The 45,422-nt window shown below is 72.7% G+C and carries 42 protein-coding genes, 1 pseudogene and 1 riboswitch; of the genes and pseudogenes, 14 read left to right on the forward strand and 29 right to left on the reverse strand.

Features of this window, described 5'->3' with window-relative positions; all coding sequences use genetic code 11:
- Window positions 1-217: 217 nt before the first annotated feature.
- Window positions 218-1,822 (reverse strand): amidohydrolase, encoded by a 1,605-nt coding sequence (locus ACFC1X_RS32790; protein ID WP_376360807.1) that lies wholly within the window; start codon window positions 1,820-1,822, stop codon window positions 218-220.
- A gap of 76 nt (window positions 1,823-1,898) precedes the next feature.
- Window positions 1,899-2,339, reverse strand: a complete 441-nt coding sequence (locus ACFC1X_RS32795) for an Lrp/AsnC family transcriptional regulator (protein ID WP_122617133.1) — start codon at window positions 2,337-2,339, stop codon at window positions 1,899-1,901.
- Window positions 2,340-2,606: 267 nt separating this feature from the next.
- Between ACFC1X_RS32795 and ACFC1X_RS32800 the strand changes: the two genes are divergently transcribed.
- Both ACFC1X_RS32800 and ACFC1X_RS32805 read left to right on the forward strand, forming a co-directional pair.
- Window positions 2,607-3,044: a hypothetical protein gene (locus ACFC1X_RS32800; RefSeq protein WP_376360811.1), complete on the forward strand. Its 438-nt coding sequence runs from the start codon at window positions 2,607-2,609 to the stop codon at window positions 3,042-3,044.
- Window positions 3,045-3,259: 215 nt separating this feature from the next.
- Complete coding sequence (locus ACFC1X_RS32805; protein ID WP_376360814.1) at window positions 3,260-3,595, forward strand: hypothetical protein; 336 nt, start codon at window positions 3,260-3,262, stop codon at window positions 3,593-3,595.
- On the opposite strand, the gene ACFC1X_RS32810 is transcribed toward ACFC1X_RS32805, so the two are convergent.
- Entirely contained in the window at window positions 3,558-4,730 is a 1,173-nt protein-coding gene (locus ACFC1X_RS32810) for an acyl-CoA dehydrogenase (RefSeq protein WP_376360816.1), read from the reverse strand. The genes ACFC1X_RS32805 and ACFC1X_RS32810 overlap by 38 nt on opposite strands.
- Before the next feature lie 358 nt (window positions 4,731-5,088).
- Here ACFC1X_RS32810 and ACFC1X_RS32815 point away from each other — a divergent pair, with 358 nt between their 5' ends.
- Entirely contained in the window at window positions 5,089-6,339 is a 1,251-nt protein-coding gene (locus ACFC1X_RS32815; RefSeq protein ID WP_376360818.1) for a glycoside hydrolase family 18 protein, read from the forward strand.
- A gap of 55 nt (window positions 6,340-6,394) precedes the next feature.
- On the opposite strand, the gene ACFC1X_RS32820 is transcribed toward ACFC1X_RS32815, so the two are convergent.
- The 3 genes from ACFC1X_RS32820 to ACFC1X_RS32830 form a co-directional block, all read right to left on the reverse strand.
- On the reverse strand, window positions 6,395-7,054 hold the full coding sequence (locus ACFC1X_RS32820) for a TetR/AcrR family transcriptional regulator (protein WP_376360821.1): 660 nt from the start codon (window positions 7,052-7,054) through the stop codon (window positions 6,395-6,397).
- Between the two features lie 82 nt (window positions 7,055-7,136).
- Window positions 7,137-7,277, reverse strand: coding sequence for an SCO1431 family membrane protein (locus ACFC1X_RS32825; RefSeq protein WP_161331921.1), 141 nt, complete (start codon window positions 7,275-7,277; stop codon window positions 7,137-7,139).
- A 141-nt stretch (window positions 7,278-7,418) separates the two neighbouring features.
- Window positions 7,419-8,810, reverse strand: a complete 1,392-nt coding sequence (locus ACFC1X_RS32830; protein WP_376360824.1) for a peptidase C39 family protein — start codon at window positions 8,808-8,810, stop codon at window positions 7,419-7,421.
- 187 nt (window positions 8,811-8,997) lie between these two features.
- Between ACFC1X_RS32830 and ACFC1X_RS32835 the strand changes: the two genes are divergently transcribed.
- Together ACFC1X_RS32835 and ACFC1X_RS32840 are read left to right on the forward strand one after the other, a co-directional pair.
- Window positions 8,998-9,651 (forward strand): uridine kinase, encoded by a 654-nt coding sequence (locus tag ACFC1X_RS32835; RefSeq protein WP_376360827.1) that lies wholly within the window; start codon window positions 8,998-9,000, stop codon window positions 9,649-9,651.
- Between the two features lie 430 nt (window positions 9,652-10,081).
- Window positions 10,082-11,938: an AAA family ATPase gene (locus ACFC1X_RS32840; protein ID WP_376360830.1), complete on the forward strand. Its 1,857-nt coding sequence runs from the start codon at window positions 10,082-10,084 to the stop codon at window positions 11,936-11,938.
- On the opposite strand, the gene ACFC1X_RS32845 is transcribed toward ACFC1X_RS32840, so the two are convergent.
- From ACFC1X_RS32845 to ACFC1X_RS32885, 9 genes are all read right to left on the reverse strand, one after another.
- On the reverse strand, window positions 11,856-12,971 hold the full coding sequence (locus tag ACFC1X_RS32845; protein ID WP_376360833.1) for a hemolysin family protein: 1,116 nt from the start codon (window positions 12,969-12,971) through the stop codon (window positions 11,856-11,858). The genes ACFC1X_RS32840 and ACFC1X_RS32845 overlap by 83 nt on opposite strands.
- A complete protein-coding gene (locus tag ACFC1X_RS32850; RefSeq protein ID WP_376360836.1) occupies window positions 12,968-14,299 on the reverse strand; it encodes a hemolysin family protein in 1,332 nt (443 codons plus the stop codon). The genes ACFC1X_RS32845 and ACFC1X_RS32850 overlap by 4 nt, the downstream gene beginning before the upstream one ends.
- A gap of 205 nt (window positions 14,300-14,504) precedes the next feature.
- Entirely contained in the window at window positions 14,505-14,972 is a 468-nt protein-coding gene (locus tag ACFC1X_RS32855) for a PH domain-containing protein (protein ID WP_376360839.1), read from the reverse strand.
- Window positions 14,973-14,991: 19 nt separating this feature from the next.
- Complete coding sequence (gene hisG / locus ACFC1X_RS32860; RefSeq protein WP_376360842.1) at window positions 14,992-15,849, reverse strand: ATP phosphoribosyltransferase; 858 nt, start codon at window positions 15,847-15,849, stop codon at window positions 14,992-14,994.
- A 45-nt stretch (window positions 15,850-15,894) separates the two neighbouring features.
- Window positions 15,895-16,167: a phosphoribosyl-ATP diphosphatase gene (locus ACFC1X_RS32865; RefSeq protein WP_161331928.1), complete on the reverse strand. Its 273-nt coding sequence runs from the start codon at window positions 16,165-16,167 to the stop codon at window positions 15,895-15,897.
- Window positions 16,168-16,201: 34 nt separating this feature from the next.
- Window positions 16,202-16,687 (reverse strand): 6,7-dimethyl-8-ribityllumazine synthase, encoded by a 486-nt coding sequence (gene ribH, locus ACFC1X_RS32870; protein WP_125490438.1) that lies wholly within the window; start codon window positions 16,685-16,687, stop codon window positions 16,202-16,204.
- A 24-nt stretch (window positions 16,688-16,711) separates the two neighbouring features.
- On the reverse strand, window positions 16,712-18,001 hold the full coding sequence (locus ACFC1X_RS32875) for a bifunctional 3,4-dihydroxy-2-butanone-4-phosphate synthase/GTP cyclohydrolase II (RefSeq protein WP_376360846.1): 1,290 nt from the start codon (window positions 17,999-18,001) through the stop codon (window positions 16,712-16,714).
- Window positions 17,998-18,642, reverse strand: coding sequence for a nicotinamide riboside transporter PnuC (locus ACFC1X_RS32880; RefSeq protein ID WP_376360849.1), 645 nt, complete (start codon window positions 18,640-18,642; stop codon window positions 17,998-18,000). Before ACFC1X_RS32880 ends, ACFC1X_RS32875 begins: the two co-directional genes overlap by 4 nt.
- The gene (locus tag ACFC1X_RS32885; RefSeq protein ID WP_376360852.1) at window positions 18,639-19,250 is read right to left on the reverse strand and encodes a riboflavin synthase; all 612 of its coding nucleotides are present in this window, start codon (window positions 19,248-19,250) and stop codon (window positions 18,639-18,641) included. The genes ACFC1X_RS32880 and ACFC1X_RS32885 overlap by 4 nt, the downstream gene beginning before the upstream one ends.
- Window positions 19,251-19,399: 149 nt before the next feature.
- Window positions 19,400-19,530: riboswitch (FMN riboswitch) on the reverse strand.
- Between the two features lie 215 nt (window positions 19,531-19,745).
- On the opposite strand from ACFC1X_RS32885, the gene ACFC1X_RS32890 reads away from it, so the two are divergent.
- From ACFC1X_RS32890 to ACFC1X_RS32900, 3 genes are all read left to right on the forward strand, one after another.
- Window positions 19,746-22,103, forward strand: coding sequence for a chitinase C-terminal domain-containing protein (locus tag ACFC1X_RS32890; RefSeq protein ID WP_376360855.1), 2,358 nt, complete (start codon window positions 19,746-19,748; stop codon window positions 22,101-22,103).
- A 160-nt stretch (window positions 22,104-22,263) separates the two neighbouring features.
- Entirely contained in the window at window positions 22,264-23,028 is a 765-nt protein-coding gene (locus ACFC1X_RS32895) for an SDR family oxidoreductase (protein ID WP_376360858.1), read from the forward strand.
- Window positions 23,025-23,459 (forward strand): hypothetical protein, encoded by a 435-nt coding sequence (locus ACFC1X_RS32900; protein ID WP_376360860.1) that lies wholly within the window; start codon window positions 23,025-23,027, stop codon window positions 23,457-23,459. Before ACFC1X_RS32895 ends, ACFC1X_RS32900 begins: the two co-directional genes overlap by 4 nt.
- A gap of 79 nt (window positions 23,460-23,538) precedes the next feature.
- Here ACFC1X_RS32900 and ACFC1X_RS32905 read toward each other — a convergent pair whose 3' ends face one another.
- The gene (locus ACFC1X_RS32905; RefSeq protein WP_376360863.1) at window positions 23,539-24,726 is read right to left on the reverse strand and encodes an ROK family transcriptional regulator; all 1,188 of its coding nucleotides are present in this window, start codon (window positions 24,724-24,726) and stop codon (window positions 23,539-23,541) included.
- A gap of 126 nt (window positions 24,727-24,852) precedes the next feature.
- Here ACFC1X_RS32905 and ACFC1X_RS32910 point away from each other — a divergent pair, with 126 nt between their 5' ends.
- Together ACFC1X_RS32910 and ACFC1X_RS32915 are read left to right on the forward strand one after the other, a co-directional pair.
- On the forward strand, window positions 24,853-26,064 hold the full coding sequence (locus tag ACFC1X_RS32910) for an MFS transporter (RefSeq protein ID WP_376360866.1): 1,212 nt from the start codon (window positions 24,853-24,855) through the stop codon (window positions 26,062-26,064).
- 143 nt (window positions 26,065-26,207) lie between these two features.
- The gene (locus tag ACFC1X_RS32915; protein WP_376360869.1) at window positions 26,208-27,620 is read left to right on the forward strand and encodes a uracil-xanthine permease family protein; all 1,413 of its coding nucleotides are present in this window, start codon (window positions 26,208-26,210) and stop codon (window positions 27,618-27,620) included.
- On the opposite strand, the gene ACFC1X_RS32920 is transcribed toward ACFC1X_RS32915, so the two are convergent.
- Window positions 27,602-28,723 carry a glycoside hydrolase family 6 protein gene (locus ACFC1X_RS32920; protein ID WP_376360872.1) on the reverse strand — a complete coding sequence of 374 codons (1,122 nt, stop codon included), beginning with the start codon at window positions 28,721-28,723 and terminating at the stop codon, window positions 27,602-27,604. The two genes, ACFC1X_RS32915 and ACFC1X_RS32920, sit on opposite strands and share 19 nt — an antisense overlap.
- Window positions 28,724-28,896: 173 nt before the next feature.
- On the opposite strand from ACFC1X_RS32920, the pseudogene ACFC1X_RS32925 reads away from it, so the two are divergent.
- Together ACFC1X_RS32925 and ACFC1X_RS32930 are read left to right on the forward strand one after the other, a co-directional pair.
- A pseudogene (locus tag ACFC1X_RS32925) lies at window positions 28,897-29,593 on the forward strand (DUF5995 family protein).
- 100 nt (window positions 29,594-29,693) lie between these two features.
- Entirely contained in the window at window positions 29,694-30,623 is a 930-nt protein-coding gene (locus ACFC1X_RS32930) for a TIGR03619 family F420-dependent LLM class oxidoreductase (RefSeq protein WP_376360875.1), read from the forward strand.
- Window positions 30,624-30,629: 6 nt separating this feature from the next.
- Here the strand turns inward: ACFC1X_RS32930 and ACFC1X_RS32935 are convergent, their stop codons facing one another.
- Window positions 30,630-32,327 carry a flavin monoamine oxidase family protein gene (locus ACFC1X_RS32935; RefSeq protein ID WP_376360877.1) on the reverse strand — a complete coding sequence of 566 codons (1,698 nt, stop codon included), beginning with the start codon at window positions 32,325-32,327 and terminating at the stop codon, window positions 30,630-30,632.
- A 50-nt stretch (window positions 32,328-32,377) separates the two neighbouring features.
- Window positions 32,378-33,166: a carbon-nitrogen hydrolase family protein gene (locus tag ACFC1X_RS32940; RefSeq protein ID WP_376360879.1), complete on the reverse strand. Its 789-nt coding sequence runs from the start codon at window positions 33,164-33,166 to the stop codon at window positions 32,378-32,380.
- Window positions 33,167-33,549: 383 nt separating this feature from the next.
- Here ACFC1X_RS32940 and ACFC1X_RS32945 point away from each other — a divergent pair, with 383 nt between their 5' ends.
- Window positions 33,550-34,110, forward strand: coding sequence for a Repetin (locus tag ACFC1X_RS32945; protein WP_376360882.1), 561 nt, complete (start codon window positions 33,550-33,552; stop codon window positions 34,108-34,110).
- Here ACFC1X_RS32945 and ACFC1X_RS32950 read toward each other — a convergent pair.
- From ACFC1X_RS32950 to fmt, 10 genes are all read right to left on the reverse strand, one after another.
- A complete protein-coding gene (locus ACFC1X_RS32950) occupies window positions 34,079-35,290 on the reverse strand; it encodes an MFS transporter (RefSeq protein ID WP_376360885.1) in 1,212 nt (403 codons plus the stop codon). The genes ACFC1X_RS32945 and ACFC1X_RS32950 overlap by 32 nt on opposite strands.
- Before the next feature lie 138 nt (window positions 35,291-35,428).
- Window positions 35,429-35,881 carry an Lrp/AsnC family transcriptional regulator gene (locus ACFC1X_RS32955; protein WP_125490424.1) on the reverse strand — a complete coding sequence of 151 codons (453 nt, stop codon included), beginning with the start codon at window positions 35,879-35,881 and terminating at the stop codon, window positions 35,429-35,431.
- Between the two features lie 15 nt (window positions 35,882-35,896).
- Window positions 35,897-37,387, reverse strand: a complete 1,491-nt coding sequence (locus ACFC1X_RS32960; protein ID WP_376360889.1) for an amino acid permease — start codon at window positions 37,385-37,387, stop codon at window positions 35,897-35,899.
- A gap of 304 nt (window positions 37,388-37,691) precedes the next feature.
- A complete protein-coding gene (locus tag ACFC1X_RS32965; protein ID WP_376360892.1) occupies window positions 37,692-38,087 on the reverse strand; it encodes a hypothetical protein in 396 nt (131 codons plus the stop codon).
- A gap of 69 nt (window positions 38,088-38,156) precedes the next feature.
- Entirely contained in the window at window positions 38,157-39,599 is a 1,443-nt protein-coding gene (locus ACFC1X_RS32970) for a GuaB1 family IMP dehydrogenase-related protein (protein WP_376360895.1), read from the reverse strand.
- A 108-nt stretch (window positions 39,600-39,707) separates the two neighbouring features.
- Window positions 39,708-40,061, reverse strand: coding sequence for a barstar family protein (locus ACFC1X_RS32975; protein ID WP_376360898.1), 354 nt, complete (start codon window positions 40,059-40,061; stop codon window positions 39,708-39,710).
- Between the two features lie 47 nt (window positions 40,062-40,108).
- Window positions 40,109-41,152 carry a sugar-binding transcriptional regulator gene (locus tag ACFC1X_RS32980; RefSeq protein ID WP_376360901.1) on the reverse strand — a complete coding sequence of 348 codons (1,044 nt, stop codon included), beginning with the start codon at window positions 41,150-41,152 and terminating at the stop codon, window positions 40,109-40,111.
- A 77-nt stretch (window positions 41,153-41,229) separates the two neighbouring features.
- The gene (gene rpe, locus ACFC1X_RS32985) at window positions 41,230-41,916 is read right to left on the reverse strand and encodes a ribulose-phosphate 3-epimerase (RefSeq protein ID WP_376360904.1); all 687 of its coding nucleotides are present in this window, start codon (window positions 41,914-41,916) and stop codon (window positions 41,230-41,232) included.
- Between the two features lie 140 nt (window positions 41,917-42,056).
- A complete protein-coding gene (locus tag ACFC1X_RS32990) occupies window positions 42,057-43,484 on the reverse strand; it encodes an RsmB/NOP family class I SAM-dependent RNA methyltransferase (RefSeq protein WP_376360907.1) in 1,428 nt (475 codons plus the stop codon).
- Window positions 43,485-43,560: 76 nt separating this feature from the next.
- On the reverse strand, window positions 43,561-44,493 hold the full coding sequence (fmt, locus tag ACFC1X_RS32995; RefSeq protein WP_376360910.1) for a methionyl-tRNA formyltransferase: 933 nt from the start codon (window positions 44,491-44,493) through the stop codon (window positions 43,561-43,563).
- A 329-nt stretch (window positions 44,494-44,822) separates the two neighbouring features.
- Here fmt and ACFC1X_RS33000 point away from each other — a divergent pair, with 329 nt between their 5' ends.
- Entirely contained in the window at window positions 44,823-45,374 is a 552-nt protein-coding gene (locus ACFC1X_RS33000) for a hypothetical protein (protein ID WP_376360913.1), read from the forward strand.
- Window positions 45,375-45,422: the final 48 nt, after the last annotated feature.

The raw sequence follows: 45,422 nt of genomic DNA on the forward strand, positions 1-45,422 counted from the left end.
GGTGCGGCACACCGTCCCTGACTCAGCGGCGCCGCGACGGTTCGCGGAAGATTCCCCGGTCGGGCGTCCGGTGGTGGACCCGGCCGAACCTACCGGCCCCCGGCCGTCGGCTGTCAACAGCCGTTCCACCTGCGCCTTTTGCGTCAAAGCCCAGGTCAGCGCGGAGGACACGCAGGTCGGACCCGCCCGAAGATCATCGCCCCGTCGGCCGTCGAGATCACTCGCCCGGCCGTACGAACACGGTCCGGCCGCCCACGACGGTGCGCAGGCAGACGGGCAGGTCCCGGCCCGGGGTCAGATCGGGCAGGCCCGGGGTGCCGGAGCGCGGGTCGGTGGACCAGCGGGCCACCCGGTCGTCCGGAGCCTGGACCACGAGTTCGCCGGTGCGCCACACGGCGTAGTCGGCGGGCACGCCCGGCACCAGCACTCCCGCGTCGTCGCGCCCGACCGCCCGCCAGCCGCCGCGCGTGTGCGCCGTGAACGCCGCGCGCACGGAGACCCGGTGTTCCGGCGTGTGGTGGAAGGCGGCGGCCCGGACGGTGCCCCACGGGTCGAGGGGCGTGACCGGGCTGTCGGAGCCGAAGGCGAGCGGGACCCCGGCGCGCAGCAGGGCCGCGAAGGGGTTGAGCGTACGGGCCCGCTCCGCGCCGAGCCGCCGGGCGTACATGCCGTCCTCGCCGCCCCAGAGGGCGTCGAAGGCGGGCTGGACGGAGGCGGTGAGGCCCAGTTCGGCGAAGGCCGCGACGGTCTCGGGGGTGAGCATCTCGGCGTGCTCGACGCGGTGGCGGGCGGCGCGCAGGCGGGCGAGGCCGACCTTGTCGGCGGCGGCGCGGACCCCTTCTACCACGGTGGCCACGGCGGCGTCCCCGATGGCGTGGAAGCCCGCCTGGAGGCCGGCCTCGGTGCAGGCGACGACGTGCGCGGCGACCGCGGCGGTGTCCAGGTGGGCGGTGCCGGTGTGGGCGGCGTCGGCGTACGGCTGGTGCAGGCACGCGGTGTGCGAGCCGAGGGAGCCGTCGACGAAGAGGTCGCCGGCCGCCCCGACCGCGCCCAGCTCGCGCGCCTTGTCGACGTCCTGTTCGGCCCAGTAGCCGATGACCCGGGGGCCTGCCTCCTCGGCCGAGAGGCGCAGCAGACCGGTGAGGTCGTCCTCGGAGGAGATCTCCGGGCCTGCGCATTCGTGAACGGTTCCGATGCCGAGGGAGGCGGCGTGCCGGAGGGCCGCGCGCTGGGCCGCGGCGCGCTGGGCCGGGGTGACGGCGCCGAGCGCTGCGGCGCGTACGGCGTGGTGGTCGTCGCCGGTGAGCGGTCCGTCCACGCGGGCGACCCGGCCGGGGGTCAGATCGAGCAGGGCGGTGGTGACGACGGCCGAGTGGACGTCGATACGGCTGAGATAGAGGGGCCGGCCGCCGGTGGCCCGGTCGAGTTCGGCGCGGGTCGGCGGCAGGCCGTCGGGCCAGCGGGCGGCGTCCCAGCCGTGTCCGAGGAGAACGCGGTCGTCCGGGCGGGCGGCGGCGAAGTCGCGTACGAGGGTGAGGGCGGCCTCCCGGGTGGGGGCACCGGAGAGGTCGAGACCGGTGAGGGCGAGACCCGTCGCGGTGGTGTGCACATGTGCGTCGGTGAAGGCCGGGGTGACGAGGGCGCCGTCCAGGTCGACCACCTCGTCCACGCCGTCCGCGAAGGCGTCCGCGGCGCCCTCGGAGCCGACCCAGGCGACCTGGCCGCGCTCGACGACCATGGCCGTGGCGAAGGGGTCGGCGGGACTGTGGACCTCGCCGCGGCGCAGCAGGACGGTCGAGGACGGGGTGGTGGTCTCACTCATGGACACCAGTCTCGCCCCTCACGGGGGCCGCCCGGCAGCCGGGGCGGCCACGCGGGCGAGCCGGGCCGGCCGGGGGTCAGACGCGTGGCGGGCGGGCCTCGTAGGGCGTGGAGAGCACCACGGTGGTCCGGGTCGAGACGCCGGCCAGGGAGCGCACCCGGGCGAGCAGTTCCTCCAGTTGGTGCGGCGTGGAGACGCGGACCTTGAGGATGTAGTTCTCGTCGCCCGCCACGCTGTGGCAGGCCTCGATCTCGGGGACGCCGGCCAGGCGGTCCGCGATGTCGTCGGGGGCGCTGGGGTCGAAGGGTTTCACCGAGATGAAGGCGGTCATCGGCAGCCCGACGGCCTCGGGGTCGACGACCGCGGCGTACCCGCGGATGACGCCGCGCTGTTCCAGCCGCCGCACCCGCTGGTGCACGGCCGACGTGGACAGGCCCGTGGCCTTGCCCAGGTCGGTGTAGCTCATCCGCCCGTCCTTGACGAGCAGCTGCACGATCTGTCGGTCCAGCTCCTCCATGGCGCAAGAACCTACAGTGCGGTTGATCTCCTCGGATACCTGAGCGGTCCGGGGCACGTCCGGTTCGTGATGTGACGGGGCGTCGGCCGCGTTCGGGGCGGGGACAAATCCGCCGGACGGGGCACCTGCGCACGGCATGTGACGAAGACCACACCGCTCGAACGGTCTCCGTGATGTTCGCGTGATTACCCCGCGAAGGGGACGGGAAGTGCTTGCTGTGGTCGAGGCCGCAGTGCCGTCACGGCCCAGCCCGAGGGGGAGAATCCCATGCAGAGTCTTAAGCGCCCTGGTCGTACCACGCCCAAGCGGCAGCAGCCGGTCGTCGAGCCCGTATCGGAGGGCGTCGAACCCGACGCCTTCGACGACGAGGACCTCGACGCCTACGACACCTTCGAGATGTACCGGGTGATCTGCCCGGACTGCGCGCAGCCCATCGCGCTGCTGGCGGACGAGCGGGAGCTGCCGGAGCACGCGCTCTGCGCCTCTCCGTGGAACCCGTTCGGGCTCACGGTCTGCGCCGGCACCGGCCGCAGGGCCACCGAGGCCCGCCCCGCGGACGCGTCGTTCCAGCCCCACGAGCAGGACACCGCCCTGCTGTTGACGCTCCCCCGGGGCCTCGACTGGCGGACCCAGCCCTTCTCCCACGTCGGCGGCCCGGGCTCGCGCCCGATGCGGGTGCCGACGATGCGGAGCGAAGCGGCCTGAGGCACCCGGGCGCCCCCGTTCGGGGGACGCCGCCCCATAGGCCGCCCGACTCGGTCACCCCACCCGCGCCACGGCTCGCAGGACGCCGTGGCGCGGGTCGGTGCGGCCGCCGGCGGGAATCCCCCGGCAACCGCGCGACGACGGCGGACACCCGCGAACTCACGCTCGATTGCGTCCGCCGGTGACCTGTCCCCACTTCGCCGCGTTGCCCTGGTATGACCCACACGTACTCGGCGACCGGGAGTCGGCGCCGCGTGTTCGTCCCGGTGCCCGCCGGACCGGTTCCGCCGGCCCCGCAGATCCCGGACCCACCCATCTACCGCGAGCTGATGCGGACCTGGGCCGACGGCGGCCGCACCCTGCCGGGGCGCCACGACCCGGAGTGGATCAGGCTCGCGGAACCCCCGCGCGGACTCGGCGACTTCTTCACCGGCGCCGACCACCTGGCCACCGCCGACGCCCTCGCCACCGGCGACTCCCGCGTCACCGGTGGCTTCACCGTCACCGGTGACTTCAGCGTCCCTCGGGGCCCGCGAGGTGACGGGCGATGACCATGCGCTGGATCTGGTTGGTGCCCTCGACGATCTGGAGCACCTTCGCCTCGCGCATGTACCGCTCGGCCGGGAAGTCCGCGGTGTAGCCGTACCCGCCGAGGACCTGCACGGCGTCGGTGGTCACCTGCATCGCCGCGTCGGTGCAGTACAGCTTGGCCATGGCCGCCTGCTTGGCGAACGGGCGTCCGGCGTCGCGCAGCCGCGCCGCCGTCAGGTACAGCGCACGCCCCGCCTCGATCCGGGTCGCCATGTCGGCCAGCATGAAGCGCAGCCCCTGGAAGTCGGAGATCGGCTTGCCGAACTGCCGCCGCTCGGCCGCGTAGGACACCGCCTCGTCCAGCGCCGCCTGGGCCACACCGACCGCGCAGGCGGCGATGCCGAGCCGCCCCGAGTCGAGCGCGGACAGCGCGATGGCGAAGCCCTGCCCCTCGTCGCCGAGCCGGCGGTCGTCGGAGACCCGGACGCCGTCGAAGTGGATCTGCGCGGTGGGTGAGCCCTTGAGCCCCATCTTCTTCTCCGGCACCGCCGCGCTCAGCCCCTCGGCGTCGCCGGGCACCAGGAAGGCCGTGATGCCGCGCGGCCCGTCCTCGCCGGTGCGCGCCATGACGGTGTAGAAGTCCGCGATGCCGCCGTGGGTGATCCAGGCCTTGGTGCCGTCGATCACCCAGTCGTCGCCCTCGCGCACGGCCTTGGTGCGCAGCGAGGCGGCGTCGGAGCCGGAGGCGGGCTCGGAGAGGCAGTAGGCGCCGACCAGGCCGCCGCCGAGCATCGCGGGCAGGTGGTCGGCCTGCTGCTCCTTGGTGCCGTAGGCGGCCAGCGCGTAGCAGGCGAGGGTGTGCACGCTGACGCCGAGGCCGACGGTGAGCCGGGCCGCGGCGAACTCCTCCAGGACCTGGAGGTACACCTCGTAGGGCTGCTCGCCGCCGCCGAACTGGGCGTCGTAGGGCAGGCCGAGCAGGCCAGCGTCGGAGAGCAGGGCGAAGACCTCGCGCGGGAAGCGTCCGGCGTCCTCCTCCTCGGCCGCGCTCGGGACGATCTCACGCTGCGCGATGTCGCGGACGAGTGAGATCAGATCCCGTGCCTCGTCCGTGGGCAGTTGCCGGTCCACCGGCTGCGGGGCGCGGTCGGGCATGGCGACGCTCTCCTCCCTGTCGGGCGCATCGGCGGATGTGCGCCTTGGGTGGAGGCGGTTCCGCCGGGTCGTTCGGGCCTGGCCGATGCTCGCACTCCCGGGTCGCGGAAGCGGCTGACCAGCGGCTGTGCGCTGTGAGTATGCCCGATCGGACGCATGGAGTCACCAGTTAACGACCGCTTACTTCAAGAAAGGGTCCGGCCCGCCGCGAAGGGCCGGAATTCGGCGCTCCAGACCGAAATTGGTCCGCACCATTGACCCCACTGGTCTAGTCCTTCTACGGTGACGGCCCGAACGCGTTACCGCGTTCATGCCAATCGGCGCGCGTTTCCCTCTTCCCCCCACGAGGAGACACCCGATGCACGTCCCGCACCTCCCCCGCGCCCGCTCCCTGCGGGCGCTCTTCTCCGCCCTGTGTTCCGTCGCCCTCGGCGCGGGACTGCTGGCCGGCGCCGGCTCGGCCACGGCCACACCCCCTCCCCAGGCGCCCGCCACGCAGGCCGCGGCCGGTTCCAAGGTCGTCGGCTACTTCACCGAATGGGGCACCTACGACCGGAAGTACTACGTCAAGAACGTCGAGACCTCCGGCTCCGCCGCCGAACTGACCCACATCAACTACGCGTTCGGCAACGTCACCGGCGGCAAGTGCGCGATGGGCGACGCCTACGCGGCGACCGACCGGGCGTACACCGCGGCCGAGTCCGTCGACGGGACCGCCGACACCTGGGACCAGCCGCTGCGGGGCAACTTCAACCAGCTGCTCGAGCTGAAGAAGAAGCACCCGGACCTCAAGATCCTCTGGTCCTTCGGCGGCTGGACCTGGTCCGGCGGGTTCACCGAGGCCGCCAAGGACCCGGCCGCCTTCGCCCGGTCCTGCTACGACCTGGTCGAGAACTCCAAGTGGGCCGATGTCTTCGACGGCATCGACATCGACTGGGAATACCCCAACGCCTGCGGCCTGAGCTGCGACGAGAGCGGCCGGGACGCGTTCCCGAAGCTGATGAGCGCGCTGCGTGCCGAGTTCGGCCAGGACTACCTGGTGACCGCGGCGATCACGGCCGACGCGACGGCCGGCGGCAAGATCGACGCGGCCGACTACGCGGGCGCGGCCCAGTACGTCGACTGGTACAACCCGATGACGTACGACTTCTTCGGCGCCTGGGACGCCACCGGACCGACCGCGCCGCACTCTCCGCTGACCTCGTACTCCGGCATCCCCAAGGCGGACTACCACTCCTCGGCGACCATCGCGAAGCTCAAGGGCCTCGGCGTCCCTGCCTCGAAGCTGCTGCTCGGCATCGGCTTCTACGGCCGCGGCTGGACCGGCGTCACCCAGTCGGAGCCCGGCGGCACCGCGACCGGCCCGGCGAAGGGCACCTACGAGAACGGCATCGAGGACTACAAGGTGCTGAAGACCAGCTGCCCGGCGACCGGCACGGTGGCGGGCACCGCGTACGCCAAGTGCGGCAGCGACTGGTGGAGTTACGACACCCCGCAGACCATCGCGACCAAGATGTCGTACAAGAACGAGCAGGGTCTGGGCGGGACGTTCTTCTGGGAGCTGAGCGGCGACACCGCGAACGGTGAGCTGATCAAGGCGATCGACTGAACCACCCGGCGCACGGGGGCGGGGGCGGAGGCCGGCTCGGGCCTCCGCCCCTTCGTCAGGTGTCGCGGCGGGCGGGCTCCGGGGCCGGGTAGGCGGGGTCCAGCTCCTCGATGGCGCGCAGGGTGCCGCCGAGCGACTTGACCAGCAGCTCGCGCATGGTCTCGCGGGGCAGTTCGGGCCGGCCGATCCAGTCGAGGGTGGCGCCCTCGACGCTGCACACCCAGGCGAGCAGGCCCATGCGGGCCAGCGGCCCGATGTCGGAGCGGCCGTACGCCCCCTCCGCGATGGTGGCGACGATGGCCTCGCGCACCCCGTCCCGGATGGCGTGCACCTCGGTGTCGAAGCCGACCCCGCCGCTGACGATGGTCCGGTAGGCGGCCTGGTTGTGCTCGGCGTAGCGCAGGTAGCCGTCAATGGTGCGCTGCACGCGGTCCACCTGCGGCAGTTCGGTGCCCCGGGCGGCGGTGGTGACCAGGTCGGCGACGGAGTCCTGGATGATCGCCAGGTAGTAGCCCCGCTTGGACTGGAAGTAGTAGTAGATCAGCCCCTTGGCGACATGCGCCTGGCGGGCGATGTCGTCCATCGAGAGCGCGTCGTAGGACGTGTCCGCGAACAACCTCCGCCCGATGGCGATGAGTTCGGCGCGACGTGCCAGCGACCGCTCGGTGCCGCGCGCCCGGGGACGGGCGTCGGCACGCTGTTGACTGATATTCAATTTCGACCCTGGTCTCCTACGGGCGGCGGGACATCCGCAGTATGGCAGGTCGGGTCGTGGGGCAGGTCACACGGCGGTCACGTCACAGCAGCCCCAGCTGAACCACGAGCATCGCGACCACCACGACGAGGGTCCAGCCCATGACGTGCTCGAGGATCTTCGGACCGTCGTCCTTGGGGCCGCCGGTACGGACACGGGCGGCAGTGGCGGTGTGTGCGGTCATGGCTTCTCACTGATCTCGGGCGTTCGGTGGACTCCCCCCGCGGTCCTGTCCACCTTGCCACCGACGGCGGCTTTTGCGCCGGAGACCTTGGTCACAGCGAAGGCCCCGGCAGCGGTCCGCCGCCGGGGCCTTCGAGCGGCGTCAGCGCACGCCCACCGCCGCGAGCGCCCTGCGCTGGCGCGCGCTCGGGTGGGCCGGGAAGTACAGGTAGCAGACGCCGCCGGTGCCGGAGACGACCTTCCCGTCGGCGTTGTACCGCTTGGTCCGCAGCCAGATGTTCTCCCACTCGCGCCGCTTGTAGACGCGCCGCACGGCCTCGTTGTCGTCCGAGGCGGGGTCGTTGGCGATCACGTCCCCGTCGGCCGTGAAGCCGATCACGGTCATCAGGTGGCCCGCGGTGCCGTACCCGGCCCCGGTCAGCTCCTTCTCCAGGAACGACTGGGACGTTATGGCCGGGATGCCGGCCGCGATCAGCGTCTCCAGGTCGGTGAGGGAGCCGAGGCGGGTGACCACGCCCTGGAGGCCCTTGAAGGTGGCCGCATAGGCGGCGTTGAACGGCCAGTTGCCACAGCCGGAGTACTGGTAGTCGTACGTGTACCGGGCCGCGTGGCAGACCTGCGGGTCGGCGTAGGAGGGGTCGACCCAGGAGAGCTGGTCCTCGGTGAGCCTGCCGCCCCAGTACTCGATGATCATCTGCGAGGAGGTGGGGCTGCACCAGGCCTCGCCGCCGTTGTCGTACTCGGGGTACTGGCCCTTGTGGATCTCCTGCGAGTAGCGCGGGACGCGCAGTTCCCGGGCGAGGCCGGGCGCGGAGGCCGGGACGGTGAAGCGGTCGGGGACGTCGGAGCCCATCGCGCCGAGCCGCCAGACGGTGGGCGCGCTCCGCGTGCCGGGGCGCCGGTACAGGGTGAGCCGGAGCCGGTAGGAGGCCAGGCGGAGGCCCGAGGCGGCGTCGTCGACCGCGAAGGTGTCCGTCCAGACGCTGCTTTTGCCGTCGCCCTGGTCGTCGACCGAGGTGCGGCGGATGTCCTGGTCACCGTCGCCCGCCGCCCAGCGGCCCAGCACGTACCAGGGCGTGTCCGTGCCGTCGGAGTAGGTGCCCCGCAGCTCGACCTGGATCCAGGTGCCGCTCGGGGTGTGCGCGTTCCAGGAGGCGATGGCCTCCGTCGAGGGCACGGTGAGCCGGTGGACCGGCGAGGTCCAGGTGGCGTACTCCCAGGCGGCGGTGGTGCCGGTGTGCGGGTCGGTGTAGTCGGTGGTGCCGGCCGGGGTGCCGATCGTCACGCCGGGCCGGGAACCCGCCGCGACCCGGGCTCCCCGGGTGGTACCGCGCCGCCAGTCGCTGTACGTCGTCCAGGCGCGGTAGTCGACCCGGCGGGCGGGGGCGCGGCCGGTGTCCCCGCCGCCACCGCCGGTGCCCGCGCCGGGCGCGGCGGCCTCGGCGGTGGCCGGGATCGTGCCGCCGGCCACGGCGGCCGCGGCGACTGCCGCGGCCAGGACGGCTCTGCGGGACGGCTGTTCGGCTCTGCTCATGGGCGGAAGACCCCCAGGTGTCCGAGTCGGGCGGGTCCGTAGCACGGTCGTGCGCCCACTATGACCGCAGGCGCCCGCTCCTGCCAGCACTTCCGCGCACGCCACGCCACGAACATTGGTGTCGACCTGTGGCGCGAACGGCGAGGTGGGGACGGGTGGGGGGCGCGGTTAGAGTGCGGGGCGAACCGTGTCCGTCCCCTCGTGCCGCACAGGATCCGTCATCCACGACCTCGCCGCCCGGCTCCGCCGCCTTCCGCCCTCCTGCGGGCCCGTGCGCCTGATCGGCGTCGACGGGCACGCCGGGTCCGGGAAGTCCACGTTCGCGGGGCGGCTGGCGGCCGGGCTGGGCGGCGCACCGATACTGCGCCTCGACGACATCGCCAGTCACGACGAACTGTTCGACTGGACCGAACGGCTGCTCGGCCAGGTGATCGAGCCGCTGCGGCGCGGGGACACCGCGCACTACACCCCCTACGACTGGCGGTCCCGGCGCTTCGGGGATGCGCGTCCGCTGCCGCCCGCGCCGGTGGTGCTGGTCGAGGGGGTCGGCGCGGGCCGCCGGGCGCTGCGCCCCCACCTGGCGCTGCTGTTCTGGATGGACCTGCCCGCCGAGGAGGCGTGGGCCCGCGGCCGGGCGCGCGACGGAGCGGAACAGCGGGAGTTCTGGGACGGATGGGTCCCGGCGGAGCGCCGCCACCTCGCGGACGACCCCTCGCGCCCCTTCGCGCATCTTCTGGTACGGCAGAGGCAGGAGGGTTACGAGGTGCTGCCGGGGCCGGCGGGGACCACTTCCGGACCCCACTTTTTCACGCAGGGTGACGGACCGTCGGCAATGTGCTGAACTCGTGAAGATCGCGCCCCGGCAACCCGCGGACGCGCCCCAACTCCGCTTGACCCAGGGGCCGTACAGGTCTTACGTTCTGAATGTGCGGTAGTTCGAAGCCGCCGACAGACGCGAAGCCCCCGGTTGTTCCCCCGTGATCGGGGGCTTCGTTCTGCCCTGAGCCCGTTTTCCGGGTGCTCCGTGGCGCCGGACGCTCACCCTCGGTCACCGTCCGGTCGCCTGTTCCGGCCACTCCCACCTCGTGGAACGACGGGTCCCCGCACTCTTCGGAGGACCGAGCGCCGCGGGTACGATGCCCTCGGTGCGACCTACGGGCGGTTGCCGCGCGCACCTGCAACTCCGGTCCTCGGTGCAGCCGTTGACCGAGGCGGCCGACGGGCTACGGCTCGGCGGCATACCGACGGGGGCACGGTACGTGGGGGACGGGATGGACTTCGGCACGCGGGGCCCGCAGGCCCCGGCCGACCTCGCCTGGCTGCGCGGCGTGGACGCCTACACCATGGGGGCCTACCCGCAGGCGGAGGAGGAGTTCCGGACCGCGGTACGCATCGACCCCACCATGGCCGACGGCTGGCTGGGACTGCACGCCCTGCGCGTCGACACCACGAACGCCCTGCTGCGGATGTTCCGCAACCGGGAGCGCTTCGGCGAGCAGCGCGCCCGCCACCGCCGCACCCTCAACTCCTGGTACTGGCTGGGCTGGTGGGTGCAGCCCGTGCTGGAGAACCCGCGCGACCTGCTGCTCGCGCACGCCTCCCACTGGCTGGACGGCCGCCACGTCCCGGAACTGGACCGGGCGCTGGCCGGGCTGCCGCCGGTCGACACCGACTCCCAGGTCCGCTTCCTGCACGCCTGCCGCGCCTACCTCGTCAAGGACTGGGAGCAGCTCGTCCGGCACACCGACCCCCTGCTCGGCGATCCCCTGCTGGGCATCGAGGCCGGCCTCTTCAGCGGCATGGCCCGGGTCCGCCTGGAGATGTTCGGACAGGCCGAGCCCTTACTGTCGGCCGCCCTGATGCGGTGCCGCAGCGAGCAGCCCCAGCGCAAGGAGCTGCGCTACTGGCTGGCGCGGGCCCACGAGGGCACCGGCCGCAGCGCCGCGGCGCTCCCCCTGTACCGGGCCGTGCACCGCGTCGATCCGGCGTTCATGGACACCTCGGCCCGGCTGGCGGCGATCGACGAGAGCGACGGCTACGACGACGCCGCCGACCTCGCGGGCCTCGCCGGAGCCGGCCCGGGCGTGGACGGCCTGGACGGTCTTGACCCGCTCTTCGGCACCGAGGAGCGCGACCTCAAGGTCTCCGCATCCGGGTCCCCGCCGGCCGCGCCGCTGCCCGCGCTGAGCGGACCGCCGGTGCGACAGAAGGCCGACGGGGCCGACCCGGCCCTGCCGACCGGGCCCACCGACCCCGCGCTGCTGGAGGAAGCGCTCGCCGAGCTGGAGCGCATGGTGGGACTCGAGCCGGTGAAGCGTCAGGTCAAGGCGCTGTCGGCGCAGCTGAACATGGCGCGGCTGCGGGCCGGGCAGGGCCTGCCGGTCCAGCCGCCCAAACGTCACTTCGTCTTCTCCGGCCCCTCCGGCACCGGCAAGACCACCGTGGCCCGCATCCTGGGCCGCGTCTTCTACGCCCTCGGCCTGCTCGGCGGCGACCACTTGGTGGAGGCGCAGCGGGCCGACCTGGTCGGCGAGTACCTCGGCCAGACCGCAGTGAAGGCCAACGAACTGATCGACTCCGCGCTCGGCGGCGTCCTCTTCGTGGACGAGGCGTACTCCCTGTCCAACTCCGGCTACGGCAAGGGCGACGCGTACGGCGACGAGGCGCTCCAGGTGCTGCTGAAGCGCGCCGAGGACAACCGCGACCACCTGGTGGTGATCCTGGCCGGCTATCCGGAGGGCATGGACCGGCTGCTCGCCGCCAATCCGGGGCTGTCCTCCCGCTTCACCTCCCGGGTCGACTTCCCCTCGTACCGGCCGCTGGAGCTGACCTCGATCGGTGAGGTGCTCGCGGCCGAGAACGGGGACGGGTGGGACGAGGAGGCCCTTGACGAGCTGCGGTCGATCGCCGGGCACGTGGTGGACCAGGGGTGGATCGACGAGTTGGGCAACGGGCGGTTCCTGCGGACACTGTACGAGAAGAGCTGCGCCTACCGGGATCTGCGGTTGTCGGTGTATCCCGGCGAGCTGACCCGGGACGACCTGGCTACGTTGCGGCTGCCGGACTTGATGCAGGCGTATGGGGAGGTGCTGTCGGGGCGGGGGCCGCAGGATCCGCCGGCCGGGTGAGGTGCGGCGTCACCACCCGGTGGGCCGGGTCCCTGACCTCGCCCACCAGCAGCTCCAGCACGTCCTCCAGCGCGACCAGGCCCAGCACCCGGCCGGAGGCGTCCGTCACCTGGGCCAGGTGGGTGGCCGCCCGGCGCATCACCGTGAGGGCGTCGTCGAGGGGCAGTTCGGGGCGCAGGGTGGTCATCGGGCGCCAGAGGTGCTGGGGCACGGCCCGCTCGGACTCCTCCAGGTCGAGGACGTCCTTGACGTGCAGGTACCCCATGAAGGCGCCCTGTCCGGCGGCGACCGGGAAGCGCGAGTACCCGGTGCGGGCGGTGAGCGCGACGATCCGGGCCGGGGTGACCGAAGGGCTGACCGTCACCAGGGACTCCCGCTTGAGGAGTACGTCGGTGACCGGGCGGGAGCCCAGTTCCAGGGCGTCCTCCAGGCGTTCCTGCTCCTCCGCGTCGAGCAGGCCGGCCTGGCCGGCGTCCTCCACCAGGCGGTTGAGCTGCTCGCTGGTGAAGACGGCCTCGACCTCGTCCTTGGGCTCGACGCGGAACAGCCGCAGGACGACCCGCGCGCAGGCGCCGAGCGCGACGGTGACCGGTCCGCAGAGACGGGCGAAGGCGACCAGGCCGGGGCTGAGCCACAGCGCGGCCTTCTCGGGGGCGGCCATCGCGAGGTTCTTCGGGACCATCTCGCCGATGACGAGGTGGCAGAAGACCACGGCGGCCAGCGCGATGACGTAGCCGAGCGGGTGGATCATGCCGTGCGGCAGGTGGATCCAAGCGAAGGCGGGCTCCAGCAGATGCGCGACGGTCGGTTCGGCGACGGCGCCGAGCGTCAGTGAGCAGACGGTGATGCCGAACTGGGCGGCGGCCATCATCCGCGGCAGCCGCTCAAGCCCGTACAGCACCTGGCGGGCGCGGGCGGTGCCGAGCGGTTCGATCTGGCTGCGGCGCACCGAGACCAGCGCGAACTCGGCGCCGACGAAGAATCCGTTGGCGAGCACGAGCAGCGCGGCGAACAGGAGTTGCAGGACGCTCATCGGGCGGCCTCCAGCACGGAGACCGGCGCCGTGCGCACCAGCCGTATCCGTTCGGCGCGGTAGTGGCCGACCTGGCGGACGGAGAGCCGCCAGCCGGGCAGTTCCGCGCGGTCGCCGACGGCGGGGATGCGGCCGAGCAGATCGGCGACGAGCCCGGCCACGGTCTCGTAGGGTCCGTCGGGCGCTTCGAGGCCGACGCGGCGCAGGGCGTCGACGCGGCAGCTGCCGTCGACGTCCCAGGCGGGGCGGCCGTCCTCGGGCGGGGCGGGGGCCAGTTCGGGCGCGTCCAGACCGTCGTGCTCGTCGCGGACCTCGCCGACGATCTCCTCGACGATGTCCTCCAGCGTGACGACACCGGCCGTGCCGCCGTACTCGTCGACCACGACCGCGATGGGCTGCTCGCTGCGCAGGCGGGCGAGGAGCGGACGGACGGGGAGTGTCTCGGGGACGAGCAGCGCCGGGCGGGCGATCCGGCCGGTCAGGACGCGCAGCCGGTCGTGCGCGGGGATCGCGAGGGCGTCCTTGAGGTGGACCATGCCGACGATCTCGTCGATCCTCTCGCGGTAGACGGGGAAGCGGGACAGGCCGGTGGCGCGGGTCAGGTTGACCACGTCCTGGGCGGTGGCCGAGGAGTGCAGGGCGCTGACCTTCACCCGCGGGGTCATGACGTGCTGGGCGGTCAGGTCGCCCAGGGACAGGGTCCGCACGAAGAGGTCGGCGGTGCCCTGTTCCAGCGCGCCGGCGCGGGCGGAGTGCCGGGCCAGGGAGACCAGTTCGCCGGGGGTGCGGGCGGAGGCCAGCTCTTCGGCGGGCTCGATGCCGAGTGCGCGGACCAGGCGGTTGGCCACGGAGTTCAGGGCCGCGATCACGGGGTGGAAGAGCCGGGCGAAGGCGTGCTGCGGGCCGGCGACGAAGCGCGCGACCTGGAGGGGCCTGGAGACCGCCCAGTTCTTGGGCACCAGCTCGCCGATCACCATCTGCACCGCCGAGGCCAGCAGCATGCCGACGACGACCGACACACCGGGCACGGCGCCGTCGGGGACGCCGATGGCCGTGAACGGGCCGTCCAGGAGCTGGGCGAGGGCCGGTTCGGCGAGCATGCCGACGACCAGGGAGGTGATGGTGATGCCGAGCTGGGTGCCGGAGAGCTGGAAGGACAGCTCCTTGAGGGATTCGACGACCCGGTGGGCCCGTCGGTCACCGTCGGCGGCGGCCTGTTCGGCCTCCGGCCGTTCGACGGTGACGAGGCCGAACTCGGCGGCGACGAAGAAGCCGTTGGCGAGGATCAGCAGGAACGCGGCTGCCAGGAGCAGCAGGGGGGTGGTCATGATGCCGCCGCCTGTGCGGTGTCACAGCAGGGGGCGGCGCAAGTACTGCAGGACGGTCCGTCCATCGCCGGAGGGGGTCACTCCTCGGGTAGCAGGAACCCCCGCGCACCGGGCGGAGCGGCAGGGGCGAGGACGCGGTGGGCGCGTCTGTCGTTCCCAGATTAATCAGGAAAAGGGCGCCCGCGGCAGGGTCGGCGGCGCGGTGTCAGTCACGCGTCGGCTCGGGCTGGGCGCCGGAGCGGTCCTCGACCAGGGCGCGCAGGGCGCGGGCGTCGGCGATGGCGCGCTGCTTGGCGATGCCCGGCTGGATGCCGAGCACGGGCAGGCTGGTGCCGTCGCTGAGGTCGAGGAAGACCCAGGGGTCGCCGTGGCGGAGGTTGACCCGGAGGATCTCGGGCCAGGCCAGGCGCCGCCTGGTGGTCAGGTTGACGACCGTGACGCCCGTCGCGTCGGCGGCGACGTGGGGCCGGGCCAGCAGGAGCAGTCCGCCGGCCAGGAGGAGGGCGGTCAGCACGAAGCTGAGGCGCTCCCCCGTGCCGAGGCCGCCGAGCACAGTCCCGACCGCCGTGATGGTCGCGAAGGTGGCGACGGCGAGGACGATCAGGACGGCGCGGGTGCGGCCCGGCCGGAAGGTGACGGGCAGGCCGGGCAGGTCCGGCGTGGTGTCGGGCATGGCGTCGCTCCGGGCGGGCTCAGAGACGGCAGGCGTGGATGGCCGTGGTCAGGATGGCCCGGGCGCCGATCTCGTACAGGTCGTCCATGATCCGCTGGGCCTCCTTGGCGGGGACCATCGCGCGGACGGCGACCCAGCCCTCGTTGTGCAGCGGGGAGACGGTGGGGGATTCGAGGCCGGGGGTGAGCGCGACGGCCTTCTCCAGCTGCTCCACCCGGCAGTCGTAGTCCATCATCACGTACGTCCGGGCGACCAGGACGCCCTGGAGGCGGCGCAGGAACTGCTGGACCTTGGGCTCGGTGGTCTCGTCGGGCTCGGCGCCCGCGCGGCGGATCACGACGGCCTCGGACTTCATGATGGGCTCGCCGAAGACCTCGAGGCCCGCGTTGCGCAGGGAGGTGCCGGTCTCGACCACGTCGGCGATGACCCCGGCGACGCCGAGTTCGATGGCGGTCTCGACGGCGCCGTCGAGGTGGACGACGGAGGCGTCGATGCCCCGGTCGGCCAGGTGTGCGGCGACGATGCCCTCGTAGGAGGTGGCGACGGTGCGGCCCTTGAGGTCCTCGACGCCGCTTGCCGCGCCCGGCTTTCCGGCGAAGCGGAAGGTGGAGCGGGCGAAGCCGAGCGGCAGGATCTCCTCCGCGTCGGCGCCGGAGTCGATCAGCAGGTCGCGGCCGGTGATGCCGATGTCCAGCTGGCCGGAGGAGACGTAGATCGCGATGTCGCGGGGCCGGAGGTAGAAGAACTCGACCTCGTTGGTCGGGTCGACGACGCGCAGTTCCTTGGACTCGCGGCGCTGCTGGTAGCCGGCCTCATGCAGCATGTCCGCCGCAGGGCCGGAGAGGGAACCCTTGTTGGGGACGGCGATGCGCAGCATGAGGTCGGCTTCCTTTGCGTGGAGTGGGACAGGGGTGTGCTGGGCTTACAGGTGGGCGTAGACGTCGTCCAGGGAGATGCCGCGGGCGACCATCATCACCTGGACGTGGTACAGCAGCTGGGAGATCTCCTCGGCCGCCGCGTCCTTGCCCTCGTACTCGGCGGCCATCCAGACCTCGGCGGCCTCTTCGACGACCTTCTTGCCGATGGCATGGACCCCCTTGTCCACCAGCTCGGCGGTGCGGGAGGTGGCGGGGTCGCCGTTTGCGGCCTTGTGCTGGAGCTCGGTGAAGAGCTCCTCGAACGTCTTATTGGACATGGTGGCGCCCACTTTACGCGTAGTGCCGGCGGGGCTAGCGCCACGGTTCGGATACTGAGCGGAGCGTGGCCGCCGTGGCGACGGCCGCGGTGACCGCCTCGTGCCCCTTGTCCTCGCTGGAGCCCTCCAGTCCGGCGCGGTCCAGGGCCTGCTCCTCGGTGTCGCAGGTGAGGACGCCGAAGCCGATGGGGACGCCGGTCTCCACGGAGACCTGGACCAGGCCCTGGGTGACGCCCTGGCACACGTAGTCGAAGTGGGGGGTGCCGCCGCGGATGACGACGCCGAGGGCGACGACCGCGTCGTAGCCGCGGCCCGCGAGGACCTTGGCGACCACCGGGAGCTCGAAGCTGCCGGGGACCCTGAGCAGGGTCGGCTCGTCGATGCCGAGGTCGTGCAGGGCGCGCAGGGCGCCGTCCACCAGTCCGTCCATCACCTGGTCGTGCCACTGTGCCGCGACGACGGCGACCCGCAGGTCCCCCACGTTGCGTACGGACAGTTCCGGTGCACCCTTGCCGCTCACGTCGCTCCTCGCGTTGCTGCTTGCTTACTGGTTGCCGCAGGTGGACACGGGGGTCGTGTCCAGCCAGGGCAGGTCGTGTCCCATCCGGTCCCGCTTGGTGCGCAGGTAGCGGAGGTTGTGCTCGCCGGCCTGGACGGGCATCGGCTCGCGGCCGGTGACGTCGATGCCGTGCCGGACGAGGGCGTCGCTCTTGTCCGGGTTGTTGGTCATCAGGCGGACGGCGCGTACGCCGAGGTCCTGGAGGATCTGGGCGCCGGCGCCGTAGTCGCGGGCGTCGGCGGGCAGGCCGAGTTCCAGGTTGGCGTCGAGGGTGTCCCGGCCGCGCTCCTGGAGTTCGTAGGCGCGCAGCTTGGACATCAGGCCGATGCCGCGCCCCTCGTGGCCGCGCAGGTAGACGACCACTCCCCGGCCCTCGGCCTGGATGCGGTCCAGGGAGGCGTCGAGCTGGGGGCCGCAGTCGCAGCGCTGGGAGCCGAAGACGTCGCCGGTGAGGCACTCGGAGTGGATGCGGACCAGGACGTCCGTGCCGTCGCCGATCTCGCCGTGCACGAGGGCGACGTGCTCGACGCCGTCGACGGTGGAGCGGTAGCCGTACGCCGTGAACTCGCCGTGCCGGGTGGGGAGGTGGACCTCGGCCTCGCGGCGGACGGTGGGTTCCGCGCTGCGGCGGTAGGCGATGAGGTCCTCGATGGAGATGATCGTCAGGCCGTGCTTGCGGGCGAACGGGATCAGCTCGGGCAGCCGCAGCATCCGCCCGTCCTCGCCGGCGATCTCGACGATGGCGCCGGCCGGGCGCAGCCCCGCGAGGCGGGCCAGGTCGACGGCGGCCTCGGTGTGGCCGTCGCGGACGAGGACGCCGCCGGAGCGGGCGCGGAGCGGGAAGATGTGGCCGGGGCGGACCAGGTCGGTGGGTTCGGCGGTGCCGCTCGCGAGGAGCTGGAGGGTGGTGGCGCGGTCCGATGCCGAGATGCCGGTGCTCACGCCGTGCGCGGCGGTGGCGTCGACGGAGACGGTGAAGGCGGTCTTCATCGACTCGGTGTTGTCGTCGACCATCTGCGGGAGCCGGAGCCGGTCCAGTTCGTCGCCCTCCATGGGGGCGCAGATCAGGCCGCGGCACTCGCTCATCATGAAGGCGACGATCTCCTCGGTCGCCTTCTCGGCGGCGATGACGAGGTCGCCCTCGTTCTCGCGGCTCTCGTCGTCGACGACGACGACCGGGCGTCCGGCGGCGATGTCGGCGATGGCCCGCTCGATCGGGTCGAGCGAGAGGTCGTCGATGCCGTCGGGGCTGTAGAGGATGGGTGCGGTGCTCATGCGGGCGCTCCTTCCGGGACGGGCCGCGCCGCGGTGCGGGAGCGCAGCCACCAGTCGCGCAGGCCCCACAGGACGAGCGCGCCGTAGAGGATGTAGACGAAGCCGGAGAAGGCGAAGCCGTTGGCGAAGTTCAGCGGGACGCCGACCAGGTCGACCAGCAGCCAGGCGAACCAGAACTCGACCATGCCGCGCGCCTGGGCGTACATCGCGACGACGGTGCCGACGAAAATGTAGGCGTCCGGCCAGGGGTCCCAGGACAGGGTCGGGAAGGCGGTGAACAGGCCGCCCACCGCGAGGGTGCCGGCGGCGGCCGCGGCGGCCAGGACGCCGCGCTCGCGCCAGGTGGCGAACCGGACGGCGATGGAGCCGTCCTGCGTCTGCTGCCGGCCCCGGTTCCACTGCCAGAAGCCCCAGGCTGCGACCGCCATGACGACGATCTGCTTGCCTGCGCTGCCGGAGAGGTGGGCGGTGGCGAAGGCGGTGAAGAGGACGAGTCCGGAGACGAACTGCACGGGCCAGGTCCAGATGGAGCGCCGCCAGCCGAGCGCGAGGCCGAGCAGACCGATCACGTTGCCGATCATGTCGGACCACTTGATGTGCTGGTCGAAGAGCGTGAACGCCTCGGAGTTGAGCCAGTTCACCGGGTGTCTCCCTGTTCGACGTGGCCGCCCAGCAGCCGCTCGACGTACTTGGCGATGACGTCCACTTCGAGGTTGACCGGGTCGCCGGGCTGCTTGAGGCCCAGCGTGGTCAGGACGAGGGTGGTGGGGATGAGGCTGACGGTGAAGAAGTCCGGTCCGGCGTCGACGACGGTAAGGCTGATGCCGTCGACGGTGATGGAGCCCTTCTCCACGACGTAGCGGGCGAGGTCCGCGGGCAGGGAGATCTTCACGAGCTCCCAGTGCTCGGAGGGCTTGCGCTCCAGGATCTCGCCGGTGCCGTCGACGTGGCCCTGCACGATGTGGCCGCCGAGGCGGGCGCCGACGGCGGTGGGGCGTTCCAGGTTGACGCGGGAGCCGGTGGTCAGGACGCCCAGGCTGGAGCGGTTCAGGGTCTCGGCCATCACGTCGGCGGTGAACTCGTCGCCCTCGTGGTCGACGACCGTGAGGCAGACGCCGTTGACGGCGATGGAATCTCCGTGCCGGGCCCCCTCGGTGACCACGGGGCCGCGCAGACGGAAGCGACAGGCGTCGTCGAGGGTCTCGACGGCGGTGATCTCGCCCAGCTCTTCGACGATTCCGGTGAACACTTCCCGGGTCCTCCTGCCTCTTCGGGCACGGACTCCGGGGCTGTCGAGAACGACAGAGACCGCGGGCGAGGACACCTGGGGCGACGCCGGACGGGCCCACCCGTGACGGGCGAGCCCAGAGATCGGCGGCGCGCACGAATGCCCGCCCGCCGCGCACTGCCTCCCATCCGGACTTTAACCGTCGGTCCAGGAATTTCACCTGGTCAACCGGTCGCTGGAGGCGACCGGGTCGCGGACTGTAACCGCCGGTTCGGACTTTCACCGACCCCGGAGTGCGCTGCTTCTGGTACAGAGCCAGTGTGCCACGCCTGATCGCCGTCCATGCGGACGGAGTGTGTGGGGTGGCTCACAGAGCGCTTCTCGACCGAGGCTCGACCGTCCCGTGCCCCCTCAACTGACCTGCCCACACTGGGCTTTTCAATTGGTCCATACCTATTGACGCTCTGGTCTAGTCCTCTCTACTGTCTGCGCAACTTCCGTGGAGAGGAACCGACTGTGCCTTCCCCCTCACGTTCCAGATCCCGCCGCCGAGCGAGACCCGCGCTCCTCGCCGCTGCCGCCGCCATCACCGGACTCTTCCTCGCCGGACTCCCGGCGACCGCCTCGCAAGCCGCCGACCAGGAGACCTGTCGCCCGGACGGGCTCTACGAGACCCCCGGCACCGACGTCCCGTACTGCTCGGTCTACGACTCCGCCGGCCGGGAGAAGATGGGCGCGGACCACCCGCGCCGGGTGATCGGCTACTTCACGAGCTGGCGCACCGGCAAGGACGGCAAGCCGTCGTACCTGGCCTCGGACATCCCGTGGGACAAGATCACCCACATCAACTACGCCTTCGCGCACGTCGACGGCGGCAACCGGCTCTCCGTGGGCGCGGACGGCGCGAAGAGCCCGGCCACCGGCATGACCTGGCCCGGGGTCGCGGGCGCCGAGATGGACCCGGGCCTCCCCTACAAGGGCCACTTCAACCTGCTCAGCAAGTTCAAGAAGCAGCACCCCGACGTCAAGACGATGATCTCGGTGGGCGGCTGGGCCGAGACGGGCGGCTACTTCGCGGACGACGGCTCGCGCGTGGACTCGGGCGGCTTCTACTCGATGGCCACCCACGCGGACGGGTCGGTCAACCAGGCCGGCATCGACACCTTCGCGGACTCGGCCGTCGACTTCGTACGGAAGTACGGCTTCAACGGCGTCGACATCGACTACGAGTACCCGACGACGATGAAGGACGCGGGCAACCCGCTGGACTGGTCCTTCGCCAACGGCCGCCGGGCCGGACTGGTCAAGGGCTACGCGGCACTGATGAAGACGCTGCGCGAGAAGCTCGACCGCGCGGGTGCCGCGGACGGCCGGCACTACCTGCTCTCCGTCGCCGCTCCATCCTCCGGGTATTTGCTGCGCGGCATGGAGACCTTCCAGGTCCAGAAGTACCTGGACTACGTCAACATCATGTCGTACGACCTGCACGGCGCCTGGAACGAGTACGTCGGCCCCAACGCCTCGCTCTTCGACGACGGCAGGGACGCGGAACTCGCCGCCGCGGGCGTCTACACGACCTCCCAGTACGGCGGCATCGGCTACCTCAACACCGACTGGGCCTACCACTACTTCCGCGGCTCGATGCCCGCCGGCCGCATCAACATCGGGCTGCCGTACTACACGCGCGGCTTCAAGAACGTCACCGGCGGCACCGACGGGCTCTGGGGCCGGGCCCCCGCCACGGACTGCCCGGCCGGCTCCGGCCTGACCAAGTGCGGTGACGGCGCGGTCGGCATCGACAACCTGTGGCACGACCTGGACACCGACGGCGAGGAGTCGCCCGCGGGTTCCAACCCCATGTGGCACGCCAAGAACCTGGAGAAGGGCATCGTCGGCGACTACGTCACCGACTACGGCTTCCCCGCCGACACCCGGCTGACCGGGACGTACGCCCGCAAGTACGACGCCACGCTGGTCGCGCCCTGGCTGTGGAACGCCGAGAAGAAGGTCTTCCTGTCCACGGAGGACGAGCAGTCGGTGCGGGCCAAGGCGGAGTACGTGGCCGACCGCGGCATCGGCGGCACGATGATCTGGGAGCTGGCCGGGGACTACGCCTGGGACGCGGCCGAGGGGCAGTACGTGCCGGGTTCGACACTGACCGACACGATGTACGACACGTTCAAGGCGGCCGCTCCGTACGGCGCCCGGCGTGCCACCACCGAGATGCCGTCCGAGGCGCTGGACGTGGACGTGGAGTTCGGCCAGTTCCCGCTGGGCGACTCCAACTACCCGATCAGCCCCAAACTGAAGATCACCAACAACACGGACACGGCGCTGCCCGGCGGTACGGAGTTCCGGTTCGACTACGGCACGTCCGCGCCCGGCAACGCCAAGGACCAGTCCGGCTGGGGCACTTCGGTGGTCCGCAGCGACCACACCGGCACCAACGTGGGCGGGCTCAAGGGCGACTACCACCGGGTCTCGCTGAAGCTGCCGGCCTGGCAGTCGCTGGCGCCGGGGGCCTCCACGACGGTGGACCTCGTGTACTACCTGCCGGTGTCGACGCCGTCGAACTGGACGGTGACCTTCGGCGGCAAGTCGTACGCCCTGACGGGTGACCTCGCCCGGGGCACGACCGTGGTCGACCCCGGCACACCGAGCCCGACGCCGACACCCACGCCCTCACCCACGGGCTCCGGGTCGCCCGACCCGACGGAGTGCGCCGCCCCGGCCTGGGACACGGCCACGGCGTACGGCGGTGGCACCACGGTGTCCCACCAGGGGCACACGTGGAAGTCCAAGTGGTGGACGAAGGGCGAGGAGCCCGGCACCACCGGTGAATGGGGCGTCTGGCAGGACCTGGGGGCCTGCTGACCCCCGGCCAGAACCGGCCCGGCGGCGGTGACGACGGCCCTTGCCCGCCGCCGGGCCACCCAATCGGCGACCTGCGGAGCGGGACCGGCCTCGACACACTGGTGGTGACGACAGGGCGCTCCACCCGGGAGCCCCGCGCGTCCGACAGGGGCTGAGCAGCATGACCGACATCCTGGTGACCGGCGGCACCGGCACCCTCGGCCGGCTCGTCACCGAACGGCTGCGCACCGACGGACACGAGGTGCGGGTGCTGAGCCGGCACAGCCGGCCGTACGCCGTCGATCTGCGCGAGAACGGTGGCGGACTGGACGCGGCGCTCGGCGGTGTGGAAACGGTCGTGCACTGCGCGACCTCACCGCGCGGTGGTGACGAACGCGCGGCCTCGAACCTCGTCGCGGCGGCGCGGCGGGCCGGGGTGGCCCATCTGGTCTACATCTCGATCGTCGGCGTCGACCGGGTGCCGTTCGGCTACTACCGGTCCAAGCTCGCCGTCGAGCGGATGGTCGAGGAGTCGGGGCTCGGCTGGACCGTGCTGCGGGCGACCCAGTTCCACGACCTGGTCGTGCAGGTGCTCCAGGCGCTGGCCAAGGCGCCGGTCGTGCCGCTGCCGGCCGGGATCCGCGACCAGCCGGTCGAGGTGGCGGAGGTGGCCGACCGGCTCGCCGCACTGGCCGTCGGCGCGCCCGCCGGGCGGGTGGCCGACATGGGCGGCCCCGAGGTGCGGACGTTCGAGTCGCTGGCCCGCGCGTATCTGCGCGCGACGGGACGCCGGCGGGCCGTGGTGAAGGTGCCGCTGGCGGGGAAGACTTACCGGGCGTTCCGCGCGGGCGGGCACTTGGCGCCCGGGCGGGCGGTCGGCACGGGCACGTTCGAGGAGTATCTGGCGGCACGGTTCGGCGGCGGGGAGGACGGGCGGCGCGGATGAGCGGACGCGCGTGGCTGCGGGCGGGTCTCGGTCTGCTCGCCGGTACGCAGGTGGTGCTGGGGCTGGGGATCGTGCTGCTGCCCGAGCTGTTCTGGAAGTGGCCCTGGGTGTCGCACCTGCCGCCCTACAACGAGCATCTGCTCCAGGACTTCGGCGGCGCGAGCCTCGCGCTCGCCGTGGTGCTGTGCGCGGCGGTGGCGGCGATGGAGCGGCGTCTGGTGCTGACGGCGCTGGTGGCATACCTGGTGAACTCCGTCGTCCATCTCCTGTTCCACGCCCGGCATCTGGAGCCCCTGCCCGCGGCGAGCGCCGCGGGTTTCATGGCGCTGCTGGGAGCGGCGGTCCTGCTGCCCGCGGTCCTGCTGTGGCTGGCGGCGGACGGGTCGGCCTTCCCCGGCACGGACGCGGAGGCGCGACGGCCGGCACCCTGACGGCGCGTGGGCGGCTCACGGAGGCGGTGACGAGCGGAGACCTCTCCGGGTCCACCGCTCCGGGTCTACCGCTCCGGGTCTACCGCTCCGGCGGGGCGAACAGCTCGTCCTGGGCCCGGTCGCGGGCCGTGAGCAGGGCGCCGCGCAGGACGGCGCCGCCGCCCAGGGTGCTGGGGCGTACCTCGGTGGCGAGCGGTGACATCCGGGTGAGGCGGTGCTGGACGCGGGTGGCGAGGGCGTCGGCGCCCGCGCGGCCGATCTCGCCGGCCAGCACCAGGCAGCCGGGGTCGAGGACGGAGACGACGGCGGCGGCCCCGAGGACGATCCGGTCGGCGAGCGCGTCCAAGAAGGCGTCGGCGCCCGGGGCTGTGCCGCGTACCGCCTCCCGGACCAGCGCGGCCGCGTACGGCTCGGGACCGGCCGGGGTCGCGGTCAGGCCGTGCTCCGCGGCGAGGGCGGTCACCGCCGCCGCCCCGGCGACGGAGTGGAAGCCGCCGTCGCAGTCGGTGGCGGACGGCAGGCCCGAGGTGCCCGGCACCGGCATGAAGCCGATCTCGCCCGCGCCGCCGGAGACGCCCCGGCGCAGCGTGCCGTCGAGGACGACGGCGGCGCCGATGCCGAGGCCGAGCCACAGGAGCACGAAGGTGTCCCGGTCCCGGGCCGCGCCGTCGCGCTGCTCGGCCAGGGCGGCGAGGTTGGTCTCGTTCTCGACGCCGACCCGCGCCTCGGGAAACTTCTCCTGGAGCGCGGTCGTCAGCCGCCGGTGCCACGCGGGCAGCCCGCTGGAGTCGCGGAGTTCACCGCTGGCCGGGTCGATCAGGCCGGGCGCGCCGATGCCGACGGTGTGCAGCCGGTCGGCGCCGGCCTCCTTCGCCGCGCGCTCGACCAGGCCCACCGCCTGCTCCACCGCGGGCCCGGTGCCCGAGTCGTCGTCGATCGGCGCGGACGCCTCGGCGAGCACCCGGCCGACCAGGTCGGAGACCAGCACGGCGACGCCCTCGGTGCGGACGTCGAGGGCGGCGAGGTGGGCCCGCCCGGCGACGATGCCGTACAGCTTGGCGTTCGGACCCCGGCGCTGCTCGCCCGACTCCCCCGCCACGTCGATCAGCCCGGAGGCGGTGAGGCGTTCGACGAGGTCGGCCACGGTGGGCCGGGACAGGCCGGTCAGCTGCTTCAACTGCCCTGCCGTCAGCGGGCCCTGCCGCTGGAGCAGGTCGAGGGCGAGCCGGTCGTTGATGGCCCGGGCGGTGCTCGGGGATGCGGGCATGCCGGGATCCTTCCAGATCGGCGGCGCGGGGGCGCGCGCCGGTAATCCACTATCTATCAGGCAGGGTACCTGATAGTTTACGCCGCGGCTTGCGGCTCACGCTGCGACGAGACGGAGGGGTGGACCATGAGCACAGTGGCCTACGGGCAACGCGAGGTGAGGCGGGCCCGGTACGCCGTGGCGGCCGTGTTCGCCGTGCACGGCGCCGTCACCGGCTCCTTCGCGACCCGCGTGCCGTGGATCCAGGACCACGCCGGGGTGAGCGCGGGCCAGTTGGGGCTGGCGCTGGCGTTCCCGGCGCTCGGCGCGTCCGTCGCGATGCCGCTGGCGGGCAGCGTCAGCCACCGCTTCGGCGCCCGCGCCGCGCTGCGCGGTCTGCTGGCGCTGTGGACGCTGGCGCTGGTGCTGCCCTCCCTCTCCCCGAACCTGCTCACCCTGTGCCTCGCCCTGTTCGTCTACGGCGCCACGGCGGGCATGTCGGACGTGGCGATGAACGCGCTCGGCGTCGAGATAGAGAACCGGCTCGACCGGTCGATCATGTCCAGCCTGCACGGCATGTGGAGCGCGGGCGCGCTGATCGGATCGGCCGCCGGCACGCTCGCCGCCCACCTGGGCGCGGACGCCCGGCTGCACCACGTGCTGGCCGCCGCGGTGCTGACCGTGACGGGCCTGGTCGCCTGCACCTGGGTGCTGGACCTCCAGCCCGCCGAGGACGAGGACCCGCCGCCGCGGTTCGCGCTGCCGCCCAGGTCGGCGCTGCTGATCGGCGCGGTCGGGTTCTGCGCGGTGTTCGCGGAGGGGGCGAGCCTGGACTGGTCGGCGGTCTATCTGCGGGACGAGCTGGAGACCTCGGCCGGTCTGGCGGCGGCCTGCACGACCGGCTTCACGCTCACCATGGCGGTGGCCCGGCTGGCCGGCGACAAGGTGGTGGACCGGTTCGGCGCGGTGCGTGTGGTGCGGGTGAGCGGCGTACTGGCCACCCTCGGCGGTCTGCTCGTCGTCGTGGGGGGCCATCCGGCGGTGGCGATGACCGGCTTCGCGCTGATGGGCCTCGGTATCGCCGTGGTCGTCCCGCTGTGCTTCGCCGCGGCCGGCCGGGCCGGGTCCAACCCGAGCCTGGCCATCGCGGGCGTCGCCACCATCACGTACACCTCGGGTCTGGTCGCGCCGAGCGCGATCGGCGGGCTGGCCCAGGCGACCAGTCTGGTGGTGTCGTTCGGTCTGGTGACCGTGCTGGCCTGCTGCCTCGTGGTGTTCGCGAAGGTGCTGCGCGTCGGGGACCGGGACCGCCCGAAGATCAGCCCGTCAAACGCGGGCGTGCCCGACCGGCAGTCCTGAGGACCGCCGCCCCGGGCCCGGCCGCCCGGCGACAGCCACCGGGAACGCGCTGGTCAGCCCGGGGGGTGCGGGACGTGAGCGGACCCGGTGTCCCTGACAATGGTCCGGACCGTCCTCACGTACAGAGAAAGCGAAACCTCACCATGGACCTCGGCGTGCGCTGGAAGCTGCACGGGGACGGGAAGATCCCCGCCCCCGGAGCGGTGGTCCGCCCCGACGAACGGCTCTCGTGGCCCCGCACGGCCGGGCTCGGCGCCCAGCACGTGGTGGCCATGTTCGGGGCGTCCTTCGTGGCTCCGGTCCTGATGGGCCTGGACCCGAACCTGGCGATCATGATGTCGGGCGTGGCGACCGTCATCTTCCTGCTCGCCACCCGCGGCCGGGTCCCCAGCTACCTGGGCTGCTCGCTCTCCTTCGTCGGCGTCGCCGCGGTCATCCGGGCGCAGGGCGGCACCAGCGCCACGGTGACCGGCGCGGTCCTGGTGGTCGGCGCCGCGCTGTTCCTGGTGGGTCTCGCCGTGCAGCGCTTCGGGGCGCGGATCATCCACGCCGCGATGCCGCCCATCGTCACCGGCGCGGTGGTGATGCTGATCGGCTTCAACCTGGCCCCGGTGACCGCCTCCACCTACTGGCCGCAGGACCAGTGGACGGCGCTGCTGGTGATGCTGTTCACCGGTCTGGCCGTGGTCTGCCTGCGCGGTTTCTGGTCCCGGATCGCGATCTTCCTGGGGCTGGTCTTCGGCTACCTCCTGTCCTGGGTGCTCGACCTGGTCTTCGGAAAGATCCACTCGGTGGACGGCAGCGGCAAGCTCACCGACCACTGGCGGCTGGACCTGTCCGCCGTGGGCCAGGCCGACTGGATCGGCCTGCCGTCGTTCCACGGGCCGAGCTTCGAGTGGTCGGCGATCCTGGTCGCCCTGCCGGTCGTCATCGCGCTGGTCGCGGAGAACGCCGGGCACGTCAAGGCGGTCGGCGAGATGACCGGCGACCCGCTCGACGACAAGCTGGGCACCGCGATCTCCGCGGACGGCGTCGGCTCGATGCTGTCCACCGCGGTGGGCGGCCCGCCCAACACCACGTACTCCGAGAACATCGGCGTGATGGCCGCGACCCGGGTCTACTCGACGGCCGCCTACTGGGCCGCCGCCGGCTTCGCACTGCTCTTCGGCATCTGCCCGAAGTTCGGCGCGGTCGTGGCGGCCATCCCGGGCGGTGTGCTCGGCGGCATCACCGTCATCCTCTACGGCATGATCGGCCTGCTCGGCGCCCAGATCTGGGTCAACGCCAAGGTGGACCTGCGCAACCCGCTCAACCTGGTGCCGGCCGCCGCGGGCATCATCATCGGCGTCGGCAACGTCAGCATGGAGTTCACCGACACCTTCTCGCTCAGCGGCATCGCGCTCGGCACCCTGGTCGTCATCACCGGCTACCACGCGCTGCGGGCGTTCGCCCCGGCCCACCTCAAGACGCAGCAGCCGCTGCTCGACGAGGGGACGTCCTCGTACGACGAGAAGGGCGGGGGCGACGACCCGGGCGCTCAGCGCGCCAAGTCGTAGGCGTACGACGGCGTGAAGGTGCCCGGCTTCCCCCGGCAGCCGTCGGACTCGCCGGGCAGCTTGACCCACAGGTAGGCGTCGACGCGTCCCATGCCGGTGTGCAGGGTCGGCGCGCGCCCGAGCTTGCGGCCGGCCGGGTCGCACCACTCGCCGTCGGACGGCGCGCCGTTGCCGTTGCGGCTGGTGTCGATGACGGCACCGAGGCTCGCCGGGCCACCGAGGGCGTCGAGGACGGCGCGGTCGTGGGCGACCTCGTCGGCGGTGGCGTGGAAGTTGGAGACGTTGCTGAAGACGCCGTCAGAGGAGTCGGGCGAGGCGGCGCCGGCCTGCTTCAGCCAGGCCGCCTGTCTCGCGGGCGCGTGCCAGCCGGAGTGGCCCGCGTCGAAGTAGACCCGGGCGGCGGGATTGGCGTCCTTCATCACCCGGCCGGCCCGGGCCAGCGAGGCGAAGCGGTCGGCCCGCTCCCCCGCGGACAGGCAGTCGGCCTGCGCGACCGAGTCGGGCTCCAGGATCACGATGACCTCGCCGGAGCCGAGCCCGGCCGCGAACCGGTCGATCCAGTCGTCGTAGGCGTCCAGACCGGGCGCCCCGCCCTGGGAGTGGCCGCCGCAGTCGCGGTCGGGTATCGCGTACGGCACGACGACCGGCACCCGGCCCCGGGCGGCGCCCTCGGAGGTGACGGCGCGGACCCGGGAGGTGAGGGTGGCGGGCGTGTAGTCGGCGAACCAGACGGCGGCCGGGTGGCCGGCCACACGGGACGCGATGACGTCCCGGCGCGGATCGTCGGGGTGGGTCCGGACCCAGTCGAGGACCTGGGACTCGGGGTGCCGGTAGAGCCGGGTGGCGGGCTCGGCGGTACGGGACGGCTCCGTCCGGGCCGTCCGCGCCGGCGAGGGCGTGCCGCTCGCCTTCCGCACCGAGGGCGCGGCGGAGACCGACGTGGAAGCCGAGGGTGACGGCACGGCGGGCGGGGGCTTCGGCCACGGCGTCCGCGTCACGGCCGGGCGGGCCTCGTCCGCACCGCCGTCACCGTCGTCGCCGAGCGCGGTCAGCATGCCGGTCGCGGCGCCCACCGCGACCACGACGGACGCCAGCGCGGCCATGCGCCACGCCGGGCGGCGCGTCCGCGCTCGGCCCTGCGGGCGGCCCGGCGCCGGGCGCGATGGCCTGACACGTACGGTTCCCCCTCCCCCGCGCGGCGGGCGCGTTCCCCCGTTCTGGGGAAGCGCCGGGCCCGCCGGCACTGCCGTCACCCTAAAGCTGCGACGCTGCCGCCATGGCCCACTGCGAGCAAGTACCGACGGCCGTCCGGACGGTGGACTCGGTGCTGACCCGGATGCGCGCCCTCGACGCGGCGCTGCCCGACCGGGACGGGGTGGCGGTCTTCAACCGCGTCTACCTCGCCGTCACGGAGGCGGTCGACCGGCACATCGACAGCGGCCGGTTCACGGACGCCCGGGCGGCGATCGCGCTGGACGTGCGGTTCGCGGAGCGGTTCCTGGACGCCGTGGACGCGGCGACGGAGGACCGCCGTCCGCCCGCGTGCTGGCGGCCCGTGTTCCAGTTCCGCCGCCATCCCGGCGTACGCCCGCTGCAGTTCGCGCTGGCGGGCATCAACGCGCACATCGGCCACGATCTGGCGCTGGCCGTGGTGGACACCTGCCGTACGCTCGGCTGCGAACCCGTCCGACCTGGAGGACGAGTTCGACCGTGTGGGCGATCTCCTCGTCTCGCTGGAGGAGCGCATCCGCGACGAGCTGATGCCGGGCCCCGACCTCCTCCAGATCGCCGACCCGCTCACCCATCTGCTCGGCTCCTGGAGCCTGGACCGCGCCCGCGACGCCACCTGGGCGGCGGCCCGCGCGCTGTGGGCGCTGCGCCGGCTGCCGGACGTCGCCGGGGATTTCACCGACCGGCTGGACGCGGCGGTGGGCTTCGCCGGACGCATGCTGCTCACCCCGCTGCCGGACTGAACGGCCTGTTCCCGGTGCGCGCCCGCGCAACTCCGGCGCGCTCGTTGTACGTTGCATCCTTGGGCACCATCACCTCCCGACCGCGAAGGAGCAACCCGGTATGACGACCCGGCTCGGACTCGGCCTCCCCCAGATGCGGCAGTACGACCTCGGCAAGGACGTTCCCGACGTGGCCCGGGCGGCGGAAGGGATGGGCTACGAGAGCCTCTGGGTCTTCGAACGGGCCCTGTTCCCCGAACCCGCCACCCAGGGGCTGTACGGCATCGAGGGCCTGCCCTGGCCGGACGAGTACCGCAACGTGGCGGAACCGCTGGTCACCCTGGCCCTCGCCGCCGCGGCCACCGAACGGGCGGAGCTGGGCTCCAGCGTCCTGGTCGCTCCGCTGCACATGCCGTTCCAGCTGGCCAGGACCCTGGGCTCGCTGGACGCGGCGAGCGGTGGCCGCGTGGTCGCCGGCTTCGGCACGGGCTGGTCCCACGACGAGTACGCGGCCGCGTCCGTGCGGCCGTTCGCCGAGCGCGGTGCCGCCCTGGACGAGCTGATCGGGGTGTGCCGCGCGGTCTGGGGACCGGACCCGGTGGTGTACGACGGCGAGGTCACGAAGATCGCGTCCGCCGTGGTCGGCCCCAAGCCGGCCCGGCCGATCCCGATCCTGCTGGCGGCGGGCAACGGCAAGGCCCGGCGGCGGCTGGTCGACCACGCCGACGGCTGGCTGCCCGCCGCGATCGGCGCCGAGGCGGTGGCCGAGCAGTGGCGGGTCCTGCGCGAGCTGGCCGCCGAGCGCGGTCGCACCGAGCCGATCCGGACGGTGCTGCGGGCCAACGCCCGCTACACCGCCGCGCCCCGGGACGCCTCCGGTCGCAGCCCCTTCCACGGCAACGTCGACCAGATCGTCGAGGACCTCGCCGCACACGCCGAGATCGGCCTGGACGAGATCCTCCTCGACCTCCAGAGCACACCCCGGGACGCCGAGGAACTGAAGGACGTCGCGGCCGAGGTGTACGAGAAGGCGCGGGCGGGCGGGATCTAGCCGGGGCTAGTCCTCGGGGAGTTCGACCGGCGCGATCTCGTCGTACACGTCACCCGGGCCCGGGTTGGTCGCGTCGGTCTCCCCGCCGAAGTGGTGCATCACGCCCCAGACGGCGTTCAGCGCCGTCTGGACCGCGCCCTCGGCCCAGCCGGCCGTCCAGGAGATGTCGTCGCCGGCGAGGAAGATGCCGCGCTTGTCCTCGGGCAGCTCCTCCTGCATGAAGTGCGTGAACAGGCGCCGCTGGTAGCGGTAGTGGCCGGGGAGGTTGGCCTTGAACGCGCCCATGAAGTAGGGCTCGTTCTCCCAGGAGACCGTCACCGGGTTGCCGATCACGTGCTTCCTGATGTCGACCTTCGGGTAGATCTCGCCGAGCGACTTCAGCATGACCTCCATCCGCTCGTTCGCGGACAGCGGCAGCCACTTCAGGCTGTCGTCGCACCAGGTGTAGGAGAGGCAGATGACGGCGGGCCTGTCCGGGCCGTCGTCCAGCAGGTAGGTGCCGCGGGTCATGCGGTCGGTGAGCGTCATCGACATGACGTCCCTGCCCGTGTCCTCGTCCTTGTCCAGCCAGAACGGTCGGTCGACCGGCACGAAGAGCTTGGACGACTCCATGTAGTGGGTCCGCTCGATCGCCGTCCAGTGGTCGATCGGGAAGAGCGAGTCGTCGCAGGCGATCTTGGAGAGCAGCATCCAGGACTGGGCGGTGAAGATCGCCGCCCGGTAGGTGCGGATGTCGCCGTCCGCGTCCGTCACCGTGATCCGGTTGCCGGCGGTACGGTTCAGCCGGGTCACCGCCGGGCGCGGCTCACCGTCCCCGTGCAGGGACTTCAGCGAGGTGCCGTGCGGCCAGTGGACGATCTTCTCCGGCTCGCGCTCCCACAGGCGCGTCGGCAGCTGCTGGGAACCGCCGACGATGCCGCGGTGGTGGTCGTCGGCCTCGGTGTAGACGACGCGCAGGATCTCCAGGATGGAGTTGGGGAAGTCGGTGTCCCAGCCGCCGGTGCCGAAGCCGACCTGGCCGAAGATCTCCCGGTGCCGGAAGGACTTGAAGGCGTCGGAGTCGCAGAGGAAGCCGTAGAAGGTCTGGTTGTCGAACTTCTCGACCAGCTTCGACCAGATCTCGCGGATGCGCGGGACGTCGCGCTCGCGCAGGGCGCGGTTCATGTCGGAGAAGTCGGCGCCCTCTTCGAGGCACTTCGCCCAGGCGTCGGCCACGTCCCGGTAGACCTGCGGGAGGTCGTCGAGCGTCTCGGCGTAGTGCGACTCGCCCTTGAGGTCCACGACGGTGGAGGGCGTCGCCTCGGCGAGCGGGTTGGGGAACGGGCTGGTCCGCAGTCCCACCAGGTCGATGTAGTGCTGCAGGGCGGTGGAGGACGGCGGGAAGCGCATCGCGCCCATCTCGGCGGTCAGGGACTCGTCGCAGCCGTCGAAGCCCACGGTCCGCAGCCGGCCGCCGATCTTGTCGGCCTCGTAGACGACGGGCTTGAGGCCCATCTTCATCAACTCGTAGGCCGCCACGATGCCGGACAGTCCGCCGCCGACCACCGCGACCTCGGCGCCGTGCTCGGTCGCCGGTATCTGGCCGAGTCCCGCCGGGTGGGCGAGGAAGTCGTCGTACGCGTACGGGAAGTCCGGACCGAACATGGTGATCGGCGGCTGCTGCTCGTCTGCGTGCTCGACGGCGTTGGGCACGGTGGACGTCATGGGGTACGGACTCCTTGCACGGGTGGAACGGAGGGGGTGACGGTGGGGGTTCAGACGAGGGACCCGTAGAGACCGGGGCGGCGGTCCTTCAGGTACGGGTTGTGCTCGCGGGACGCGGCGAGCAGGGCCGGGTCGACGTCGCCGAGGACCAGCTCCTCGGCGCGGCCGGCCCGCGCGCGGGCGGTGCCGTCGGGCCCGGCGAGGGTGGAGAGGCCGACGAACTCGAACTCCCCCTCCTGACCGGCCCGGTTGACGTACGCCACGTACATCTGGTTCTCGAAGGCCCGCACCGGCACGACCGACTCTGCGACGAACTGGAACGGGTGCATCTGCGCGGTCGGCACGAGCAGCAGGTCGGTGCCGGCCAGGGCGTGGGCGCGGACGTTCTCCGGGAACTCCACGTCGTAGCAGATCATCAGGCCGACGGTGACGCCGTCGAGCCGCGCCTGCACGACCGGCTGCTCGCCGGGGGTGAAGTGGTCGCGCTCGAAGCAGCCGAAGAGGTGGGTCTTGCGGTAGTTGGCCAGGCGGGTGCCGTCGGCGGAGATCAGCTGGACGGAGTTGAAGACCCGCTCGCCCTCCCGCTCGGGGTAGCCGTACGCGATCGCGAGGCCGTGGCGTCCGGCGGTCTCCACGACCGCGTCGGCCGAGTCGCCGTCGGCGGGCTCGGCGAGGACGCCGATGTCGTCGCCGATCGCGTACCCGGTCAGGAACAGCTCCGAGGTGACCAGCAGCCCGGCACCCGCGGCGGCGGCCCGGCCGGCGGCCTCGTCGAGGACCTTGAGGTTCTCGGCGGTGGAGCCGGGCCGGCCGGAGCTCTGGAGCAGGGCGGTGCGCATGCGTGTTCCTCACCGGTGGGAGGGGGTCGGGGGGGCCAGATAGACGGTACGGTCGGCGGACTCGGCCGGACAAGACGGACCTGTTGCGCACCGGAGAGCGGTTCGTTGCGTGCGTCGGGCGGGGCGCGGAGATTCGTTGTGCGCGGCTGCCGACGGCGTGGGACGGGCGCCCGCCCCACGCCCCGGCCCGCCCGGCAGGGGGTGCCCGGCAGGGGCTGCCCGGCAGGGGGCGCTCCGCTCCTCCTCGGGTGGCATCCCGGGCGGATGCTCCCCGCCGCGCGGCGGAGGGCGGTCCCGCCCTGGGGGCGATGTGGCGGGGGCGCGGCGCCAGGACAGTGGTGAGCGTTCAAGTCCGCCCGCATCCGCCCACCGAGGGGACCGCCATGAAACGAAGCCGTACGACGACCGCCGCGCTCTGCGTCGCCCTGTTGCTCACCGCCGTCACGACCGGTGCCGCGGTCGCGTCCGGGCCGCACGAGGGCACCCCGCAAGGGCCGCCCCCACGGGAGGCCGCCGCGCTGACCGGCAGCGCCAAGCTCTACCGGTCGGCGGGCGACGACATCACCTTCACCTTCGACGCCCACCTCGCGGCGGAGCACAACGACGACCCGCTCGAAGCCACCGGGACCTTCGAGTTCAGCCACTACCTGGACGGCGGGGGCGCCAAGGCGAAGGCGACCGTCGACTGCCTCCTGACCGGCGGCGACGTGGCCGTCGTCTCCGGCGTCATCACCGACTCCGACCTGCCGGGCGCCGAGGGCAGGCGGGTCGGCATCACGGTCCACGACCTCGGCCGCCACGACCGGCTCGGCTACAGCTGGGCCGCCACGGGCAGCCCCGCAAAGGGCGCGGAGCCGCCCAAGTGCGTCAGCTCCGCGCCCTTCGAGAAGGTGAAGAAGGGCAGCGGCGACTTCACGGTCGTGCCCTGGCAGCCGCGGCTGTAGCCCGCGCGACGGTGGCCAGAGCGAGCGCCGTCAGCAGGTACGGCACCGCGGCCAGGGCGAACGCGGTGCCGTGCCCGGTCACCGTGGATGCCACCGCGTAGGCGCCATAGGTGGCGAGGGTGCCCAGCTCGGTACCGAGGCCCGCGACCGAGGTCAGGGTCGCCCGGCCGGTGTCGTCGATCCGCCGCTGGAGACGCGCGTCGGCGAGCACGGTCGCCAGCTGGAAGCCGCCGAAGGCGAGCCCGACCAGGACCAGGGCGGCCGGGGTGCCCGCGGCGGCGCCCACCGCCAGGGCGAGCGCGGAACCGGTGAGCAGGGCGGCGAACCCGGTGGTGGTCAGGCGGTCGGCGGCACCGGCCAGCAGGCTGCCGCCGGTGGCCCCGGCCCAGATCACCAACAGCAGCCACGGAACGGTCTCCTCCGCGACGCCGGTGTCCAGCGCCAGCAGCGGCGTGTACTCGTCGAGCGCGCCCCACACCGCCGTCACGGCCGGGACCAGCAGCAGCGCGCCGCGCACCGAGCGGTCGGTGCGGGCGTCGGCGAGTCCGCCGCGCAGGGTCGCGGTCCAGCCCGGGCCGCCGACGGACGGTTCGCGGTGCTCGGGGAAGCGCGTCGCCACGGCCGCCCCGGCGAGGCAGACCAGCACGCTCGCCGCGCCCACCGCCCCGTAGCCGCCCCAGGCGAACACCGGACCGGCCAGGCCCATCGCGGTCATCGTCGCGGTGATGCCGACCGCCCGCGCCCGGCCCATCACCCGGGCGTACCGGTCGGCCGCGCCGGCCCGGTCAAGTTCGTCGTAGACCAGCGCCTCCAGCGCGCCGGACCCGAGGGCGCCGCCGGCGCCCCACAGCACGAAGCCGAGCGCGAAGGCGCCGTAGGAGGGCACGAGCACCCACAGGGCGAAGCCGGCGGCGGTGAGCAGCGGGCCGAGGACCAGGAGCAGCCGCCGGGAGACGGCGTCGGCCCAGGCGCCGGAGGGCACCTCCAGCAGGACGCCGGTCAGCGACCACAGGGCGAACAGCGAGGAGATCTGCCAGACGGACAGCCCGGTGTCGCTGAACAGCAGCGCGTACACCGGGTAGAGCAGGACGAACTCGTCGCAGAACGCGGAGGCGTACAGCGTGCGCGTCAGCCGCCGGGTACCGGCGGTGGCGGGGGCACGCTCGGGTGAGAGAGTCATGAGGCCTTCCCGAGGGGGCGGATCGGACACCGGAGATACGGCGTCCGGGGCGGCCCTCGGGAGAAGGCGCTACGGGTGGATCAATGTCGCCAGGTCATGCCACCGATGCTAGACGTCACCGGGCCTCCTGCCCACCGATTACGTGGGCGACCCCGACGAGAAGCGGCGCAGCAGCGGCGAGAGCACCAGTACGGACTTGGTGCGCTCCACGAACGGCTCCCCGGCGATCCGCTCCAGGACCCGTTCGAAGTGCCGCATGTCGGAGGCGAAGACCTGGGCGACCGCGTCCGCGTCCCCGGTGACGGTGGACGCGGCCACGACCTCCTGGTACCGCTCCAGGCCTCGCTGGATGGTCTCCGGCGAGGTGTTGCGGCGGCAGTGGATCTCGACGAACCCCTCGGTCTCCCAGCCGAGCGCGGCGGGGTCGACCCGTACGGTGAAGCCGGTGATGGCGCCGGTGGCGCGCAGCCGGTCCACGCGCCGTTTCACGGCGGGCGCGGACAGGCCGACCGACTGCCCGATGTCCGCGTAGGAGCGGCGGGCGTCCTCGGCGAGGGCGTGCACGATGCGTTCGTCGAGTTCGTTCAGCACTGCGGGCGGTTCACTTCACTTCTGGTGCGTCCGGACCTCTGACGTGTCCGGCGTGGCGAGTTTGGAGCGGCGATGGCCGTACACGAAGTAGAACACGAGCCCCACCGCCATCCAGACACCGAAGACCACCCAGGTGACGGTGGACAGGCTGCCCATCATCCAGACGCAGAAGCCGAAGCCCAGGGCGGGCAGGACCGGCGACAGCGGTACCCGGAAGGTGCGGGGCATGTCCGGACGGGTCCGGCGCAGCACCACGACGGCCACGTTGACCAGGGCGAAGGCGAAGAGGGTGCCGATGCTGGTGGCGTCGGCGAGCTGGCCGAGCGGGATGGCGGCGGCCAGCACGCCGCAGAACAGGGAGACGATCAGCGTGTTGGCGCGGGGCGCGCCGGTCTTCGGGTGGACCTTGGAGAAGACCTTGGGCACCAGTCCGTCGCGGGACATGGCGAACAGGACGCGGGTCTGGCCGTAGAGCACGGTCAGGACGACGCTGGCGATGGCGACGACCGCGCAGAAGGCCAGCAGGGTGCCCCAGAAGCTCTGCCCGGTGACGTCGGTCATGATCTGCGCGAGGGAGGCCTCGGAGTCGGTGAAGTTCCGCCAGGGCTTGGCTCCGACGGCGACGGCCGCGACGAGGACGTACAGCACCGTGACGATGATCAGGGAGAGCATGATCGCGCGGGGCAGGTCGCGCTGGGCGTTCTTCGCCTCCTCACCGGCGGTGGAGGCGGCGTCGAAGCCGATGTAGGAGAAGAAGAGCGTCGCGCCGGCCGCGCTGACGCCGGCCATGCCGAGCGGCATGAAGTGCTCGTAGTTGCCGGAGCGGAAGCCCTGGACGCCGATCGCGCAGAACAGCACCAGGGCCGCGATCTTGACGACGACCATGATCGTGTTGGCCCGGGCGGACTCGCGGGCACCGCCCAGCAGGAACGTCATGGCGAGCAGTACGACGATCAGCGCGGGCAGGTTGAAGATGCCGCCGTCGCCGGGTGGCGCCGACAGGACGGCGGGGAGGGTGACGCCGATGGTGCCGTCGAGCAGCTCGTTCAGGTACTCGCCCCAGCCGACGGCGACGGCGGCCACCGACACGCCGTACTCCAGGACCAGGCACCAGCCGCAGATCCAGGCGACCAGCTCGCCCATCGTGGCGTAGGCGTACGAGTACGAGGAGCCGGCGACCGGGATGGTGCCGGCCAGTTCGGCGTAGGACAGGGCCGAGAAGAGCGCCGTGAGGCCGGCGATGACGAAGGAGAGCGTGACGGCGGGACCGGCCTTGGGGACGGCCTCGCCGAGGACGACGAAGATGCCGGTGCCGAGGGTGGCACCGATGCTGATCATCGTGAGCTGCCAGAGGCCGAGGGAGCGGCGGAGGCTGCCGCCCTCGCCCTGGCCGCCCTCGGCGACCAGTCGTTCGACGGGCTTGCGGCGCATGAGGCGCGCGGCCAGGCCCGGGGACGGTGCGGTGGCCGTTGCGTCGTGGTGCGGGGGTGCGCCTTGGTCGAGCACGCGTTGACTCCTTTGTCGCTTCCGGTCGGCGCCGCCGTGTGAGCGGACGGGCTCGGGGCGGGGCCTCTGGAGCGGCGGGGACCGGTGGGCGCGCTCGTGCGGAACGAACGGGAACCCACCGAGCGGGGTCCCCGCCACGCCACGTACAGCGCAGAACACTACGAGCGGGGCGCGGCGCGGGTAATGCAGCAACCTTGCGCGTCGGAGCACGATCGTTGCGTTCGCCGGGACGTGGCGCGTGTTCGTTGCGCGAGGGCCGTCGAGCGTTGCGCGGCGGGTCCGGCGGAGGGTGAATCGTCGCTGGTCAGTGGCTGTCGGGATCGCCCGCGACGGCCCGTGCCTCGGCCACTTCCGCCGCGTCGAGGCCGATCTCGCCGGGCCGGTCGCGGGCGGCCTCCTGGGCGTCGATCCAGCGCGTGTGCGCCTCCCAGGCGGCCTGCTTGCTGGTGCCGAGGGCGGCCCCGATCTGCGACCAGGAGGCGCCGGCCTCGCGGGCGGCGCGCACGGTGAGCTGGCGTCCGTAGGCGGCCTTGCGGGCCACCACCTCGCTCAGCGCGAGCAGTTCCAGGAGCTGGGGGCGGTCGAGGGCTTCCGCGTCGCTGCCCGTCCCGGCGAGGGACTCGCGGGTGCGCAGCTCGTCGAGGCGGGCCACGGCGGTGAGCAGGGTGTGCTGCGGCTCGATGCTCTGCGGTGTCGTCATGCGTCCAGCGTCACGTCAGGGCGGCTTGACGTCAAGCCGCCCTGACGCTTTTCGGACGCGGGCCGGTGCTCAGCCCCAGCTGGCGTGCAGCGGCTTGCCCTCGGCGTAGCCGGCGGCGCTCTGGATGCCGACGATGGCCTTCTCGGCGAACTCCTCCAGCGAGCCGGCACCGGCGTAGGTGCAGGACGAGCGGACGCCCGCGATGATCGAGTCGATCAGGTCCTCGACGCCGGGGCGGGCCGGGTCGAGGAACATGCGGGAGGTGGAGATGCCCTCCTCGAACAGCCCCTTGCGGGCCCGGTCGTACGCCGACTCCTCGGAGGTGCGGTTGCGCACCGCGCGGGCGGAGGCCATGCCGAACGACTCCTTGTAGGCACGGCCGTTGGCGTCGTGCTGGAGGTCGCCCGGGGACTCGTAGGTGCCCGCGAACCAGGAGCCGACCATCACGTTGGAGGCGCCGGCCGCGAGGGCCATGGCCACGTCGCGCGGGTGCCGGATGCCGCCGTCGGCCCAGACGTGCTTGCCGTACTTCTTCGCCTCGGCGGCGCACTCCAGGACGGCGGAGAACTGCGGCCTGCCGACGCCGGTCATCATGCGGGTGGTGCACATGGCACCCGGTCCGACGCCGACCTTGACGATGTCGGCGCCGGCCTCGATCAGGTCGCGCACGCCCTCGGCGGAGACGATGTTGCCCGCGACGATCGGAACCCGCGGGTCGAGGTCGCGGACCACCTTGACGGCGCTGATCATCGACTCCTGGTGCCCGTGGGCGGTGTCGATGACGAGGGTGTCCACGCCCGCGTCGAGGAGCTGCTTGGCCTTGCCCGCGACGTCGCCGTTGATGCCGACCGCGGCGGCGATGCGGAGCCTGCCGTTCGCGTCCGTCGCCGGGGTGTAGAGCGTGGCGCGCAGGGCGCCCCGGCGGGTGAGGATGCCGGCGAGGCGGCCGTCCTTGTCGACGGCGGGGGCGTAGCGCCGGTTGGCGGCGTCGAGGGTGTTGAAGGCCTCGCGCGGGTCCATGTCCGCGTCGATGAGGATCAGGTCCTTGGACATGACCTCTTCGAGCTGGGTGAAGCGGTCCACACCGGTCAGGTCGGTGTCGGTGACCACGCCGACCGGCTGGTGGTCACCGTCGACGACGACGCCCGCGTTGTGCGCGCGCTTGGGCAGCAGGGCCAGCGCGTCGGCCACGGTCTGGTGCGGGGCCAGCACGATCGGGGTGTCCAGGACGTGGTGGCGGCTCTTCACCCAGGAGACGACCTCGGTGACGACCTCGATCGGGATGTCCTGCGGGATGACCACGAGGCCGCCGCGCCGGGCGACCGTCTCCGCCATCCGGCGTCCGGCGATGGCGGTCATGTTGGCGACGACCAAGGGGATGGTGGTGCCCGTGCCGTCCGGGGAGCCGAGGTCCACGCCCTGCCGGGAGCCTACGGCGGAACGGCTCGGCACCATGAAAACGTCGTCGTACGTCAGGTCGTACGAGGGCTGGATGTCATTCAGGAAACGCACGTGCTGCACATCCCAGTCGATCAGAGGTGGCCCCCGGACAGGTCAGCCAGGGGGAAAGAGCACGTACTTCATTCTCCCACGGACCGGCGTCGGCAACCCCCGGGCAGATCATCCAGGCTGGTCAGGAGCCTCCTTGGAGGAACCTCCAGGACCGAGCGTGACGAAGAGTCCCGGCCCGCGGTCGGTGGCCTCGGCGAAGACCTCCTCGGCCACGGTCCACTCGTCCGGCCGCGCCTCGGCGTACGCCCGCCAGCCCCGCACCACGAGGACCAGCCCCCGCTCCTGGGCCTCCGCAGGCCAGACGGACGGGTCGGAGAGGGAGTCGGCGAGCGCGTCCCAGTTCCGGCCGAACCAGTCGGGCAGGGCCAGGTCACGGGCGCAGCGGTCCATCAGGCCCGCCTTGTCCGTGACCCCGTCGAGGTCCAGCGTGACCACGAGCCGCCCCGCGGGATCCTCGGTCATGTCGTGCCCTCTCCCGTTCTGATCGTCCGTCCCGTCCTGAGCCTCCGTCAGACTCCGTCCGGGTCCGTCCGGTTGAGCGTCGACTTCGGTGCCGAGCCCAGCGTCATCAGGTAGTCGGCGGCCGACGTGTCCGTGACCAGGCTGGTGACGAGGCCGGAGCGCAGCACCGCGTCGATGGCCGCCGCCTTGCGCTGCCCGCCCGCGATCGCGACGACCTCGGGGATACGGCGGAGCTGGTCGGCCTTGACCGTGATGCACCGCTCCCCCAGGTCCCGCCCGACCCGGCGCCCCTCGGCGTCGAAGAGGTGCGCGGACATCTCGGCCGCGACCCCGAGTGAGGCGTAGTGCGCGCGCTCCTCGTCGCTGAGCATGTCGTGCACCGTCGAGATGCCCGGCTCCCAGGAGCCGATGGAGACGCAGGCGACCGTGACCTTGTCGAAGTACTCGAAGGCCCGGGCGATCCCGGTCTGGTGGCGCAGCGCCTGCGCGGTGGCCGCGTCCGGCAGGAGCATCGGCGCGTAGATGGGGTGCGCGTCGCCGCCGGACACCTGCGCGGCACGCCGCACGGCCTCGACCGAACCGCGTTCGGCGGTCCCGGCGTCGTACACGCCCGTCAGCTGCACCACCGTGCACGGCGGCAGCCGGTCGAGCGCCGCCGCCATGTGGATGGTGGACCGGCCCCAGGCCAGCCCCAGCACGTCGCCCTCGGTGACCAGCTCGCCGAGCAGGTCGGCGGCCACCTCGCCCAGGTTCTCGGGGTCGGGCGTCTCCTCGGCGTCGGCCGGGGACTCCACCACGACGGCGTGCCTGAGCCCGTAGCGGGCCCGCAGCGCGTCCGAGCGCTCGGCGTCCAGCTCGGCCGGCACCCGGATCTCGATTCGTACTAGGTCTCGCTCAAGGGCCGTCTCCAGGACCCTGGCCACCTTGAAGCGGCTGACGCCGAACTCCTCCGCGATCTGGATCTTGGACTTGCCCTCGAGGTAGAAGCGGCGGGCCATGGCCGCCGCCTGGACCAGCTCAGCGGGTCCCATCCGCATGGCTGAACGGCCCGCCGACATACCCGACACGGCGATCTCCTCACTGCTGTTCACACTCTGGATACGCCGTTCATCCTTGCAGATTCGACGCACTTGATCAGCCCTGATGGGAGCCGTTCACGTTCTGTTCCTCAGTGGTCGCAGGACCAGGACGCCCTGGCGGTCGCCGACTCGGCCTGCGTGCGCAGTGCACGTACCGCCTCGGCCGGGTCGGATGCCCCGTAGACGGCGGAACCGGCGACGAAGACGTCCGCGCCGGCGTCGGCGCACTGCTCGATCGTCGACGCCGAGACTCCGCCGTCGACCTGGAGCCACAGCTCCAGACCATGCTTCTTGATCAGCTCACGGGTGCGCCGGATCTTCGGGAGCATGATGTCGAGGAACGCCTGCCCGCCGAAGCCCGGTTCAACCGTCATGATCAGCAGCATGTCGAGTTCGGGGAGCAGGTCCTCGTACGGCTCGATCGGCGTCGCGGGCTTCAGCGCCATGGACGCGCGGGCGCCCTTGGCGCGGATCTCCCGGGCCAGCCGCACCGGCGCGGCGGCCGCCTCGACGTGGAAGGTGACGGAACCGGCGCCGGCCTCCACGTACTGCGGCGCCCAGCGGTCGGGGGCGTCGATCATCAGGTGGCAGTCCAGCGGGGTCTCGGTCGCCCGGGCCAGCGACTCCACGACCGGCACGCCGAGAGTGAGGTTCGGGACGAAGTGGTTGTCCATGACGTCGACGTGGAGCCAGTCGGCTCCGGCGACCGCCTCGGCCTCGTCCGCGAGGCGGGCGAAGTCGGCGGAGAGGATGCTGGGGTTGATCTGCGCGGCCATGGCCCCAAGCCTGCCATGCCCTCCGGGGGTGGGGCGGGACGGGGGCGGGGTGGGTGGGGGTTGTTCGTCGGGTGCGGGTCCGGGGTGGCTGGTCGCGCAGTTCCCCGCGCCCCTGAAGGGGCGCGATTGCCGGGGCGCGTTTATGCGGTGCGGCGGATCAGGGCCAGGTACATCGCGTCCGTGCCGTGCAGGTGGGGCCAGAGTTGGAGGTCGGGGCCCTCGCCGAGGGCGGGGACGTCGGGGAGGAGGGGGCGGGCGTCGAGGAGGTCGGCGCCGGGGTGCTGTTTGAGGACGTCCGTGACGACCGCGCGGGTCTCGGCGAGGTGGGGTGAGCAGGTCGCGTACGCGACCACGCCGCCGATCCGCACGGCGTCCAGGGCGCTGCGCAGCAGGCCGCGCTGGAGCGGGGCGAAACCCTCCAGGTCCTCGGGCCGACGCCGCCAGCGCGCCTCGGGGCGGCGGCGGAGGGCGCCCAGACCGGTGCAGGGCACGTCGACCAGGACGCGGTCGAAGCTGCCGGGGCGCCACGCCGGACGGGTCCCGTCGGCGGCGATCACCTGGTACGGCCCCGGGTTCCCGTCCAGCGCCTTCGCCACCAGCCCGGCGCGGTGCGGCTGCTTCTCCGAGGCGAGCAGGAAGGCGCCGCGTTCGGCGGCCAGGGCACCGAGCAGCGCGGCCTTGCCGCCGGGACCGGCGCACCCGTCCAGCCAGTGCCGGTCGGGGCCCTCCAGGGGCGCGTTGGCGAGGGCGAGGGCGACGAGCTGACTGCCCTCGTCCTGCACACCCGCGCGGCCCTCGCGTACGGCCTCGACGGCCCCGGGCTCGCCGCCCTCGCTCAGCCTCACCGCGTACGGCGACCAGCGGCCCGGCACGGCCGCCTCCTCGCCGAGCAGCTCGTCGGTCGTGGCCCGTCCGGGGCGGGCGACGAGAGTGACCTCGGGCCGCTCGTTGTCGGCGGCCAGCAGGTCCTCGATGCCGGCCCGGCCGCCGCCGAGCGAGTCCCACAGCGCGGAGACGACCCAGCGGGGGTGCGAGTGCACGACGGCGAGGTGGTCCTCGGGGTCCTCGTCGTAGGGCGGTGCGACCCGCTCCAGCCAGCCGTCGAGGTCGTCCCGCGCCACCTTGCGCAGTACGGCGTTGACGAACTTGGCCCGCCCGTCGCCGAGCACGACCCGCGCCAGCTCCACGGAGGCGGACACGGCGGCGTGGCTCGGGATCCGGGTGCCCAGGAGCTGGTGCACGCCGAGGCTCAGGACGTCCAGGACGGGCGGGTCGACCTCCCGCAGCGGCCGGTCGACGCAGTCGGCGATGATCGCGTCGTACGTCCCCTGCCGGCGCAGCGTCCCGTACACCAGCTCGGTCGCGAGGGCGGCGTCCCGGGCGTCGAACTTCTCGGGGCCCTCCTTCTCCCGCGCCTTGCGCAGCAGCGGCGGCAGCACCAGGTTGGCGTAGGCGTCCCGCTCGTCCACCGCCCTGAGCGCCTCGAAGGCGAGCAGGCGGACCGGGTCCTTCTGCGGCCTGCGGTACGGCTTGCCGGGCTTGCGGGGACGACGGGGCTGCTCGCTCACGAAAAGGTGCTCCGGGTGTGTGATGAAGTGCGCTGTCCAGCCTACGTCGGGCCGGGGAACGGTGGTGCGGCGGTGGTCAGTCGCCCAGCAGCTCGCCCTCGGTGATCCGCGCCCCCCGCGCCCAGTCCGCGGCCCGCATCGGCTTCTTGCCCTGCGCCTGCACCCACAGCAGCTCGACGGCGTACGAGCCGGTGCCGACGTACACGTTGTTCTTGCCGGGGGCGAGCTGCCCCGGAGCGAGGTCGTTCCGGTCGGGGAGCGGGACCGCCTGCACGAGCTTGAGCCGCTCGCCCCGGAACGTGGTCCAGGCACCGGGCGCCGGGGTGCACCCGCGCACCACCCGGTCCACGCGCAGCGCCGGGGCGGCCCATTCGATCCGGGCGTCCTCGACGGTGATCTTCGGAGCGAGGGTGACGCCGTCGGCCGGCTGCGGTACGGCGTCCAGGCTGCCATCCTCGATGCCGTCCATGGTGGCCGCGAGCAGCCCGGCGCCGGCGAACGCGAGCCGGGTCAGCAGGTCGCCGCTGGTGTCGGTGGGCCGCACGGTCTCGGTGACCGTCCCGTAGACGGGGCCGGAGTCCAGGCCCTCCTCGATCAGGAAGGTGGACGCGCCGGTGATCTCGTCGCCCGCCATGAGCGCGTGCTGCACGGGCGCGGCCCCGCGCCAGGCGGGCAGCAGCGAGAAGTGCAGGTTGACCCAGCCGCGGGCGGGCACGTCGAGGGCGACCCGGGGCAGCAGGGCCCCGTAGGCGACGACGGGGCAGCAGTCGGGCGCGATCGCGCGCAGCCGGTCCAGGAACTCGGGGTCGCGCGGCTTCGCGGGCTTGAGCACCTCGATGCCCGCCTCCTCGGCCCGCTCGGCCACGGGCGAGGCGACCATCCGGCGCCCGCGTCCGGCCGGAGCGTCGGGCCGCGTGACGACGGCGGCCACCTCGTGACGCCCGGAGGCGATCAGGGCGTCCAGAGCGGGAACGGCGACCTCGGGGGTACCGGCGAAGACGAGCTTCATGGGTGGGACGGGCCTCTCGGGCGGGGGCGTTGGCGGGCAGCGCACCAGTCTACGAGCCCGCACGAACGGGAAAGCCGCCGACGGCGAGCCACCACGACGGCAGAGGCCAACCTGTCAACGGACGGCGAACGGGCGGTGCGCGGGTGGGAGAAGAAGATCCGAGGGCCGAAGGCCGAGGCGCACACCCCACCGAACCAGGCGCACGCATATGCCCCCACGCCCCCACCCCGTGACCCCCGGAGCCCCCACGCGTTGGTCAAGCAAGAGTTGACCACCGGACCGCCCACGCGGCCCGATTCCTTTCAACGCCGGTTCGAGAGGCTTGTTTCATGGCCGACCACGCAACCCACGACGCCCAGGCTCGGGCCAGCCTGCACTTGCTGGTGCGGGACATCGAGCGGGTCCGCCGGCAGGTGGACGCACTGCGCACCCTCACCGCCCAGCTGGGCAACGTCTACCGCCCGCGCCGCTCCGGCCCCTCCACGGGCTTCGTCGTCTACGGACGCGCCCCCGCCCCGACGGTCCGTCTCGCCCAGGAACTGCGGGACAGCGTCGAGACCCTGGTCACCGCCGCCGTGGACTTCGACCGCTCGCTCGGCTTCTCGTGGGACGCGGTGGGCTCCGCGCTCGGCGTCACCAAGCAGGCGGTGCACCGCCGCTACGGCTCCCGCCGCGCCGCCGCCCAGCCGGTGCCCGCCGCCGAGGCGCCCGAGCACGCCCCGGAGCCGGCGGGCACCCGGCCGGTCAACGTGGGCCCCGGCCTCCCCGGCGTGCCCACGGTCCCGGCCGCCCGTTCCATGCCCACCCAGCCGACGTCGGGCAGTCCGGCCTGGCGCGACGAGGTCCGGCCGACGGCCTTCCCGGGCCCGCGCAACGGCTGACGAGAGTTACGAGAGACCGGCCGACCGCCCTCCCGGATCCTTCGGGAG

This window comes from Streptomyces sp. NPDC056128, from assembly GCF_042263835.1.
Taxonomy (GTDB): Bacteria; Actinomycetota; Actinomycetes; order Streptomycetales; family Streptomycetaceae; genus Streptomyces.

Excerpts from the sequence above, each read along its gene's own strand:
- ACFC1X_RS32790 (WP_376360807.1), bottom strand. The coding sequence starts at position 1,822 with ATGAGTGAGACCACCACCCCGTCCTCGACCGTCCTGCTGCGCCGCGGC.
- ACFC1X_RS32795 (WP_122617133.1), bottom strand. The coding sequence starts at position 2,339 with ATGGAGGAGCTGGACCGACAGATCGTGCAGCTGCTCGTCAAGGACGGG.
- ACFC1X_RS32800 (WP_376360811.1), top strand. The coding sequence starts at position 2,607 with ATGCAGAGTCTTAAGCGCCCTGGTCGTACCACGCCCAAGCGGCAGCAG.
- ACFC1X_RS32805 (WP_376360814.1), top strand. The coding sequence starts at position 3,260 with ATGACCCACACGTACTCGGCGACCGGGAGTCGGCGCCGCGTGTTCGTC.
- ACFC1X_RS32810 (WP_376360816.1), bottom strand. The coding sequence starts at position 4,730 with ATGCCCGACCGCGCCCCGCAGCCGGTGGACCGGCAACTGCCCACGGAC.
- ACFC1X_RS32815 (WP_376360818.1), top strand. The coding sequence starts at position 5,089 with ATGCACGTCCCGCACCTCCCCCGCGCCCGCTCCCTGCGGGCGCTCTTC.
- ACFC1X_RS32825 (WP_161331921.1), bottom strand. The coding sequence starts at position 7,277 with ATGACCGCACACACCGCCACTGCCGCCCGTGTCCGTACCGGCGGCCCC.
- ACFC1X_RS32830 (WP_376360824.1), bottom strand. The coding sequence starts at position 8,810 with ATGAGCAGAGCCGAACAGCCGTCCCGCAGAGCCGTCCTGGCCGCGGCA.
- ACFC1X_RS32840 (WP_376360830.1), top strand. The coding sequence starts at position 10,082 with ATGGACTTCGGCACGCGGGGCCCGCAGGCCCCGGCCGACCTCGCCTGG.
- ACFC1X_RS32845 (WP_376360833.1), bottom strand. The coding sequence starts at position 12,971 with ATGAGCGTCCTGCAACTCCTGTTCGCCGCGCTGCTCGTGCTCGCCAAC.
- ACFC1X_RS32850 (WP_376360836.1), bottom strand. The coding sequence starts at position 14,299 with ATGACCACCCCCCTGCTGCTCCTGGCAGCCGCGTTCCTGCTGATCCTC.
- ACFC1X_RS32855 (WP_376360839.1), bottom strand. The coding sequence starts at position 14,972 with ATGCCCGACACCACGCCGGACCTGCCCGGCCTGCCCGTCACCTTCCGG.
- hisG (WP_376360842.1), bottom strand. The coding sequence starts at position 15,849 with ATGCTGCGCATCGCCGTCCCCAACAAGGGTTCCCTCTCCGGCCCTGCG.
- ACFC1X_RS32865 (WP_161331928.1), bottom strand. The coding sequence starts at position 16,167 with ATGTCCAATAAGACGTTCGAGGAGCTCTTCACCGAGCTCCAGCACAAG.
- ACFC1X_RS32875 (WP_376360846.1), bottom strand. The coding sequence starts at position 18,001 with ATGAGCACCGCACCCATCCTCTACAGCCCCGACGGCATCGACGACCTC.
- ACFC1X_RS32895 (WP_376360858.1), top strand. The coding sequence starts at position 22,264 with ATGACCGACATCCTGGTGACCGGCGGCACCGGCACCCTCGGCCGGCTC.
- ACFC1X_RS32900 (WP_376360860.1), top strand. The coding sequence starts at position 23,025 with ATGAGCGGACGCGCGTGGCTGCGGGCGGGTCTCGGTCTGCTCGCCGGT.
- ACFC1X_RS32905 (WP_376360863.1), bottom strand. The coding sequence starts at position 24,726 with ATGCCCGCATCCCCGAGCACCGCCCGGGCCATCAACGACCGGCTCGCC.
- ACFC1X_RS32910 (WP_376360866.1), top strand. The coding sequence starts at position 24,853 with ATGAGCACAGTGGCCTACGGGCAACGCGAGGTGAGGCGGGCCCGGTAC.
- ACFC1X_RS32915 (WP_376360869.1), top strand. The coding sequence starts at position 26,208 with ATGGACCTCGGCGTGCGCTGGAAGCTGCACGGGGACGGGAAGATCCCC.
- ACFC1X_RS32920 (WP_376360872.1), bottom strand. The coding sequence starts at position 28,723 with ATGGCCGCGCTGGCGTCCGTCGTGGTCGCGGTGGGCGCCGCGACCGGC.
- ACFC1X_RS32930 (WP_376360875.1), top strand. The coding sequence starts at position 29,694 with ATGACGACCCGGCTCGGACTCGGCCTCCCCCAGATGCGGCAGTACGAC.
- ACFC1X_RS32935 (WP_376360877.1), bottom strand. The coding sequence starts at position 32,327 with ATGACGTCCACCGTGCCCAACGCCGTCGAGCACGCAGACGAGCAGCAG.
- ACFC1X_RS32940 (WP_376360879.1), bottom strand. The coding sequence starts at position 33,166 with ATGCGCACCGCCCTGCTCCAGAGCTCCGGCCGGCCCGGCTCCACCGCC.
- ACFC1X_RS32945 (WP_376360882.1), top strand. The coding sequence starts at position 33,550 with ATGAAACGAAGCCGTACGACGACCGCCGCGCTCTGCGTCGCCCTGTTG.
- ACFC1X_RS32950 (WP_376360885.1), bottom strand. The coding sequence starts at position 35,290 with ATGACTCTCTCACCCGAGCGTGCCCCCGCCACCGCCGGTACCCGGCGG.
- ACFC1X_RS32965 (WP_376360892.1), bottom strand. The coding sequence starts at position 38,087 with ATGACGACACCGCAGAGCATCGAGCCGCAGCACACCCTGCTCACCGCC.
- ACFC1X_RS32975 (WP_376360898.1), bottom strand. The coding sequence starts at position 40,061 with ATGACCGAGGATCCCGCGGGGCGGCTCGTGGTCACGCTGGACCTCGAC.
- rpe (WP_376360904.1), bottom strand. The coding sequence starts at position 41,916 with ATGGCCGCGCAGATCAACCCCAGCATCCTCTCCGCCGACTTCGCCCGC.
- fmt (WP_376360910.1), bottom strand. The coding sequence starts at position 44,493 with ATGAAGCTCGTCTTCGCCGGTACCCCCGAGGTCGCCGTTCCCGCTCTG.
- ACFC1X_RS33000 (WP_376360913.1), top strand. The coding sequence starts at position 44,823 with ATGGCCGACCACGCAACCCACGACGCCCAGGCTCGGGCCAGCCTGCAC.